Consider the following 57,049-nt stretch of genomic DNA (forward strand, 5'->3'; position numbering starts at 1 on the left):
TGCCGGAGGCGAGCAGCACGGCATCGCTGGCAGCCATCACCTCGCGACCCTTGCCGTCCACCACCGTGACATCGGCCACATCGCTAAAGGCCGCTTCGATTTGCGCGCGGCGTTTGGCGTTGGCCGCCGGTACCAAAAAGTGCAGCGCCGGGTTGTCGGCCTTGAGCTTTAGCGCCGCTTCTTTAAAGAGTGGCGCCATGCGGGCCACCTCACCGCCACGAGAGCCCGGTAAAATGGCGAGAGTCGGGTGCTGCTCGGCAAGGCCCAGCTCGGCCCAGGCGGCCGGTACGTTTACCTCCAGCGGCATGCGGTCGGCAAGGGGGTGGCCCACGAACACGCACGGATGCTGGTAACGGTCGTAAAAAGCCTTTTCAAAGGGCAGCAACGCCAGCACCAGATCGGTGGCGGCTTTGACCTTGAACACCCGCTTTTCGCGCCAAGCCCACACCGAGGGGCTGACGTAATGCACCGTCTTGATGCCCTTGTCCTTGAGGCGCTTTTCAACGCCCAGGTTGAAGTCAGGGGCATCGATGCCGATGAACACGTCGGGCGGGTTGTCGATAAAATGGCGGACGATATGTTTGCGGATATGCAGCAGGCGCGGCAGGTGCTTTAGCACCTCCACCAGCCCCATCACCGACAGCTCTTCCATGTCAAAAAGGCTGTTAAAGCCCAGGGCCTGCATACGCGGGCCGCCGATGCCATAGAACTGAATGTCGGGATGTTGGGCCTGCAAGGAGGCCATGAGATCGGCCCCCAGCAGGTCGCCGGAGGCCTCGCCTGCGATCATGCCCACCCGTAATGGTCTGGACATGATCACCTCAGCGAATGATGCCGCGTTCGGACTTGTCGATAAAATGGAGCATCTGGGCAACGGCTGGCTCGTCGGTCGCCAGCTTGGCCAACTCTTCCTTGGCTTGCTCCAGCGTCAGGTTCTGACGATAAAGCGCCTTGTAAGCCTTGCGAAGGGCCTGCAGGCTGTCTTTGGAAAAGCCGCGGCGCTTGAGACCTTCGAAGTTGATACCAAAGGGCTCGGCGCGCATGCCGGCACAGGTGACAAAAGGCGGTACGTCTTGTACCACCAGGGCGCAGGCCCCCACAAAGGCGTGGGCACCAACCCGGCAGAACTGGTGGATACCACTTTGGCCGCCAAGGATAGCCCAGTCGCCCACATGGGCGTGGCCAGCCAGGGCCGAGTAGTTGGCCATGATCACGTTGTCACCGATGATGCAGTCGTGAGCCACGTGCACATAGGCCATCAGCAGGCAGTTGCTGCCGATGGCGGTCAGGCCCTGATCTTGGACTGTGCCACGGTGGATGGTGACCGATTCGCGGATGATGTTGTCATCGCCAATCACCAGCCGGGTGGGCTCACCCTTGTATTTTTTGTCCTGGCATTCCTCGCCTACCGAGGCGAATTGGAAGATGCGGTTACGCTTGCCAATAACAGTGGGACCCTTGATCACTACGTGGGACATGATCTCGGTGTCGTCACCGATCTCTACGTCCGCACCGATGTAAGTCCAGGGGCCGACTTTGACGTTATTGCCAAGCTTGGCGTCGGGATGTACGAAGGCTTGAGGGTCGATCACAATCAGATCTCGCGTTTGGCGCACATCAGGTCGGCTTCACAGACCAGGTTGCCATCAACCAGGGCCTTGCAGTGGAACTTGCCGATGCCCGCTTTGAGTTTGACGATTTCAACTTCAAAGATCAGCGTATCACCCGGTACCACAGGCTGCTTGAAACGGGCGTTGTCGATGCCCGCAAAATAGTAGAGCACGCCGTCGGTGGGTTTCTGGTTGGCCGTTTTAAAGGCCAAGATGCCGGTGGCTTGAGCCATGGCTTCGAGGATCAACACCCCAGGCATAACCGGCTTCTGGGGGAAATGCCCCTGGAAGAACGGCTCGTTGATGGTGACGTTTTTCTGCGCTACCAGGCGCTCCCCAAGGGTATAGTCCAGCACCTTATCCACCAGCAGGAAAGGATAACGGTGTGGCAAATGGTCCAGCACCTCAAGGATGTCCATGGTATTCATTTCAGTCATGTTGGATGTCGTCCGCTAAATATTATTCGCCAGCATCGCCACCGAGGGCGGCCAGCTTCTCTTCCAGGCTTTTGAGCCGCCTGTGCATGTCGTCCAATTGGCGGAACCTTGCTGCACTTTTACGCCATTCGCGATTGGGTTGGGCGGGCGTACCGGAGCTATAGACCCCAGGCTCGGTAATAGCCTTGGTAACCATAGACATACCGGTTATGGTGGTGCCATCGGCAATGCTCAAATGCCCGGCAATGGCACAGGCGCCGCCAATGATACAATATTTTCCCACTGTCACCGAGCCCGCAAAGACGGTTGTGCCCGCAACAGCGCTACCGGTACCGATCACTACGTTGTGCGCGATCTGTACCTGGTTGTCGATAATGACGTTGTCTTCGATGATGGTGTCGTCCAGGGCGCCCCGGTCAATGGTGGTGCCAGCCCCTATTTCGACGCGATTGCCGATACGCACACCGCCGGTCTGGGGAATGGGCTCCCACTTGCCTTTGTCATTGGCGTAGCCGAAACCGTCGGCGCCAATCACCACTCCAGCATGGACCTTGCACTCATCCCCCAGGCTAACCCCGTGATAAATAGCCACGTTGGACCAGATAATGCACCGAGCACCGATACGGCTGTGTTTACCCACAAAACCGTTGGGGCCAATGGCGCTGCCGGCACCGATAAAGGCGCCGTCTTCGATAACGGTATTGGCACCGATGCTGACCCCGTCTTCAACGACGGCGCCAGGGCTGATCACGGCACTAGGATGAATCCCCTCGGCTGGAGCCGGGGTGCAGTCGAGCAGCTGCGCCACCTTGGCAAAGCCAAGATAGGGGTTCTTCATAACCAAAGCGGCGGACTTGCAAAAGGGCAAGTCCGCCTCGGATAGGATCACCGCCGATGCCTGGGTTTGCTCCAGATGCTTGCGGTATTTGCTGTTGGCCAGGAATGCAACCTGGCCTTGGCCTGCGCTTTCAAGGGTGGCAACCCGGGATACTTCCAGGTTGCCGTCCCCAACTACCGTGGCGCCTACCAGCTCGGCCAATTTGGCCAGGCTATATGCCATGGATCACTTACCTTTGGAAACCTGAGCGATAACTTTGTCGGAGATGTCCACATCGTTGGAGATGTAGGCCACAGCGCCGCTTTGCAGTACCACGTCGTACTTGCCTTTGGCCACTTTGGTTACCGCGTCTTCGATGGAAGCGAGCAGCTTGTTGCGCTCTTCACCCTGGCGAGCACGCATGTCTTCGTCCAGTGCTTTACGTTTGAGTTTGTAATCGGCATCGAGCTGTTCCATCTTGCGGGACAGATCGGTTTTTTGGGTGTCGGTCATGATGGAAGCATCACGACGGGCTTGCTCCTGAATGCTCTGCATCTGGGTTTCAAGCTTGCGCACTTCTTCGATACGGTCGCTGAACTCTTTTTTCAGCTTGTCTTCAACCTGCTGACGCTGGGGCAGAGACTGGAAAATCTTGGCCATATCGATAACAGCAATGCGGGTCTCGGCAGAAGCCGGTGCTGCCACGGCAGCAGTCAGACCCATGGCCAGAACGGCACCAATCAATGACTTCTTCAAGGTTCTCTCCTTATTGTTCAGATACAAGCAAGTGCTTGGCAGCACCCAGCACCACCTGAATCGCCTGGGCCTCAGTATTGGCCATCAAAGACTCATCGGGGATCTCTTGCTGGGTTCGGTTTACCACCACTCCTGCCACACAACCAGCTTTCAATCCCTGGCTGGCGCACATGGTCAGAAGCGTGGCCGACTCCATCTCATAGTTCAGCACGCCCATGGCTTGCCACTCCTTGAGTGAACCCTGGAAGCGCTGAACAACCCGACCAGAATAGGTGTCATACCGTTCCTGGCCGGGATAAAAGGTGTCGGACGACGCCGTCACCCCTACCACGGGCTTAACGCCCAAGGACCGAGCCGCATTCACCAGCGCCTCGGTACAATCAAAATTGGCCACCGCCGGAAATTCCAGCGGTGCAAAGTGTTGGCTGGCACCATCGAGGCGCACCGAGCCGGTGGTCACGATAATGGACCCTACCGCAATCTCCGGCTGAATGGCACCGGTGGTACCGATGCGCAGAAAGGTGCGAACCCCCAGCTGCGCCAACTCTTCCACGGCAATGGACGTAGAAGGGCCGCCGATCCCGGTGGAGCACACCACCACGCTTTGCCCGGCTATTTTGCCTCCCCACAGGGTAAACTCACGCTGAGCGGCGAGGAACTTGGGCTCCTCGAGGTACTTGGCAATACGCTCTACCCGGGCCGGATCCCCTGGCACTATGGCCAGGGTGGCACCGTTAAGGTCGGCTTTGGTTACGCCAATATGAAACTGTCCCATAGCCTGCCTTAGAAGGTGGTGCCGATGTTGAACGAGAAGAACTCGGTGCTATCACCAGGCTGCTTCTTAATGGGGCGGGCAAAGCTGAACACCATGGGGCCCATGGGAGACAGCCACTGCAGACTCAGACCATAAGAGGCGCGGTAGGCACTGGGGTCACTGTAGTCGTAAAACTCGCGGCTACCGGAGGCAAGAGCCAGGTCCTTGTACTTGCTGTAGTCAAACTCGGTATCCCAAACGTTACCCACATCCACAAACACCGAGGTGCGTACCGAGTGCTTATAGGCTTCGTCGAGGAAAGGCGTCGGAGTGATCAGCTCAAAAGTTGCCACAGCCTTAGCGTTACCGCCCAGCGCTCCACTGACATAGACTAGATCCTCTGACGACGGTAGATAAGGCGGAGTGCCGTCACCGGTAACACTTACCTTACGGCGATAAATCGCCCGCGAGCCCACCGAGTTGGACTCGAAGCCGCGCAAGGTGCGGCTACCACCGGCGTAATAGTCTTCCCAGAATGGCAGCACGGTATCGTTTCCGTTGACCTTGCCATACCCCTGGCCATAGCCCAGATCCAGGCTGGTTGAGAATACCCAGTTCTGCTCACGGTCCAGCGGGAAATAGTTGTTGGCATTGAAGCTCAACTTATAGAACTTCAGATCCGAATTGGGGGTAGTAACTTCCACACCCAGGCTCTGGCTAGAGCCGGCGGTAGGGAAGGTGCCGCGGTTCAGAGTGCGGCGGTTCCAACCGGCAGTCAGTTCGTACTGGTCGTAATGAATACGGCCGTCAAGAATATTCTGGTCGGAATAAACGTTGTAGAACTGCAGCGCCTGCTCGTAAGAACCGATGGAACTCAGCTTGGAGTTCTTATAACCGACACCGAAGGTTAAGCGGTTGTATTCATTGACCGGGAAGCCCAGGTTGGTATTGATGCCCCAGGAGCTCTGGTCATAGGCTTCCAGGTAGGCGCTGCCGTAGTCGACTTTGGTGTAGTAAATGCGCCCGCCCAAGCTCACCGCATCGATGGTGAAGTAGGGGTCGAGGTAGCTCAGGCTGATTTGCTTCTGGTAACGGTTGGTGGAACTGTTGATGCCCACGGTCTTACCGGTACCCAGCCAGTTATTCTGGGTAATACCGGCCGTCAGCGACAAGCCTCCATAAGAACCGTAACCAATACCGGCATTCAAGGAGCCAGAGGGCTGCTCTTTCACCTTGAAATTAACGTCGGCTTGATCGGGCTGATCGGTCAGTCGGTCGGTCGTGTTATCAACGGTTTCAAAGTAACCCAGGCGGTTCAAGCGGTCCTTTGACAGCTCCACCAAGCTGTTGGACAGCCAGGTGCCTTCCATCTGGCGCACTTCGCGGCGCAGCACTTCGTCAGACGTGGTTTCATTGCCTTCGAAGTTGACCCGGTGCACGTAGATACGGGAGCCCGGATCCACATTGATATTGAGGGTCACTTCCTTGGTCTTGGTATCCACTTCAGGATAGGTGGTGACCTTGGGATAAGCGTAACCGAACCGGCCCAGGAACTTGGCCAGCATGTCTTCGGTAAAGGTCACTTCGGCGCCGCTGTAGGTAGAGCCGGGCTTGATGGGTACCAGCTTTTCCAACAGCTCTTTTTTGTCCAGCAGGTTACCGACCAGCTTGACCTCTTTGATCTTGTAAACGTCCCCTTCGGTGACGTTGACGGTGACATAAATGCCGGTGCGATCGGGGCTCATGGACACCTGGGTAGAGTCCACGTTGAATTTGAGGTAGCCGCGGTCCAGATAGTAGGACTTAAGGGTCTCCAAGTCCGATTCCAGCTTTTGCTTCTGGTAGCGTTTTTCGGAAAATACCTGCCACCAAGCAAGCTTGTCTTTCAGCTCGAACTGGTCCAGCAGCTCCTGGTTGGAGAACACCTTGTTACCAACGATGTTGATCTGCTGAATATCGGCCGCTTTACCTTCCTTGAAGATAAACTTCAGACCAACCCGGTTGCGAGGCAGCGCAGTAACCTGGGCCTTGACCGAGGCGTCGTACTTACCCACCGAGTAGTAAAAATCCACCAGACCTTTTTCAATCTGGGTGAGCATGGTGCGATCGAGAGGCTCGCCGACTTTGACGTCGGAGTCTTCCAAACTCTGCTTGAGCTGTTCTTCCTTGATGTCCTTGTTACCACTGAACTCGATGGAGCTAATGGTGGGACGCTCTTTGACCTTGACCACCAAGGTACTGCCATCACGCAGCACTTCAATGTTCTCGAAGTGGGTGGAGCTGTAGAGGGAGCGGATCAACTGGGCGACACGCGCCTGGTCGACTACGTCACCTTTTCTGACCGGAACATAGGTAAGGGCAGCAGACAGCGCCACACGCTGCAAACCATCAATACGAATATCGTTAACTTTAAAGGCATCCATCGCCTGGCTGGGCACAGAAACGGCCGCCAGTACGGAGGCGCACAGCAATGATTGCACGGCTCTCATTGATTTTATTTATCCGTCCTTGCCCCGCTATAACCTTGCGAGGTCGTTAAATATGGCAATACCCATCAGCATCAACAGCAAAGCTGCGCCTATCCGAAAACCCAGTTCCTGGGCTTTCTCCGACAGGGGCTTTTTGCGCACTGCTTCAAAGAAGAAGAACATCAAATGTCCTCCATCCAGAACAGGTAAAGGCAGCAAGTTAATGATGCCCAGATTAACACTGATAAGCCCTAAAAACTGAAGAAAATGTGCGAAGCCGATCTCGGCTGAAAAGCCCGCCCCCTGCGCTATGGCTACCGGGCCGGACAGATTCGTCAGAGACAATTCTCCGGTTATCAATTTGACCAAGGTCGACACGGTCAGGCTGACCATCTGCCAGGCTGATTTTGCCCCCTCAGCCATGGCGTCCACAGGGCCAAAACGCAGTTTGGTCAGCAAGCCCTCGGGCCACTTGGGCGCCTTAGGATAAAGGCCGACATAACCTTGACCATCTCGCTCATCTGGGACCACGGTGATAGCCATTCGTTCACCGTCTCTTTCAATATCGAATACCAGCGCGTTACCTGGGCCTTGTTGAACCGCCTTGGAAAAGGCTTCCCAGTCCACGTCGCCCTGCCCTTCAAGGGCCACAATGCGGTCGCCAGGCTTGAGCCCGGCCTTGGCGGCCGCGCCTCCTGGTACCAGTTTTTCAACCACCACCTCAAAGCGGGGGCTAAAGGCCTTGATGCCGAGGCTTTGCAGGCTGCTTTGCTTGTTAGGGTCAAAATGCCACTGGCGGGTATCGAGGGTCAGCTGGCGGCTGATGCCACGCTTGTCGGCCACGGTCAGGTCAATGGCCTTGTCGCCGATATGGGCCACAAAGGCCAGGTTGACCTCGTCCCAGCTGCGGGTTAGTTGGCCGCCAACGGCCGTTATCTCGCCGCCCACCGGTAAACGGGCCTCGGCGGCAATAGAGCCGGGCAGCACATCGCCAATCACCGGCTTGATGGCCGGCAGGCCCACCATCCACATCAGCCAGTACACCAAAATGGCGAACAGGATATTGGCAGCCGGGCCAGCGGCCACAATGGCGGTGCGGGCTTTGAGGGATTTGTTATTAAAAGCCCGGTGCCGCTCTTCGGGCGCCACCTCGGCCACCCGCTCGTCGAGCATTTTGACGTAACCGCCCAAGGGAATGGCAGCCACTACGTATTCCACGCCGTCACTTGCCACTTTTTTCCACAGTGCCGGGCCAAAACCGATGGAGAACCGCTCCACCTTGACGCCACAGCGCCGAGCTACCCAAAAGTGGCCAAACTCATGGATGGTCACCAGGATGCCAAGGGCAAGGATAAAGAAAAACAGGTTCCACAGCAGGGTCAGCATGGCAGGAGCGATCTCAGGTAAAGGCGGCTTTCATAGTCCAGAGCCAGAATACCGGCTAAGTCGCTGGCTGTCTCGCCGGCAAAGCGGCCAAGGGCCTGCTCAACGGTTTTAGCGATGCCGGTAAAGGGCAGCTGCCCAGCCAAAAAGGCCGCCACCGCCACTTCGTTGGCGGCGTTCAACACCGTGGTTGCCCCCTGCCCGGCCTTACAAGCGTCCATGGCCAGATACAGGCAGGGATAACGAGCAGCATCGGGGCGGTCAAAGCTAAATTGGCCGAGGCTGAAAAAATCCAGCGGCGCTACCCCGGCGTCGATACGCTCGGGGTAGGCCATGGCATGGGCAATAGGGGTGCGCATGTCCGGGTTACCCATTTGGGCCAGCACTGAGCCATCGCTGTAACGCACCATGGAGTGGATAATGCTTTGCGGGTGCAGCACCACCTGGATGTCATCAATGGCGCAATCGAACAGCCAGCGCGCTTCGATAAACTCCAGGCCCTTGTTCATCATGGTGGCAGAATCCACCGAGATTTTCTGGCCCATGGACCAGTTGGGGTGGGCAACGGCCTCGGCCGGGGTAATGGCGGCAAAGCTCGCCAGTTCGCGGGTGCGAAAGGGGCCGCCGGAGCCGGTCAGAAGGATTTGCGTCACCCCGTGCCGGCCATAGCTTTCGCCTTGCTGGCAGGCATAAGGCAGGGATTGGAAGATGGCGTTGTGCTCAGAATCGATGGGCAGCAACTCGGCACCGTGTTCCTTGACCGCCGTCATAAAAAGCTCGCCAGACATCACCAGCGCTTCTTTATTGGCCAGCAACACCCTTTTGCCGGCTTTGACCGCCGCCAAGGTCGGCAGCAGCCCTGCCGCGCCGACTATGGCCGCCATCACCTGGCGCGCCTCGGGGTGCGCCGCTATTTCGCAAAGGGCATCGGGGCCGGTCAACAGTTCGGTGTTGGCGCCAGCAGCCTTTAGCTCGCCAGCCAGCCAAGCCGCCTTGGCGTCGTCTACCAGCACCGCCTGGCTTGGCTTGAATTGCAGGCAAAGGGCCAGCAGCTTCTCGGCATTGGAGTGGGCAGAAAGCGCCACCACCCGGTATTTGTCCGGATGACGGGCCACCACATCCAGGGTCGAATCGCCAATGGAGCCGGTGGCGCCCAGTACAACGACGCCTTGCATCAAACCCCCATGGCCAGCATCACCAGTACAAACACCGGCACCGCGGCGGTGATGGAGTCGATACGGTCAAGAATGCCGCCGTGGCCCGGCAGGATGGAGCCCGAATCCTTGATACCGGCTTCGCGCTTGAACATGGACTCGCTCAAGTCTCCGAGGATGGAGGCCAATACCGTCAGCAGGCTGGCCACTACCATGGCGCTTGGCGAGATGGTCACCGGCCGCAGGTAAACGAAAATGGCGCAAATGACCATGGCCAGGGCCAGGCCGCCCATAGCCCCTTCGATAGACTTATTGGGGCTGACCCGGGGGGAGAGTTTGTTCTTGCCAAAGGCGCGGCCGGCAAAATAAGCGCCAGTGTCGGCAGCCCACACCAGCAGCAGTACAAACAAGATGGCCCAGGCCCCCAGCAGCGGGTCGGTGTCGTGGCGCCAATCGCGCAGCACCATCAGCCCGGTCCAGGTGGGCAGCAACGTTAGGGCGCCAAAGAGGATGCGCCAGCGTTTGTTTTGCTGCCAAAAACGCTTGGGCTCGGGGTATTGGGTAATAAGCACTGCCGCCACCGTCCACCAGAACCCGGCCAGCAGCACCATCAGGCTGTAAAAGCCAGCCGGTTGGCCAAAGGCCCAGACACTGGAAACCGGCACCACATATTGCACCAGAGCCAGTACGGCAAAGGCGATAAGGGCCAGCAGCACTTGATAAAAGCGGCCCTTAAGGCCTGCCAGCGGCGCCCATTCCCAGGCACCCAGCGCCACCAGCACGGCAGCAACCCAGCCAAAGGCATTGATAGGCAACCAGAAAATCACCAACAGAGCCAACGGCAGCAAGAGTAAAGCGGTCAAGATCCTTTGCTTTAGCAAAATCGTTATCCTTATTTTGAATCGTTCATCCAGGCCCTGACCTGGGCGCCGGTGTAGCCAAAACGGCGTTCCCGGCTCAAAAAGACGGCCACTGCCTCTGAAAACGCCTGCTCCCCAAAGTCAGGCCAGAGGGTGTCGGTAAAGTACAGCTCAGCATAGGCCAGCTGCCAAAGCAGGAAATTGGAAATGCGATGGTCGCCGCCGGTGCGGATCATCAAATCCACCGGTGGCTGCTCGCTGAGGCTCAGCTGCTGGGCAAACAGCGACTCGGTGATGTCGCTGCTTTGCAGCTCGCCTCTGGCCACCTGTTCGGCCAGCTGCTGGGCGGCGTGGGTAATATCCCAACAGCCGCCGTAATTGGCCGCCACATTCAGCACCAGACCGGTGTTACCGGCGGTAAGCGCTTGGGCTTCGCCGATTTTCTTTTTCAGGCGTTCTGAAAAGGCACTGCAATCGCCGATGATATTGAGCTTGATGTTGTTCTTATGAAGCTTTTTCACTTCCCGGCCCAACACCAGCAAGAACAGCTCCATCAGGAAATTGACTTCTTCTTCGGGGCGCCGCCAGTTCTCGGAAGAAAAGGCAAACAGGGTCAAGGACTCAACCCCCAGGCGGGTGGCGCAGCGCACCGTTTCCCGGACCGCTTCTACACCCTGTTTGTGGCCCATGATCCTGGCCTTGCCACGGCTTTGAGCCCAGCGCCCGTTACCATCCATGATGATGGCGATATGGCGGGGACTGACCTTGCCGACGACTGCTTCGGTGGCGGGACTCTGGGTCATTGATGGGTTACCTTGGTTCCTAAATAAACAAACGCCGCACAGCAGGGCCATGCGGCGTCAAAACCTTACCCGATCAGGCCTTAGAATTCCATTAACTCGGTTTCTTTAGCGGCCAGGACTTCATCGACCTGCTTCACAAAAGCGTCAGTCAATTTCTGGATGTCTTCCTGGGCACGACGGTCGTCGTCCTCGGAGATCTCTTTGTCTTTGAGCAGGGATTTGATGTCGTTGTTGGCATCGCGGCGCACGTTGCGGATGGCAACACGGCCGTTTTCGGCTTCGGCCCGTACCAGCTTGACCAGATCCTTGCGGCGCTCTTCGGTGAGCGGCGGCAGCGGGATGCGGATGGTGGTGCCGGCAGAAGACGGGTTCAGACCCAGGTCGGACATCATGATGGCCTTCTCAATGGCCTGGATCATGTTGCGGTCAAACACCGTGACCGCCAGGGTGCGGGCGTCTTCAGCGGTGATGTTGGCAACCTGCTTGAGGGGCGTGGCCGAGCCGTAGTAATCGACACGGATGGTGTCCAGCAGGCTCGGGTGGGCCCGGCCGGTGCGCACCTTGGCCATCTGGCTTTTGGTCGCTTCCAGCGTTTTTTCCATACGCTCTTTGGCGTCGGCTTTAATCTCGTTGATCACGGATTGACGTCCTCTTCTTATCAGGCCTGGTGACTAATCAGGGTGCCTTCCGGCTCGCCCATGGCCACGGCTTTCAGGGCCCCAGGTTTGTTCATGTTAAATACGCGGATCGGCATGCTGTGATCGCGAGCCAGGGTGAAGGCAGCAAGGTCCATCACTTTCAGTTCCTGGTCCAGCACTTGCGCGTAGGTCAACTTATCATACTTCACTGCGTCAGGGTGTTTTACCGGGTCGGCGGAATATACGCCATCGACCTTGGTGGCTTTAAGCACGCAGTCAGCTTCGATTTCGATACCGCGCAGACAGGCCGCGGAATCGGTGGTGAAGAAGGGATTGCCGGTACCGGCAGAGAAGATCACCACTTTGCCGTCGCGCAGCATACCGATGGCATCGGCCCAGTTGTAGCTGTCGCAGACCCCTTTGAGGTCAATGGCGCTCATCAGCTTGGCATTCACATAAGCACGGTGCAGGGCGTCGCGCATGGCCAGGCCGTTCATCACGGTGGCCAGCATACCCATGTGGTCACCCACGACCCGGTTCATACCGGCCCGTGCCAGGCCTTCGCCGCGGAACAGGTTGCCGCCGCCAATCACCAGGCCCACTTGGACGCCCAGTTCAATCAGCTCTTTGATTTCGGTGGCCATACGGTCGAGAACTTTCGGGTCGATGCCGAAACCTTCTTCTCCCATCAGGGCTTCACCGGAGAGTTTCAGCAGGATGCGGCGGTATTGGGGCTTGGAACTGGTGCTCATGATCCTTTCTCACCTTGCAGACACAAATCGACCGCGGCACTGAGCCACGGCCCGGATAAAAAGGAGGCCGGCAAGCCGGCCTCTGTACTTCTTACTGCTTGGCAGCTGCGGCAGCCGCAGCGGCGGCAGCTTGCTGGGCCACTTCGGTAGCGAAGTCGACCACTTCTTTCTCGATACCTTCACCCACTTCGAAACGCACGAAGCTGTTGGCGTCGGCGCCGGCGGCCTTGAGCAGGTCGCCCACGGACACGGAAGGATCTTTAACGAAAGGCTGACCGGTCAGAGAGATCTCACCGGTGAATTTCTTCATGCGGCCTTCAACCATCTTCTCGGCGATTTCTTGGGGCTTGCCGGATTGAACAGCGATATCGATTTGGATTTCGCGCTCTTTGGCAACCACTTCAGCAGACACGTCTTCAGGCTTGACGAACTCGGGCTTGGAAGCAGCCACGTGCATGGCCACGTCTTTGGCCAGCTCTTCGCTGCCGCCGGTCAGGCTAACCACAACGCCGATACGGCTGCCGTGGTTGTACACGCCCAGGTTAGCGCCTTCAACGATGGTCACACGGCGAAAGCTCATGTTCTCACCGATCTTGGCGATCAGGTTCAGGCGGGTGGTGTCCAGAGTCTCACCGTTCACTTCGGTGTTACCCAGGGTTTCGATGTCGGTGATGCTGTTGGCCAGGGCGGCATCGGCAGCAGCTTTGGCCAGGGCCAGGAAGGAAGCGTCCTTGGCCACGAAGTCGGTTTCGCAGTTCACTTCCAGGATGGCAGCTTTGGTGCCTTCAGAAGCGATAACGATGGTGCCTTCAGCGGCGATACGGCCGGCTTTCTTGGCAGCCTTGGCCTGACCGTTTTTGCGCATCAGCTCGATGGCGGCTTCGATGTCACCGTTGGTCTCGGTCAGGGCTTTTTTACAATCCATCATGCCCGCAGCGGTGCGGTCACGCAGTTCTTTTACCAGGGCAGCAGTAATTGCCATGTGAAATTCCTCGGTTTTACTTGCCAAAAAACAGGGGCCTTTGGGGCCCCTGTCAACCAATCAATCCTCGATGGTCAATCAAGGGTGAGACCGATGCCTTACTCGGCAGCCTCTACGAACTCGCTTTCGGCAACAGGAGCAACGCCTTTGGCATCGTTCACAGTTGCGGCCACGGCACCCACGTACAGTTGGATGGCGCGGATAGCGTCGTCGTTGCCGGGAACCACATAGTCAACACCGTCCGGGTTGGAGTTGGTATCAACGATGGACACAACCGGGATACCCAGGTTGTTGGCTTCCTTGATGGCGATGTGCTCGTGGTCGGCGTCGATCACGAACAGCACGTCAGGCAGGCCGCCCATGTCTTTGATACCGCCCAGAGACTTCTCAAGCTTTTCCATTTCGCGGGTCAAGTCCAGCGCTTCTTTCTTGGTCAGCTTTTCGAAGGTGCCGTCTTGAGACTGGGTTTCCAGATCTTTCAGACGCTTGATGGACTGACGAACGGTTTTCCAGTTGGTCAGCATACCGCCAAGCCAGCGGTGGTTTACGTAGTATTGACCACAGCTGTTGGCCGCTTCTTTAACGGCTTCGCTGGCGGCGCGCTTGGTGCCTACAAACAGGATTTTGCCTTTCTTACCGGCCACGGAGGACAGGTAGTTCAGGGCATCATGGAACATCGGCAGGGTTTGCTCGAGGTTGATGATGTGCACTTTGTTACGGGCGCCGAAGATGAAAGGCTTCATCTTGGGGTTCCAGAAACGGGTTTGGTGACCGAAGTGAACACCGGCTTGCAGCATGTCGCGCATAGAAACTTTGGACATTTTTTGTCTCCAAAATTGGGGTTAGGCCTCCACGTATCCCATGCATCCGACCCTTGCGGGCACCCCGGCGCATGTGCCGATACGTGTGTGGGTTTAGGTTTGCGGCAATCGGTTTGTAAATTGCCGGCGCGCTTTATACCATAAAGCCCTGACTGAAACCAAGACAGAGCGTGCTTTTTGCGCCCAAAAGAGTAGTTGAATGACTGTCAAAATCAAAACCGCTGATGAAATTGCCAAGATGCGCGTTGCCGGTAAACTGGCGGCCGACGTGCTGGACATGCTGGCACCCCACGTCAAACCGGGGGTGAGCACCGAGCAGCTGGACCGCCTAGCCCACGATTACATTGTCAATGAACAACAGGCCATTCCGGCGCCGCTCAACTACCACGGGTTTCCCAAGTCCATTTGTACCTCGGTCAACCATGTGGTGTGCCACGGCATTCCCGACGAGGAAAAAATCCTCAAAGACGGCGACATCATCAACATCGACGTGACCGTTATCAAAGACGGCTACCACGGCGACACCTCCAAGATGTTTATCGTCGGCAAGCCCAGTATCCAAGGTGAACGTGTCAGTCGTGTGGCAAGAGAAGCGCTGTTGATTGGCATCAAGATGGTCAAACCCGGGGTGCAGCTTGGCGACATCGGCGCCGCCATCCAACAGCACGTGGAAGCGCATAACTACTCAGTGGTGCGTGATTACTGCGGCCACGGCATCGGCAGCGAGTTCCACGAAGAGCCCCAAGTACTGCACTATGGCAAGCCCGGCACTGGCCCGGCGCTGCAAGCCGGCATGTGCCTGACTATTGAACCCATGGTCAATGTGGGTAAATATCACTGCAAAGTGCTTAAAGATGATTGGACCGTGGTCACCAAGGACCGCAGCCTGTCGGCACAGTGGGAGCATACTTTGCTGGTAACCGACAACGGTGTCGAAGTCCTGACCTTAAGGGACGAAGAGACCGACCTGCCGCGCCTTATCGAGCATTGATTGCCAAGCCCCTTGAATGGGGCTTTTTTATAGACGGAAGAATAGAATGAATGCCGCCCTGGCCCTTCGCGAACGCCTAAAAGCCCATATCGACAGCCTCAAGACCCGGCAAAGCCCCGACGCCGACATCATTGCCCTTATCCACGAGCGCGCCGCTGTGATGGACAGGCTGCTGGTGGAGCGCTGGCAGGCCTTGGGCCTGGACAGCAACCGCTTGGCTCTCATTGCCGTAGGCGGCTATGGCCGCGGCGAGCTGCATCCGTACTCCGACGTCGATTTATTGATGCTGTCCGAAAAGGAGCTGACCCCCTCGGAGCAAGAGGCCATCAGCCAGTTCATCACCGAGCTGTGGGATGCCCGCCTGGAAGTGGGCCACGCCGCCCGCACCCTGGAAGACTGCCTGGAAAAGGCCAAAGACGACATCACCATCGCCACCAACCTTCTGGAAGCGCGGCTGCTGTGCGGCTCACAACCTTTGTTTGATGCCTTGAAACGGGGCATGTCGCCGGCCCATTGCTGGCCGGTAGCGGAGTTTTTCAAAGCCAAGGTAGACGAGCAAATCGCTCGCCACGCCCGTTACGACTCCACCGCCTACAACCTTGAACCCAACCTCAAAGGTAACCCCGGCGCGCTTAGGGACATCCAGACCGTGGTCTGGGTACTGCTGCGCCACCTTAACCGCCAGGACTTATCCACTCTCGCCGAGCACGGCTGGCTGGAACAAGACGAACTGGACGAACTCATCGCCTGCCGAGATTTACTGTGGCGGGTGCGTTTTGCCCTGCACCTGGTGGCCGGGCGCAGCGAAGACAGATTGCTGTTTGACCTGCAACCGGAAGTGGCGCGGCGCCTGGGCTTCGAGGGGGATAACCGCCAGGCGGTGGAAGCCATGATGCAGCAGGTCTATCAGACCCTGACCCGGGTCACCGAGCTCAATTCCATTTTGCTCGAGGTACTGGCCGAGGAGCTGAGCCCCGAGCCGCATCCGCCAAGCCGGCGCCTGGACGACCTCTTTGAAGCTCGCGGCAACCTGCTGGTGTGCAGCGCTCCGGAAAAACTCGCCGAGCGGCCCCATTTTTTGCTGGATTTGTTTTTGCACCTGGCCCGGGATTCCAACCTCAGCGGCATTGCCGCCGGTACCTTGCGGGCGCTACGGGCAGCCCGGCGCGAGCTGACCGCGCCCCTTTGTGAAGATCACCTCTGCCGCGAACGCTTTATGAGCCTTATCCGCCACCCGCGCGGCATGGGCCGGCCCTTTAAGCTGATGCACCGCCACGGCATCATGGCCGCCTACCTGCCAGCCTGGGGCAACATCGTTGGCCAGATGCAGTTCGATTTGTTTCACGCCTTTACCGTCGATGAGCACACCTACAAGGTGGTGCGTAACACCTACCGCTTCTCGTTGCCAGACCGCGCCACAGAGTTCCCCCTGGCCAGCCTTCTAGTGCGCCAGATGCGTAAGCCGGAGCTGTTGTATCTGGCGGCGCTCTTTCACGACATCGCCAAGGGCCGGGGCGGCGATCACTCCGAGCTTGGCGCCGCCGACGCTCTGGCCTTTGGCCAGCTCCATGGTCTCTCGGATATCGAGACCCGGCTGGTGGCCTGGCTGGTGGAGCATCACCTGGTGATGTCGGTGACCGCCCAGCGCCGCGACATTTCTGACCCAGAAGTCATCCGCCAGTTTGCGGCCCTGGTACGGGACGAAGTGCACCTTAATTATCTTTACTGCCTGACCGTGGCCGATATCCGCGCCACCAACGACAAACTCTGGAACGACTGGAAGGGCTCTTTGCTGCGCGAGCTTTATTTCGCCGCCCAAAAGGCGCTGCGCCGGGGCCTTGAAAAGCCCATCGACATCCGCCCGGCTATTCGCGAAGCCAAAGAGCAAAGCGCCCGACTGCTGGCCAAAAGGGCCATTACCCCGGCCAGCCTCAAAGAGCTGTGGCGCCGTTTTAGAGCCGATTACTTCCTGCGCCACACCCCCGAGCAAATCGCCTGGCACAGTGAGGCCATTCTCAAGCACCAGCACCGTGACGGGCCGCTGGTGAAACTCTCCAAACACACCACCCGGGGCGGCACCGAGCTTTTTGTCTATACCCGCGACCGGGCCTACCTCTTTGCCACCATCGCCAGCATTCTCGACGGTAAAAACCTGTCGATTTTCGACGCCCAGGTGATGACCAGCAAAGACGGCTGGGCCCTCGATTCTCTGGTGATAGTGGAGCGTGACGGCAGCCCGGTAGAAAGCCCCTCAAGGGTGCAAGGCACCCGCCGCGCCATCGAAAAGGCCCTGCTGCAAAACCAAAAGCCAGAGACCTCCCGCCGGCCCCTGCCCCGCCAGCTAAAACCCTTTACCGTGGCAACGGACGTCACCTTCCTGCCGTCGAGCCGCAAACAAACCTTGATGGAGCTGGTGGCCTTGGACAGGCCTGGCCTATTGGCCCAGGTTGGGCAAATTTTTGCCGGCTGCAACGTGTCCCTTAAAGCAGCCAAGATCACCACCATCGGCGAGCGGGCCGAGGACTTTTTTATCCTCACCACCAACGACGGCGACGCCCTGACCGGGGACGAACAGCAGCAATTGCGCGACGCACTGGTCGGCGCCCTGGCGCCAAGCCAGGGATAATCAAGCCCCAGCCGCCCCTTGGCCCTTGCAGGCCAGGGCCGTGGCTGGCATCTTTGCAAACCCGGCGCCGCCTTGGCGCCCTGTTTTATCGGCCAAGGCCGACACCAAGCACAATTACAGGAGACACTTTCATGAGCGGTAATCACTTTAGCCTGGGCCTGGGGATCGGCACCCGCAGTGCAGCCGGTGACTGGTTGGAAGTGTTCTACAGCAAACCGGTGCTGGCCCCGAGCGCGGCCCTTGTCGAAGCCCTGACCACGGCCGTGGGCTACCAGGGCGGCAACGAGGCGATTGCCCTTTCTGCCGACCAGCTTGAGGCGGTAACGGCCGCTTTTGCCAAGGCCGGTGACAGCGAGCAGCAAGGCATTTGCGCCGCCCTCCAAGGCACCGCCCAGCCGCTGGTGCTGTGCATCCTTGCAAGCGACGCTCAGCCCAGCTCCACCCCTGAGGTGTATTTGAAGTTGCAGCTGTTGTCCCAGCGCCAGGTAAAACCCCACGGCATCAACCTCACCGGCATGTTCGGTCTGCTGCCCAACGTGGCCTGGACCAACGAGGGCGCCATTGCCCTTGGCGAGCTGCCGATGCGCCAGCTCAAGGCCAGGGCCGAAGGCCGGGTGCTGGACGTGCAATCGGTGGACAAGTTCCCGAAAATGACCAACTACGTGGTGCCGGCCGGCATCCGTATCGGCGACGCCTCGCGGGTACGCCTGGGCGCCCATCTGGCCGAAGGCACCACCATCATGCACGAGGGTTTTGTTAACTTTAACGCCGGCACCCTCGGCACTAGCATGGTCGAAGGCCGCATCTCGGCTGGGGTAGTAGTGGGCAATGGCTCGGATCTGGGCGGCGGCTGCTCTACCATGGGCACCCTCTCTGGCGGCAACAACGTGGTTATCTCGGTGGGCGAAGGTTGCCTTATCGGCGCCAACGCCGGCCTTGGCATTCCCCTTGGCGACCGCTGCACCGTGGAAGCCGGCCTTTATGTCACCGGCGGCTCCAAAGTGGTGGTGCTGGATGAAAACGGCCAGGAAGTGGAAACCGTCAAAGCCAGCGCCCTGGCTGGCAAGCCGGACCTACTGTTCCGCCGCAACTCGCAAAATGGCCGCATCGAAGTGAAAACCAATAAGTCCGCCATCGAGCTCAACGCCGAGCTGCACTCACACAACTGAGCCCCCGCTCGCCGACAAAAGCCGCCCGAGGGCGGCTTTTGTCAAAAAATTGACGCACCATGCATCCAAATGCCGCCAGCCGCCGTTTGATACCAGCAGGCAGTTGTTTAGCTGTTGTCTGAGCCCTGTTAATCAAGAGGATAAACTCATGTTTAAACCGACATTGGCTTGCATCGCTACCGCACTGACAATCGCCTCAGCCAGCGCCATTGCTGGGCACACCAATAACGTGCTGACCACGGATCTTTATGGTACAGAACAAGTGAGTAACGGCATGAGCCAGCGTATCGCCGGGGACCCCAACGGCCGAGGTGAAGCCTACGTCTTTGGCATAGATGGCGATCCGCAGACGCTTTGTTATGTGCTGACGGTGGAGAAAATCCAGTTGGTGCCGGTTGGTGCCGGAATGGCGGCTCACATCCACGAAGGCCCCAGGGGAGCTAATGGCCCGGTGGTGGCTGTTTTAGCAGGCCCGGAGGACGGCAACGCCGCGGACTGCCTGAGCGAGTATGAAGACGGCAAGTTCCCAAGCGCTGAGGCAGGTATCGTGCAGCGTATCTTGGAAAACCCCGAACAGTTCTACATCAACGTTCATAACCCGCAATACCCCAATGGCGCCATCCGCGGCCAACTGCGTTATCAAGACCCAAGAGATGTGCTTTAAGTAAAAAGGGCAGCCCGAGGGCTGCCCTTTTATGCCAGTTGCCGGTTAAGCGCATCGCGCAGGCTGGCCGCCCGCACCCCGAACACCAGTTGCACCCCCTGGCCTATCACCAACACGCCGCTGGCCCCCAGGCGCCGGCAGGCTTTTTTGTCCACCATCCCAGGATCGGCCACTTGTAACCGTAACCGGGTAATGCAGGCATCGACCCGCTGCAGGTTTTCCTTCCCCCCGAGGGCGGCAAGCAAGGCATCGGCCACCACCTGATTGGTCGCCGGTACCGCTTCTTGCACCGGCGCTTCGGCTCGCCCCGGGGTTGGCAGTTTAAAGGCGCCAATGGCCACATAAAACACCACGAAATACAGCCCGGCCCAAAGCGGCGCCAGCCACAACAGCGGCCCTAGGTGGCTGGCCAGCGGCCAATAGGCCACAAAGTCAATCAGCCCCTGGGAATAGCTGATGCCGTGATGCACCCCCAGCAGGATACACAGCACAAAGGCAAGGCCGTTCATGATGGCGTGAAACACGTAAAGGGACGGCGCCACGAACAAAAAGGCAAACTCCAGCGGCTCGGTCACCCCGGTGACCATGGAGGCCAAGGCGCCGGAGAGCATGATGCCGCCAACCTTGGCCCTGTTACCTGGCGTTGCCCGTAGCCAAATGGCCAAGGCGGCCATGGGCAGACCGACGATTTTGGTTAGATACCCCCCGGCCAGGTGCCCGGCGGTAGGATCGCCCGCCAAAAAGCGCCGCACTTCACCGCGGATCCAACTGCCGTAGCAGGCATCCTGCCCCACCGGCAACACCTGCCCGTCCAGCACGCACACCCCACCAGACTCAGTAAAAAACGGCACATTCCAGATGTGTTGCAAACCGAGGGGGGAAAGTAGCCTGTCTACCACGCCATAAAGGCCCCAGGCGGCTACTGGGTCGCCATCAGACACCCAGTGCGAAAACTGGGCTATCCAGTGGGAAAGAGTGGGCCAGACGGTAGCAAGGCTCGCTGAAAGTACCAGCGCTGGCAACACAATAAGGGCCGCCAGCAGTCTTGGCCCGGAGAAAAAAGCCAGCGCCGCCGGCGGCTGCCAGTGGCGGCTAAAAGAGGCAACATAGGCCACCATTAGCCCGACCACTACCCCACCGGCGGCGCCGGTATCCACCGGGCCGCCGGCAAAGGCGTCGAGGCCGGCGTTGGTAATGAGATAGGCGATCACCGCAGCAAGGGCGGCGCTACCATCGTTACGGCTAAGGCCGGTGGCAACCCCCACCGCAAACAGCAGCCCCAAGTGGGCAAACACCGCATCGCCGGTCTGATACAGCCAGGTAGAAACAGCGCTGGACCACCAGCCGGGGGCGGCGGCACCAAGGCCCAGCACCAAGCCTGCCGCCGGCAAAATCGCCACCGGCAGCATCAGGGCTTGGCCCAAACGCTGGGCTTTTGCGAACAGGCGTTTTCTCACTTAGAGCGCGGCACTCCATTGTTCAAGCCAGGGTAGCGCTTCCTGCTCTGGCTCTAGGGTTTCCAGAGAGTCAATGTTAAGGCGTGGCAGCAGGGCCTTGCCGCCCAGTTCTTCAAGCAGCTCTTCAAACTGGTTGCCGGCCCCGCAGTAGGTATCACCATAGCTCGAATCACCAAGGGTGATAATGCCGTAGGGCAATTGGCTAAGTAGCGGGAAGGTATTTTTGAGTTCGATGAAAAACGGCACCAGGTTGTCCGGGACATCCCCCTGGCCAGTGGTGGAGGTGACCACCAGCAAGGCATCGGGCTTGTCGTAAATCACTGCCGCAACGGTAGGATCGGCAAACAGCACAGCCTGATGGCCGCTGTCGTTCAGTTTTTTCTCAAGGGTCTGTGCCAGTTGTTCAGCGGCGCCATAAACGGTGCCGCACACCAGATGAATAATCGCCATTACGCTTCCTGTTCATGCCAGGCAGCCGCTTTGGCCATCACGGCCTGACTGTCCCAGCCAAAATGATTAAAAAGTTCGGTCCAGCTTGCCGGTAAGCCCGCTTTGATGTCCAGTGGGTTGCCGGTGACCGGATGGGTAAAAGAGAGTCGCCAAGCCCGCAGCCCCAACTCGCTAAAGGCCATCTGCTCACGGAAAAAACGGTTATGTTTACCGTCGCCGTGGGTGGTGTCGTTGATGATGGGGTGACGCAGATGATCAAAATGGCGGCGCAGCTGGTGGCGCCGGCCGGTTTTGGGCGAACAACTGATCAGACTGTAACGGGCGGTATTGTAGCGGCCAACAGCAAAAGGCAGCTCGCCATGGGCCAGGGGAGCGTAAGCAGTGACCGCATCCTGGGCACTTTTTTCCAGGCGAGGTTGACCCATGACAGCGTCATGCTCTTCCACCAAGGGGTAATCGAGCACGGCCCCTTCCTTGACCCAGCCACGCACCAAGCTCAGGTAGCTTTTCTTGACCTGGCGTTCAGTAAAAAGCGTGGTGAGCTGGCGGGCCACGTCGCTTGACAGGGCAAACAGCAGCAAGCCCGAAGTGGGCCTGTCCAGCCTGTGCGCCGGAAACACGTGCTGGCCCAATTGATCGCGCAGCAGCTGCAAGGCAAAGAGCTTCTCGCCGCTGGCGATTTTGGAGCGATGCACCAGCAATCCGGCCGGTTTATCGATGACCACCAGATGCTCGTCTTGATAACAGATGGGTAGCATCATTCGCGAACGCGTTTCCCGCTCAATAGCTCATCGAGGTCGGCAATCAACTCCAGCAGCGGCACCAGCCGCGAGCCATGATGACGCCAGGATTCTTCTGCCATAGGGCAGACGCTGACATTGCTGGGCGCCTGGTTTTCACCAATTAAGACCTTCAGTTTGGGCAGGTAGATAAACTGGACCCACTGCTCGAAATCCAGAGTGTCGACCGCAAAGGGCTCGGTGCTGGCCAGAGCCTGCTCGCCGGGGTGCTGCTTGGCCCACAGTTTTTGAAGGCGCATCTCCATTTCGATTTGCTCGAGCAGCAGCAGCGCCTGTTGATGTTTGTCGCTCATATCGACTCCTTTGCAAGGGCGTCTAGGATAGCAAAGCCAGGCTCCCTATAATGCCCCTTTTTCCGTTAAGAGCCCGACCATGGAACTTCACAACCTGGCCGATTTTCTGGCCGCCAGCGGCGCACGTTATCAGGTCTTTGATCTTGGCCGGCGCGTCAGTCCCCTGCCCCAAAGCGATTTCGAACGCTATGCCAGCGGTCAGGCTCCTTATCCATTTCCGCTGCAGCGCCAAGCCTGGCTTGGCATCCTGTTTTGGAAGGAGCAGCCCTACGTCTGGTTTGTACGCTTAGGGCTTGACGAGCAGGGCCTCATAAACCAAGGCCAGGCTGCCCAATTCATGGCCCAGGTGCTGGCTGCCATGAAAGAAGGCAAAGACGCCCTGCCCGATAACCCCTACACCTTTGTACCCAGCGAAGAAAAACGGGCCGCTTTTCACAGCCAGGCCAGGCTGTATTTGGGCCAGGGCGCTTCGCTCTTCTACGAAGAGGCAGCCGCCTTTGCTCGTGGCCAGCTTGACGACTGGCAGCGCCTGGGTTTGCAGGGATTGGCCGATCTGGTTGCAAGAGACCGGCAAAGCGACCATTTCATTGCCTTCATTGCCAGCGCGCCAGAGCCGGTGCTGGCGCAAGTTGCCATCCAACTGGAAAACTACCCCATCGACACGGCGCTGGCCGAGGCTTTGTGGCAGCGCTTTAACGCCCTGCCGCAGCTTATTGCCCGTGCGCTGGCCCAAAGCCCGCTGCAGACTGAGGCGGCCGATAAACTGCTAGCACTTGGGGATATTCAATCGCTGCTGGTGGTTGCTGGCAGGCTTTGGGAAGCCCTTATGGATAACGCCCGCCTTGGCCGCTTTTTAGAAGCCGCTGCGCGCTGTGACGACGGCCGTCACTTCCAGGCGCTATTTGCAGACCTGGTGATGGTGCCTGCGCTTCGCAGCCAACTGCTGGCCAAACTGCGCGATCCGGCGCGATCCGACATCCTAGGCCAAGCCATTGGGAGGCTCTTTTGAGCGAGTTACTGTGGCTACTGGCCGTTGCTATCGGGCTCTTTATTTTCTGGCGCCTGCGCCAACAAGAAGAGTGGGCCCGCCTGGCAGCGGCTAATCTGTGCAAACAGCAGCAATTGCAACTGCTGGAAGTGGCGCTGGTCAAAAGGCGCCTAGGGAAAGGTGGCCTTATTCACCGCTACGCCCTGGATTTTAGCCAGTCGGCTGACACCCGCTATCAGGCAGTCTTTGAGATGCAAGGCAGGAAGATGGTGAGCGTGGAGTGGCCGGTAATGCGGGATATCTAACGCCAAAAACAGGCGCGCCGGGCAGATTCCATTGCCCGGCGCGTAACTAAAAAGAAAATCCGTTTTTCTGGCGTCCTTTCCGGCTTCCTTGCCTTTCCCTTTCGGTGTCCTACCGCAGTCCTGTTTCGGCGTCCTGCCTGGCCGGCATCCTGCCCACCATCTTCATCCGTGAAGCGTGTTCCTGTTCCTTGCCAACCTTGGCTTTATCCTTGTGGTCTGTCCCTAGCCACGTAATAAAGTTTACTGTCATTCCCGGCCTAAACAACGCCTCCACACCCCATCTCAGCCATGACGAACCTTTAAGAAAAAACACTATTTCAAATAAAAACAAAACGTTAAAAAAAATTCGCCGACATCACACCCGACTCAAACCCCAAAAGGCGCACAGCCTTGTAAGCTATTTCGCACAAAGGAAGGAGGAAGAAGGTAAAGGCGCGGTTAAAAAATAGGCTGAGTAGCCAAACAGAAGGTCCCTGGTTCGATGACAAGGCCCCAAAAACAAGAAGCCGGGAAGAGGTAACCTCTTCCCGGCAAGAGCGGCTTGGATGTCGATTCCTTGCGCTTTATGCTCCTTGCATCGTTCCTTGATTCTCCCACTCCTTGGGATTTCCTTTAATAAGGCTCCTGCCTTGGTCCTTTTCGGTATCCTTACCTGGCTAAGCGTCCTGCCCCGCCACCTCTTTCCTGAGGCCTGTCATCATCCCGATGACCTCTTCCTTGCTTGTCCTTGTCAGTATCCATCTGACAGTGTCTAGATTAGCGTCTGGGCAGTTGATAACAAGCAGGTAACGAACAGAAAAACCCCAATGACGCAGCCAAGCTAACGCGTATAAAAACAACAAATAGCTGTTTTATAAAACAATAAAAAATTGAAGTGGGATGAAGCACGCGACTAAATACGGAGATTGTCCCTGGCTTTGTAAGAGATCTCGCACAAGGCTGCGGGTAAAGAAGGCGACTGTCTGCAGAGGGGGATGAGCAGGGAATTTACAAAGCACCAGAAACAAGGTGGCCGGGACGGGTCTCCCCATCCCGGCCAAGAGCGGCTCGGTGTCGATTCCTTGCGCTGTATGCTCCTTGCATCGTTCCTTGATGCTCCCAATCCTTGGGCATTCCTTATTAACGGCGTCCTGCCGATGTTCCGTTCGGTATCCTTACCTGGCCAGACTCCTGTCCCGCCACATCATCCTGATGGTTACCGCGTCCTGCGGTGTCTTCCTTGCTTTCGTCCTTGCTGCCAACGTCCTGTCGACAGGGATAAGAATACGCGAGCAGGCTTTGATAACAAGCACGCTTGCTAGGCACAGGCTTAACAGTGCGAGAACAAAAAACCAGCAATTAAAACCTAATTCATTGATTTAAATAGGCCTTAAAAAGCAAGCACCGATGTTAACCGACAGTGAAAAGCGGAATAAACCCCAACCTTTGTGAGATATGGCTTACAAAGTTTTTCCATAATTTCCCGAGCAGCAATACTGACAACAAGGTATCAATTGCCTTTGGTGGGATTACACTGGCTAGAAGACCCTTGCAGGAGAGCACCATGGAACAACCGGTACATTACTTGCGCGAGCTTTTTGCGCAGTTGGGCCTACCCGACGGCCACGACGATATTGAGCAATTTATTGCGACTCACCAGGGCCTGAACGCCAGAACCAACCTGGCCGATGCGCCGTTTTGGAGCCAGTCACAGGCCAGCTTTCTGCGCGAAGGGCTAAGGGCCGACTCTGACTGGGCCGAGCCTATTGATGAGTTGAACGTGCGTTTGCGCTGAATTTGTGGATCATAGGGCCCCTTCAAACGGAGGAGCCCTGCCATGTCCCGTGAACTGAGTGATGTGATTGCTGCCATCAAGGCCGAAGGACGAAAACCCACCCTGGCTCTGGTTAAAGCCAGGTTGACCAGCACCGTGCCGCTGCCCACCATCATCAGGGCGCTGCAGGGTGGCAACATCGCCGAGGTTGCCGATGCCCCGCCTCCTCCGCCTTTCACTCCGGCCCAGCAAGCCTGGATAGCCCAGTACGTGGCAGCCCAGTTGGCCCCGTATCAGGCGGCTCTCGCCGCCCACGGCATCGCCCTTGCCGACAAGGATGCGTGATGTACCTGGTTGACGTGACCTTTGATCTGTATGAAGACAGCGCCGTGCACCTGGTAGAAGGGGCAGTGATGCGCGTCTTTGACGCTTGGCGCCATCAGGGCCAGGTATTGGGCCGGGAGCTGCCCACCTGGATAAAAGACGGCAGCCTCAACTTGCGGGTGGTGTGCCCCGAACCTGACAGCCTGCACAGCCGTCACTTGTCACCGGCTGGGCGCCATGCCCTGAAAAAACTGGGCGAAGCGGGCCTGACCCAACCTAGGGTCAAACTGCTGGGGCGAGACTTGTTTTCCGACACCACCGCCGAGCCAGAGCCTCCTAGCTGGCAGCTGCTCTACGCCACCTTTGTGCACAACTGCAGCCCGCTTCGCAGTGGTGATACCCTGGCGCCCATTCCCCTTTACCGGGTGCCGGCCATCGCCAACGGCGACCATAAACTGCTGCTGCGCTGGCAAGACGACTGGATGGCGTGCGATCAGTTGCAGATGAACGGCGTAAGCGCTGAGCAGTCAGCGCTGTTTGAATTGGGCGCCCCTCAAAGCCCCCTTGGCCGGCGCGGCACCGACTTTGCCAAACGCCTCGAGTATCTGACCAAGATCCCCACCTATTACTATCTGTACCGGGTCGGCGGCGAGAGCCAGGAAGCCGAAGCGCAGCGTCCCTGCCCTGGCTGCGGCCAGCCCTGGCGACTGGCCGAAACGCTGCACGGCATCATCGACTTTAAATGCGACGCCTGCCGGCTGGTATCCAATCTCAGCTGGGATTTTCAGTAAGGCTGTCGAGAAAGGCGGCCAGGGACGGCGCCAAGACCTCGGTCGCCTCTTTACCCACCGGCTCCAGCACCACCTCGCCGCTTTGGTTGTCGATGCTGAGCATGAAGTTGTCGTCGTCGGTGCAGGCAAAAAACACCGTTACCGGTTGCTTTAGGCGCCGCTTCATCAGCACGTGGCCAATGATGTTTTGCTGCAACCGCTCAAAGTCCTGCGCGTTCCAGGCCCCCAGTAGCTGCACTTCGCCACGCTGATGGCCCACCCGCAGGTATTCCATAAAGTAGTGGCTGAAATAGGCTTTGATGCTGGGATGCAGTTCAAGCTCAAGGGCGCTCTCGACATTGGCAAAATCGCCGGCAGGCTCGCGCTTTACCGGGTGCCAGCGCCCGTCGCCTTCACAGGGGGATGGCCAGTCGGGGTCGGGCTGGTAGCGCCAGCAATCGTGGTCTTGGGGAATACGGCTAAAGAGGCGTTCAAGGGCGCTTAGGCTGTCCATCGGGGCGGGCTCTTGGATACAATGGCAGGCCAGTTTAGCCAAGGCCAACGCCAATGCCAAAAAACTCCCTTTATGACGGCGCCCATGAGCTTGCCGATCTGCCGCTGGGTAAGACCAGCCAGTATCAGGACCAATACGACCCCAGCCAGCTTCGCGCCGTGCCAAGAAGCCTCAACCGCGACAGCCTGGCCCTTGGCGATGCCCTGCCTTTTGTGGGCGAAGACATCTGGAACGGCTATGAGCTGTCTTGGCTCAACGCCAAAGGCAAACCGGTGGTGGCCCTGGCGCAGTTTCGCTTCCCGGCTACCAGCCCCAATTTGGTTGAATCCAAGTCCTTTAAGCTCTACCTCAACAGCTTTAACCAGACCCGTTTTGAAAGCGCAGATGCACTGAAAGCGGCCCTGGAAGCAGACCTGAGCGCCACCGCCGGTGGCAAGGCGTCGGTCAGCCTGTATGGCCCGGCAGACCTTGCCGCCATGCCTTTGGCTGACCTCGATGGCCAGTGCCTTGATGAATTGGATATCGAGGTAGATGACTATCACTTTAACCCCGATATTCTCGACGGCCTGGGCGGCGCCGAGCAGGTGGAAGAAAAGCTGGTTAGTCACCTTCTTAAATCCAACTGCCTTATTACCTCCCAGCCCGATTGGGGCTCGGTGCAAATTCATTACCGCGGCCCCAAAATCGACCGGGAAAAGCTGCTGCGCTACCTCATCAGTTTTCGCCAGCACAACGAGTTCCACGAGCAATGTGTCGAGCGCATTTATATGGATTTAAGCCGCCGCCTGGCTCCCGAGTTTCTGCTGGTATCGGCCCGCTACACCCGCCGCGGCGGCCTTGACATCAACCCCTGGCGCGCCAGCGAGCCGGTATTGATGAGCAACCCCCGCCTGCCCCGACAATGAAAAAAGCCCGCATAATGCGGGCTTTTTATCAGGCCTTGTTGGCATCCGGCGCTGGCAGGTCAATACCAAGCCAGGCCTTGAAGGCCACCTTCTGGGCGCGGGAAGGATGCTTGACCGGTACCACCTTGTACTCGGCCGGGCGCTCGCCAAGGGTTACCTCCAGACTTTGCAGGGCGTCGCGGCGAAACAGGGTCAGTTTGACCTTGTCGCCGGCCTTATGGGCTTTGAGGCGCTCCTCCAAGGTGCCGGGCACCAGGCGCAAGCCATCAAGGGCCACCAGGATATCGCCATCGCTGAGCCCCGCCTGCCAGGCAGGAGAGTCCTTTTCTACTCCCAGCACCGCGCCTTTGTCATCCAGGGTCAGGCCGGTAAAAAGAGCTTGGTCACCGGCGTCGAGCTTGAGACCGAACTGGTCCAGCAGCGCGTCAAAATCGATATCCCCCAGTGGCGCTTTGACCTTCTTGGCCCAAAAGGCGCTGTAGTCCTTACCGGAGAGGCTTTTCAGCTCGTCCAGCAGGGTCTGGTCGTTAAAGGTTTCAGGGATGCGGTGCTTGGCGTAAAGACGCTGGTGCAGGTCACGGTAGCTGACCTTATTGGCAGTGGTTTTTAAAAGGTCGGCATCCAGCAGCCAGGACACCAAGGCCCCTTCGGAGTAGATATTGACGCTGAAGTTGTGGCCGTAATCGCCGCCTTTTTCTATCCAGCTGTCAAAGGAGGCCTGCGACACCGATTGGCTGAACCGGCCTGGATTGGCTCGGTACGCCTTGATGCTGCTGGCCAATACCTTGAAGTATTCCTCCGGCTTCATCAGGCCAGCCCGCAGCAGCAGTTGGTTTTGAAAATAACTGGTGGAACCTTCGGCCAGCCACAGCAAGGTGGCGTAGTTCTCGTGCTGGTAGTCGTAGGGCACCAGGCCCTCTCCCCGGTAGGCCTTGACGTTCCAGGTGTGCACAAATTCGTGGGCGGCGGTCCCCAAAAAGCGCAGGTAGGCCTCGCGGGGCGCAAAATTGTAACGGCTGGTCTGGATAATGGTTGAGTTGAGGTGTTCGGTGGCGCCACGCTCACCGCTGGTGGCATGCACCATAAACAGGTACCGGTCAAAGGGGTAGCCTTGCCAGATGGCCTGGCTGGCGGTAACCATCTTTTTAAGATCGTCGGCCATTTGCTGGCCCTGGTAGTTGCCGTCGCCCCAGATAACCAGTTGGTAGTCCTTGCCGCCGGCGCCGAAGGCATAATCCTGGTGGATGCCGGTTTCGATGGGCGAGTCGATCAGTACGTCATAGTTGGCCGCCTTGAAACTATGCTCGCCTGTTTTTTCCATGCCGGAGGCCGAGCGCCAGCCCTTGGGCACGCTCAGTGCCACCGTTACCGGCTGCTGGCGGGTGGCGGCGCTGTAAAGAAAGGCGCCGCTGGCGTCGATAAAGGCATGGCTGTCGTCGATATGATGCAGGCGCTCACCCAGGCGATTGGCATAGAGCTGGTAGCTCACTTTGAGGGTACCGCTTTGCTCTGCCATCACCCGCCAGGTGCTCTTGTCTATTTTCTCGATAGCGACCGGCTGGCCGTCTATGCTGGCGGTAACGGCACGTAAAGTGTCAGCCTGATCAAGGATTTGGTAGCGACCGGTACGCCAGGCAGGCATCATCAAATCCACCTTGCCCGCCCCTTTGGCCTGGGTCATTTCTACCTGAGCCAGGTGGTGAGCCGGATCGGTGATTGTCATCTGATATTGCACGTCGGCCTTGGCCGAGAGGCTGGCAGCGGCGCACAAAATGGCAAAAAGAGGTTTCATATAATGGCGTCTCTTGGTCATTATGTTTTTGAATATGAAGGTTATGTTAGCAACTGTGCCAAGACACACAACGGCGCTTCGACCGCCGGTAGCAGGATAACGATAAAACGGACATGAGAACGCTACTGCTTTGCCTGGCGCTGGCCAGCCTGCCGGTGCTCGCCGTCACTTCCGATGAACTTCAGGACGCCCGCCTGGAGGTCTCAGAGCATCCTGATGCGGCCCTCACCCTGGCCGAGCATACCCTTGCCGACCCCAATGCCAAGGCCCTGTATTTTCAGGCACTGCTTCTTAAAAGCTGGGCTGAACTTAAAGAAAATCCGCAAAACACCGACATTTCAGCGGCTTTGGAGAAGCTTAAAGCCCTGGCAGCAGAGGGAACGACCCCTTTGCTTAAAGCCGATTACGCTTTTCTTCGCGCCTCCGTGGCCATGGAGCAGCACGCCGACAGCAACACCGCCCAACCCTTGCTGGAAGAGGCCATGAGTTACTGCCGGCCTTTTAGCCAGATGGCGGCCTATCGTTACTGCGCGGAGATCACCGCTTATGCCGCCAACAGTTACGCTTTCAGTGGCGATCTGGCCAAAGCCAAAACCTTGATTGGCGACAGTTACCGCTTTGCCAAACTCGGCGGCAGCAACGGCACCTACCTGGACGTCAAACTGCTGGAAGCGGCCCTTGCCCGGCGCCAAGGAGACTCAGCCAAAGCCCTGACCCTGCTAAAAGAAGCTGAGCTGGAAGCCCAGCAAATGGGCGAGAAGCGCCGCCAGGGGCGAGCACTCAGTCGCCAAGGCTTGATTTATCTGGAATTAAGCCAATATAGCCAGGCCGAGCAAAACCTGATGGATGCCCTGGCGCTTTTTGAGCAACAAGGCGATAAGGCCGACACCGCTGAGACCTTTCGTTACCTGGGGCAAATGATGCTGGCCCAGAACAAGACCAACCTGGCCATAGTGCAGTTCTACAACGCCCTAGATATCGCCAACCAATTGCATTGGCAGGTGACCGCCAGCAGGCTGATGCTGGATATCGGCCAAACCTACCATCAAATGGGCAACCTCAAAAAGGCCCAAGATTTTCTCAGCCGTGCCATGGCCACCATGGAGAGTCATAACCTCAGCCTGTATCTGCCCCGCGCTCACTATCAAATGGCACTGCTTTATGAAGATAAAAAGCAGGACGACAAAGCCGCCATTGAGCTCAACGCCGCCCTCGACGGCACCCGCAAAAACCCCACGGTCGAGCGCCAATTGGAGCTCGATACCATGAACAGGCTGGTGGCCCTCTATGAACGTCAAGGCAAATATAAAGCGGCCCTGGATATGGCCAAAGCCGTGGCAGCCCTACCCGCGCACGATGCTCCCCGTCAGCCGGTGACCATTGAAGTGGTTGCGCCGCCAACGCCATTCCCCCAACACAATGATGGTACGCCGCCTTGGATAATGGTTGTTACCGGGGTAGTGGGGTTGATATTGGGCGTTGCTGTGACTTGGCTACTGACCCGCCGGCGCCGGCCCACCAAGCCGCGTAAAGACAAAGTGGCTTTGCATCCGGCCAGCGGCTTTTTAAGCATGCAGGGCTTTTTAAACGAAGGGGACAAACTGCTGGGCGAGCTGCGCCTGGCCATGGATGTCACCAATGCCGGCAGCACCAAACCAGACCATCAACCCCTCGCTGCCATTCTGTGTAATTTGCCCGGTATGGCCAGCGCCTACGAAACCTATGGTTTTGAGCAAAGCCGCCAAGAGCTTCGCCGTTTTGCCAAACAGCTGCAAAACCTGCTGCCCGAAGCACGAATGATGGTTCAGCCCTCTCGCGATTACCTGCTCTTCGTGCTGCCAAGCCCAACCGGTGGTAAAGAAATGCAGCTCACCGAGCGACTGCGCCAGGTCATTTCGCTGGCCGCCAAAGACACCTTTTTAGACATGAAAGAGCTGTGCTTTGCCGGCACCTTGCTGCCGCTGCTGCCCTACCACCCCAGGGTGGGCTCGGCCATGACCGTGTTCGAGACCTTGCTCTTTACCCTAAGCCTTGGCTGCATCGGCAAACCCTTTAGCGACTTGTGGCTGATTGGCCAAAGCTGCACCCTGCCTTCGGCCATGTCCGACCCACTCAGAGAGAGCCTGGGAGAGGCCATGCAAAACGGCACGGTCAAGGTGGTGGGGCTACCTTATGGAGAACTGACCCAGCGTTTGCAACAGCTGGCTGCCCGTCAGGAAACTTTCAAGGTAAACTGGCCAACAGTAGAAGAGGCTCAGCCCATTGTATGAGTGACCCTGTTGATATGGATGGCAAATCGCCCGAATCGTTGTCTGTTGGTCTGCGCCTGCAGGAGCAGCAAAACCGTGCCCTGCTTGAACAACTTGATCTGGTCAGCCAGTTACTGCGCCGCACCTGTCATCTGTCCTTTGGCTTAGACCCTGAATTGGATAACGATCTGCAGCGCCTCTCTAACCTGATGCTCACCCCGGAAAAGCTGACCCGCAGCCAAGGGCAACTGGCTGGCCTTAGCGATCAGCTAGGTCTGCAACAGGACAAATACGAAAAGCGCCTCGCCCACTGGCAGGCGAGCCTCAACGACACCCTCAAGCAACTCAATCAAATAAATGGTTTGCCCAGTGAGCTTCGCCGCCAGTTAAAGGCTCTTATCAGCGATCTGCATCTGCCCCGGGTGAGTCTCTATCGCCTGTTGCCACTCACCCAAGAAGCCCTCAGCCTGCTGCTAAAAGTGGCCACTCTGCACCGGCGCCAACCCGACAGCGACACCGGCAACGATACCTTGGCAGCCATGGTGGACCAATTAGTCGCCATGGTATCGAGCCTGAATCTTTCCGGCGCCGACCATGAGCTGCACCAGATACGCCGCCAGCTACTCTCCCCTATTACCCAGGACGGGCTGCTGGATCTGACCGTCGAGTTCCTGCAGGTAGTGATCAAGGTTCTTGATAAAGAGCGGCGTCAGGCCAAACAGTTTTTGCAACTGGCCAGCGACAGCCTCAAGGATCTGCACCAACGCACCACCCGCACCCTGGGCGAGCACCACCAGGGCAATCGCCAGCAGCAGGTCATCAATGGCCGCATCGATAACCTGCTGGTCGAGCTGACCCGCGGTCTTGACGCCAATAACCTGCAACAAGCCGGCCAGTCCATGGCGCAGCTGAGCAGCCTGTGGCAGGAGAAGATGCAACTGGAGGCCGGGCTTTTTGACGAGCAGCGCCTGCGCCTCGAAGAGCTGCAACAACAGGTTGCCGACCTGGAAACCCGCGCCGAGCAGTTTCGTAACCAGCTGGCCCAGCAGCGCCTGGACAGCCTCAGCGACAGCCTTACCCAGTTGCCCAACCGCGCCGCTTTTGACGAGCGATTGCTGGCCGAACACAAGCGCCTGCAACGCTTTGGCCACCCCTTGTGGATGGCCATTTTGGATGTGGACCACTTCAAGGACATCAACGATCGCTTCGGCCATATCGCTGGCGATAAAACCTTAAGGGTGATCGCCCATACCATCCGCCGCAGCCTGCGCGACACCGATTTTATCGCCCGTTTCGGCGGCGAAGAGTTTGTGATCCTCTTTCCCGAGCTCGAAGAAGCCGACCTGCACCGCCCGCTCACAAAAATTCGCGAGGCGGTTCGCAATATCCCCTTTAAATTCAAAGACGAAAGTGTCAGGGTCACGGTATCCATCGGCGCGACCGAAGTGCATGCCGCCGAGCAACCCATGGTGGCCTTTGAACGCGCCGACCAGGGTCTTTATCAGGCCAAGAACAACGGCCGCGACCAGGTAGTGATCCTCTCCAGGGAGTAAGGATGATCGTACAACTCAGTCCCATCGGCAGCATGAGCATGTTGTCGCAACTGGAAGTGGACAGCCTCAAGGCCAGCTCCCGTTCCAGCATCTACCAACTGTTCCGCAACTGCTGCCTGGCGGTACTCAACTCCGGCAGCCAGACCGACTCCAGCAAAGAAATTTTGGAGAAATACAAGAACTTCGAGGTCAACGTGCTGCGCCGCGAGCGGGGCGTCAAGCTAGAACTGATTAACCCGCCGGACGACGCCTTTGTCGACGGCAAGCTTATTCGCGGCATCCACGAAAGCTTGTTCTCGGTGCTAAGGGACATCCTTTACGTGTCGTCCCGCATCGACACCCAAGATCTCAACCTCACCCAGGCCAGCCACATCACCAACCTGGTGTTCGCCATGCTCCGTAACGCTGGCGCCTTAAGGCCCAGCAGCGAAGCCAACATGATTGTCTGCTGGGGCGGCCACTCCATCAGCGATGTGGAGTACGACTACTGCCACGAGGTGGGTTACCAGCTTGGGCTGCGCGAGCTCAATATCGTAACCGGCTGCGGCCCCGGCGCCATGGAAGGCCCCATGAAGGGCGCCACCATCGGCCATGCCAAGCAACGGGTGGGCGGCGCCCGCTATATGGGGCTTACCGAGCCCTCCATCATCGCCGCCGAACCCCCCAACCCCATCGTCAACGAACTGGTGATTTTGCCGGATATCGAAAAACGCCTTGAAGCCTTCGTGCGCATGGCCCACGGCATTATCGTCTTCCCCGGCGGCGTGGGCACAGCCGAAGAAATTCTCTACCTACTCGGCATCCTGATGCACCCGGAGAACCGCAAGCAGGCCTTGCCGGTTATTTTTACCGGCCCCGAGCAAAGCGCCAGCTACTTTGCCAAGCTCGACGAGTTTATCCGCGCCACCTTGGGGCCTGAGGCCGCCAACCATTACCAAATCATCATCGACGATGCCGACTTAGTAGCGCGCCACCTCAAAGCCGCCATGCCCGAAGTGCTGGCCTATCGCCGCACCGAAGGCGACGCCTTTTACTTCAACTGGTCGCTGAAAATCGAGCCCGAGCTGCAATTGCCCTTTGAGCCCAGCCACGACAGCATCCGCGACCTGCACCTGTACCCGTCCCAAAGCAAGGTGACCTTGGCAGCCAACCTGCGCCGGGTGTTCTCCAGCATCGTCGCCGGCAACGTCAAGGAGCAAGGCATCAAGGCGGTGGAAAAACACGGCCCCTTTGTTATCGACGGCGACCCGAAAATCATGGCCGACATGGACAAACTCCTAAAAGACTTTGTCTTCCAAGGGCGCATGAAGCTGCCCGGCAGCACCTACCACCCCTGCTATAAAATCGCCCAAAGCTAATGCCCCGTCTTGTTCTGATTGATGCGTTGAATCTTATCCGCCGCCTGCATGCTGCCAACAGCGCGCAGGTGGTGGCCGCCTGCGACGGCGCCTGGCAGCGCATCGCCAAGGCGCTGGAGCCAAGTCATGCCCTGGCGGTGTTTGACGGCAAGGCGCCGTCCTGGCGTTACCAGCACTTTGCCGATTACAAAGCCGGGCGCAGCCCGATGCCAGAAGACTTGGTGCCAAGGCTCGGCGACATCGCCACCACCTGGCAAAAAAGCGGCCTCAAAAGCTGGTTCCCCGAGGCCGAAGAGGCCGACGACCTTATCGCCAGCACCGCCCTTGCCGCCCGTAGCCACAATGTGGCGGTGGCGGTGGTCTCGACCGACAAGGGCTATGCCCAGCTCCTTGACGCCGGCGTGGTGCAATATGACCCCTTTGGCCGCCAGTTCCTCGGCGCCCAGCACTGGCAGCAAAAGCTAGGCATCAGCCCTTCGCAACTGACCGACTACCTGGCCCTGACCGGCGACAGCACCAACGCCGTGCCCGGGGTCAGTGGCGTCGGAGCCAAAACCGCGGCTCAGCTCCTTGGGCAATACCGTCATCTTGCTGACATACTGGCATCAGAGGCTGATGACAAAGCAGTGCTGAAGGTCAAGGCCGACGCCAAGGCAGCGTTACTGGCCAAAACCCTGGCCACCTTGCGTGGCGACCTGCCTCTGCCCTTTGGTTTGTCCGATTTGAGAAGGGGTTAGTAATGAAGATTCTCATCACCGGCGGTGGTCGTGGTATCGGCCTGGAACTGGCCAGTTTCTACGCCATGCGCCATCAGGTCAGCGTCACGGTGCGCGACGAGCGCCACGCCAACAAGGTAGCCAGCCTCGGTGCCCGGCCGCTGTTTTTGGATCTCAACCAGCAGCAATCCATCAACGATCTGGCCAAGACCTTGAACGGCGAAGCCATCGACATCCTTATCCATAACGCCGGGGTGTTGCACCCCGAAGGCGATTTGGACGAGGTAGATGCCTTTAACTTCGCCCACAGCATCCAGGTCAACGCCCTTGGCCCCTTGTTGCTGACCCAGGCGCTGCTGCCCAATCTGTTGGCCGGTCAAACCCGCAAGCTGGTGTTTATCACCTCCTTGATGGGCTCGATGAGCGACAACGGCGCCGGCAGCTATTACAGCTACCGGGCCAGCAAGGCAGCCCTTAATTCGGTAGCCAAAACCCTGGCGGTAGATCTCGCCTCAGACGGCGTCAAAGTAGGGATTTACCACCCAGGTTGGGTGCAAACCGACATGGGCGGCCCCCGGGCGCTGATTGATGTCGGTACCTCGGTGGCCGGGCTTACCGCCCGCATTGACGAGCTGGACGAAACCCGCTCGGGGCGCTTTCTCAATAACGACGGCACGCCCCTGCCCTGGTAAAAAAAGCGGCCCGAGGGCCGCTTTTTTCATGCCTTTTGGGGCGTCTTTTTCTCTTCCTTGGCCTTAGGGGCCGGGCGATAGGGTTCGCCCTGGCTCCACCAGGTGGGAGCTGGCGCCCCTTTTAGGAAGTGGTCGAAAAAGGCCTTCATCTTGATGGTGTAATCGAGCTTGTTGGGATACTGCTTGAGGTGATGGGGCTCCCCTTCGTATTGCAGCATCACCACCGGTTTGTTGAGGCGGCGCAGCGCCGAGTACAGCTCAATGCCCTGCTGCCAGGGTACGGCATCGTCCTTGTCGCCAAACTCAATCAGCAGCGGCGTGTGGATGCGGTCGGCATAAAACAGCGGCGAGTTTTCGATATACAGCTCCGGCGCCTCAAAGAGGCTCTGGCCGATACGGCTTTGGCCGGTTTCGTACTGGAACTGGCGAGAAAGGCCAGTGCCCAGGCGAATGCCAGAATAGGCGCTGGTCATGTTGGAGACCGGCGCGCCGGCAGCGGCGGCGGCAAAGATATTGGTCTGGGTGACCACATAGGCGGTCTGGTAGCCAGACCAGCTATGGCCGTGCAGGCCGATGGCCTTGGGGTCGGCAATGCCCATGTCGACCAGTTTTTGCACCCCCGGCACCAGCGCCGACACCGAACTTTTGCCCGGGGTGCCGATATCAAAGCGGATATCAGGCAGGAACATGGCATAGCCGTTGGAGGTGTAGTAGGCAAAGTTGGGCCTGTGGTTAACCTTGAACTCGTTGAAGCGATAGAGTCGGTCGGTCATAAAGCGGTAGTAATAGACCAGCACCGGGTAGCGCTTACCAGGCTGGTAACCGGCGGGTTTTATCAGCACCCCGTCCAGCGGCGTGCCGTCCAGGTTGTGCCAGTGCACCAGCTCCGGCTTGCCCCAGGCCAATTCCTTGGTGACGGGGTTAACCTCGGTGAGCTTGCGCGGCGCGCGAAAATCGCCGTTATCCACCCACAAATCCGGGAACTCGCTGAACGCCTCGCGGGTAAAGAGCCAGGTGTCGCTGCGCTTGGCCTTGGCCACAAACTGGTAGGTGTTGGGCGATACCAGCAGCGGCGACACCCCGTCCTGGCCGAGGGTCAGGCGGAAAAATCCGGTGTACTTGTCTTTGTCGGAATACCCGGTTAGCAGCAGCTTGTCGCCGTTTTTAACCTCGGGCCGGTCTGAGTCTGGGCTCACTACCCTAAGTTCGAGCTTATCGGCCCTTTTGTGGGTCAGTTGCTTGGCCTTGCCGTCCACCCCCATCTGCCAGATGTCGAACTTGTCGTACACCAGCACCGCCGAGCCGTCGCTATACCAGGGGCCAAAGCCGTAACCGGGGGCGGGCGCCGGGTAGTCGTTGTCTTCGTCGCCAAAGCCGATGGGCAGGCCTTTGCTGAGGTTGGCCAGCTTTTGCTTGCGGATGTCGGCAATTTTCACGTCGCCGGCGTCAAAAAACACCGCAAAGTGGCCCTGGGGCGAGAGGCTCGGGGCTTGGCCGAGATGGCGGGCAATCACCTGCTTTTCACCGGTGGAGAGGTTGACGGCGTAGTAATCGCGGTAAAAGCCGTTCCAGGTCACTTCCTTAAGGTAAGGAATGTCGCTCGAGCCCAGCAGGTAGCCGCTTTGCTCGCCCATGGCCACATCCGGCACTTTTTTATCCGCCAGCGACACGAACCGGCCGTTATTGAGGTGAAACACCCCCAAGTAGCGGTGTTTTTGCCGCTCCTTGTAGCTGAGCTTTTCCTGGGGCTTGATGCGCGGGTCGTCGCCCTGCCAAACCTCCAGGGTGCGGCCAGCAACAATTTTGTCGATGTTGGTCAAATCGCTCTGGCTGTGCACATCCGGGGTAACCCGGGTGTCGGGGGCCGCTAGCGGTTTGCGGCCCACAAAGAGGCGGCGGTCATCGAGGGTAAAGCGCAGCTCGTTGGGGGCGCTGACGTAAAAGCCGTCTTCCGGGGTTTGCAGCTCCTTGAGCTTGCCGCCTTGAGAGACCAGTACCTGGTAGGGGCGGCTTTGCTCGTCATCGCTTTTGTTGCCGCGAAGGGCGGCGTAGAGCTTGCCGTCTTTACTGAAGCTCAGTTGGCGATAGAGCTGGCCGGTACGGCTTTGCACCAGCTCGCTTTGGCCGGTAAAAAGGCGCAGCTCGCCCTTGTCGCCGTCGGCTTTGGGGTCGATGGCATACAGCAGGGCGTCGCTGCCGGGTTTGAAGGCAAAATCCGCCACCTTACCCAAAGATTGCGGCTGGCCGTTTTCAAGATTCACCAGCAGCAGGATTTTCTCGGCCTTGGCCTTTTTAGCGCCTTTTTCATCGGAACTTGGCGCCTTTTCAAGCTCTACCGCCAGGCGGCCGCCCTTGTCGGCCAGGGCAAAGCGGCTCACCGCCTCAAAGCGTTGTTGGCGGCCGGTTTGGCTGTCTATCACCACCAGCGCCTTTTTAAGCTTGTCCTTTTTCTTGGCCTGCTCGGCCTGCAACTGCTCAAGGAGGCTGGCCGGCTGCCAAAAGGCCACATAGCGGCCATCTGGGGTGAGCACCGGCGCGGTGCCGCCAGAGACGGTCAGCTTTTTGCTGCCGCCTGTTAGGCGCACTACACCAACAGCATCGCCCCGGTCGGGCTGGGCACTAAAGGCCGCCACGGCGCCGTTGTCTGAAAGCACAGGTTGGTCGATGGATTTAAAGGCCATTAAATCCTGCAAGGTAACAGGGCGGCCTTCGGCGTAGGCGCCGGTGCTAAGCACGGCACTGAGCAGCAAGGTACGGATAGCAAACATGGCAGTCACGCTTCTAGGGTTTTGGGCGAGTCTAGCAACGGCCTTGGCCGCGGCCAACGCACAGGCCACGGACAGCTGCCAGCAAACGACAAGTTGATAAGACGTAACAACGCATTACGTAGAGAACAGCGGCTAAATATGCTATAAAAGCGCGCTTCACAGGCACCTGACTGTTAATAGTGCGGCAGTTATGGTCGCCTTTACTACAATACCAAGCATGCAAAATTGCACGGAGTCAGTGCGTCATGAGCAAACAACGTATTACCGTGATCCCAGGCGACGGGATCGGTCCCGATATCATCGATTCTGCCCTTAAGGTCCTCGACAAGGCAGGCTGCGACTTTGAATACGATTTTGCCAAGGCTGGCCTTGCCGCCCTGGAAGAAACCGGCGAGCTGCTGCCCCAGGAAACCCTGGATCTGATTGAAAAGAATAAAGTTACCCTCAAAGGCCCACTGACGACTCCGGTTGGCGGCGGTTTTACCTCCATCAACGTTTCCCTGCGTAAAAAATTCCAGCTGTACGCCAACGTGCGCCCGGTACTGTCTTTTAAAGGCACCAAGGCCCGTTACGACAACATCGACATCATCACCGTGCGTGAAAACACCGAAGGCATGTACTCCGGTGCCGGCCAAGTGATGAACGAAGAGCGCACCCAGGCCGAAGCCAAGTCCCTCATTACCCGTGACGGCGCCAAGCGTATCGTGGAATTTGCCTTCGACCTGGCTCGCCGTGAAAACCGCAAGAAAGTCACCGCCGTTCACAAGGCCAACATCCTCAAAACCACCTCCGGCCTGTTCCTGGAAGTGGCCCGTGAAGTGGCCAAGGAAAACAGCGACATCCAGTTCGAAGAGATGATCGTTGACGCCTGCTGCATGAACCTGGTGATGTACCCCGAGCGTTTCGATGTCATCGTCACCACCAACCTGTTCGGCGACATCGTTTCTGATCTGTGCGCTGGTCTGGTCGGCGGCCTGGGTATGGCTCCTGGTGCCAACATTGGCGCCGGCGCGGCCATCTTCGAAGCGGTGCACGGCTCTGCCCCTGACATCGCCGGCAAGAACATTGCCAACCCCAGCTCCGTTATTCTGGCCTCCATCCAGATGCTCGAATACCTGGGCATGCAAGACAAAGCCGAGAAGATCCGCAAGGCGCTGACCGAAGTCATCGACTCTGGCGACCGTACCACCCGCGACCTGGGCGGCACCGGCTCTACCACCGACTTCACCCAGTCCATCCTGGACCGCCTCTAAGCCTCGGCTTAGTTAAAAAGAGGCCCCAACCGGGGCCTTTTTTATGGACGCCGCATGAACGCCGTACTGGAACTCAAACAGCGCCTCAAGGCTCAAAGCCAGCGGCCTTATCTTGCCCGTGGCCACAAGGTGGTGCGCTGCGAAGGCTGCGCCCTGGTGCCACAGTTTTGTCTGTGCCCGCATCGCCGGGCGCTTAAAAGCCGGCTGGAATTTGCGCTTTTGATGCACCGCAACGAGCCTTTTAAGCCCAGCAATACCGGCAAGCTGATTTGCGACTTGCTCCCTGAGACCCGCGCCTTTGCCTGGCACCGCACCGAGCCAGATCCGGCGCTCCTTGACTGGCTGGACGAGACCACCCGCATCGTTTTTCCCAGCCACTATGTGCAGCCGGCGCGCCTGGCGCCGCTGCCCGAGACTGGCCCGGTCAAGCTCCTTATCCTTGATGCCACCTGGCCCCAGGCGGCCAAGATGCTGCGCGCCAGCCGCTATTTGGACCCTTACCCGGTGACCGCCATCGACGGCGAGCTTTTGTCGGGCTTTTTGCTGAGAAACCAACACCAGGACGGCCACCTGTGCACCGCCGAAGTGGCGGCGCTGCTGCTGGAGCAAGCCGGGGAAGGGTTTAACGGCCAGTACCTCACCGCCTGGCTTGGCGCCTTCTCGGCCCATTATCTGGCCGCCAAGCGCCACGGCCTGCCGGGGCCAGAGGCGCTTTCGGCGCTAACGGCCTTAGGAACCCAAGCATAAAAAGGGCAGCCATCAGGCTGCCCTTTTTACTGCCCGGCGCTACTGGCCGGCGGGTTTTCAACCAAGGTCTTCTCTATGCCGCCGCCCAGGGCCTGATAGAGGGTCATCAGGTTACTGAGCTGGTTATAGCGGTTTTGCACCACCGAGAGTTCGGCGGTGCGGCGCCGCTCTTGCTGGTCGAGAAAGTCCTGCACGTCGGTGGCGCCGCTTTCATAACGCACTTTAGCGATTTGCTCGGCTTCCTTGGCCGCCGCCAGGTATTGCGCCAACACCTCGCCCTGGCGCCGGTAGTTGTCGCGGGCCGACAGGCTGTCTTCCACTTCTTTAAAGGCGCTGTAGAGGCTCTGGCGGAAGTTAACTACCGCCTTTTGGTATTGGGTGTCGGCCACCTGGATGCTCAGATCCCGGGTATGCCACTGGATAAAGGGCAGCGCCAGGCCGGCCCCGAGGGTTGCAATGGGATTTTGCAGCACGTTTTTAAGGGCATCGGAGCTTGAGCCCAGGCTGCCGGTGAGGGTCAGGCTGGGGTAGAAGCTGTCGGTCACCGCATCGACATTGGCAAGGCTTGCCTTAAGGCGCCATTCGGCGGCTTCCAGGTCGGGGCGGCGGGCCAGCACATCGGCCGGTAGCCCGGCTGGCACCGCCGGCAAGGTGATAGCCGGCAGGCTCGCAGGCTCGGCTTCCTGGTTATTGGGGCCTTGGTTAAAGAGGATGGCAAGGGCGCTGCGGGCCTCGCTGCGCTGCTGCAAAAGGGCCGCCTGATTCGATTGCTGCGAGGCCACCGATTGCTGGGCTTGCAGCAGCTCGAGGCGCGATACGTCCCCGGCCTCATAGCGCACTTTGACCAGCTCAAGGGTCTTTTGGGCGTAGCCAATGGAGGCCTCACCGTCGCGAATCGCCTGGTTGAGGTAGCCAAGCTGCCAATACAGCTGGGCGGTGGTGCCCACCAGCGCCAGCGCCGTTGCCTGGCGATCATAGCCGGTGGCAATGGCCTCCCAGGCGTCCTGGTCGCGGGCGGCAGCCAGCTTGCCCCACAGGTCCAGCTCGTAAGAGAGGTTGAGGTTGGCAGAATAGCTCGGGTCGCTGCTGGCGCCGTGCTTGATGTCCTTGGACTTGCTGGCGCTGACACCGGCCGAGACATCCGGGGTCAGGTTGGTATTGGTAAGACCGGACTGCAACATGGCCTGGCGCAGGGTCAGGGTGGCGGCAGCCAAGTCGTTGTTGTTGGCCAGCACCTTGTCGATAAGGGCGCTGAGCGCCGGATCGTTAAAACTGTCCCACCAGCGCGCATCGGCCGCATAGGCCTGGCCCGAGAGCGGTTGGCTCCACTGGTTGGGGATGGCCGCATCGGGGCGTTGGTACTGGGTGCGGGCGCAGCCGCCAAGGGCCAGGGCAACAGTCAAGGCCAGTAACAAGGGTTTGGCGTTATTCACGGGCAAGGGCCTCAATGGGGTCGAGCCTGGCGGCGTTACGGGCCGGCAAGAAGCCGAACACCACGCCAATCAGGGAAGAACAGACAAAGGCGCCAACAATGGCGGTGGCCGAAAAGCTCAGGCTCAATGAGCTCGCCATTACCGACATCACGGCGCCAACCGCAAAGGACAGCAAAATGCCGATGGTGCCGCCCAAAAGGCACACCAGTACCGCCTCTATCAAAAACTGCTGCAGGATATCGGTCTGGCGGGCACCCACCGCCATACGAATACCAATTTCCTTGGTCCGTTCGGTCACCGACACCAGCATGATGTTCATCACCCCGATACCGCCGACGATAAGGGAGATAACGGCGATAGAGGAGATCAGCAGGGTCATGGTGGCGGTGGTTTTGGTGACCGCCTGCAAGATGCTGTCGGAGCTTCGGGTGAAGAAGTCCTTGGTGCCGTGGCGGTTGGTGAGCAACTGGGTAATACCCTGCTCAGCCAGCGCGTTGGAGACACCGTCGGCTACCCGCACCGTCAGCGAGCTGAAAAAGTGCTGGCGCAGCATGCGGGTCATCACCGAGGTGTAGGGCACGTAAATTTGCAGGTTCTGATCAAACCGAAAAGCGCTGTCTTTGTCGTTGGCCACCGCGACGATGGTAAAGGGCACATTGCCCAGCATCACCACTTTGCCCAGCGCATTGCCGTTTTCCCCAAACAGGGTCTTTTGGGTGTTTTTATCCACCACCGCTACCTGGGCCAGGTTTTTCACGTCAAGGGCCGAAAAGCGCTCGCCAGTGGCCATGGTCATGTCTTCTACATCGAAGTACTGCTCCGATACCCCGCGCACCGTGGCATCAGATGCCACGTTGCCGTAGCGGGCCTTGACCGAGGTAGAAAGGTTGGGGGTGGCGCTATCGATATAGACCTGGGCCTGCAGGGCCTCAAGATCCGAGGGCACCAGGGTTTGGATGCGGTTGGAATGGCGGTCGCCAAAGCCGGTACCGGCAAAGATATCGATGGTGTTGGTGCCGATGGCATTGATGTTCTCAATCACCTGCTGGCGGGCGCCCTGCCCCACCGCCACTACCGTGACCACGGCCGTAATGCCGATGATGATGCCAAGCATGGTCAGCAAGGTGCGCATCCGGTGCGCCGCCATGGCGATGGCCGCCATCTTGAAGGCTTCGCCAAAGCGGCCCCAGCCACTAAACCAGGGGGCGCTGCGCTGGCCGGGTTTGTCCATGGCCGCCGGCCCTTCCAGGGGCACGGCGTGGTCGATGGCACGGTCGGCAATGATGTCGCCGTCGCGAATCTCGATAACCCGCTTGGCGTGGTTGGCCACGTCCATGTCGTGGGTCACGATGATCACCGTATGGCCAAGCTCGTTGAGCTCTTTGAGGATGGCCATCACTTCCTTGCCGCTCTGGGTGTCCAGGGCGCCGGTGGGCTCGTCGGCAAGAATAACGTCGCCGCCGTTCATCAGGGCCCTGGCAATACTGACCCTTTGCTGCTGGCCGCCAGAAAGCTGCCCCGGCTTGTGGTGGCCACGGTCGGCCAGGCCAAGCCGTGCCAGCAACTGCTGGGCCCGCTCGCGGCGGCTTTGCTTGCCGGCGCCGGTGTAAATGGCGGGCATCAGCACGTTGTCCACGGCGTCCAGATGGGTCAGCAGGTGATAGCGCTGGAAGATAAACCCGAAGTGTTCGCGCCGAAGCGTGGCCAGTTCGTCAGAGTCCAGGGTGCTGACATCCTTGCCCGCCACCCGGTACTGGCCCTTGGAGGCTTTGTCCAGGCAACCGAGGATATTCATCAGGGTGGATTTACCTGAGCCCGATTGCCCGACAATCGCTACCATTTCACCGGCGTTTATTGTCAGGTTGATGTTTTTGAGCACCGCTACGTCGTCGTCGCCGGAGCGAAAATAACGCCAGATGCCGGTCAGTTCCAATAAGGCTGCCATGGCTTAGAACCCGAACGGGCCACGGCGGCGGCGGCCGTCTTCACTGAAGGTCATGGCGTTATCGCCTACCACCAGTTTGTCCCCTTCCTTGAGGCCATCGAGCACCTGCACATGGATGTTGTCACGAATGCCGGTGGTGATGGTCTGGGGATGAGGGGGGCGGCCATGTTGCAGCACCAACACCTGATAGCGGTTGTTGCCAAGGGATTTACCCAACTGGGAGATGGGAATGGACAGGGTGTCCTTGGCTTCGCTTTGTACGATGTGCACTTCGGCGGTCATGTATTTACGCAGCTCATGGCCGGGGTTTTGCACGTCAAAGAGGCCGTAGTAATACACGGCGTCTGTGGCGTCGGAGCTGGACGACTCGCTGGACGAGCTGCCGCTGATGGTGGTGGGGTACGGCTCGATGCTGCGCAAGGTGGCTTCAAAACGCTTATCGGGCTCGCCAAGGGTGGTGAAATAAACATGCTGGCCGGCTTTGACCTTGGTGACATCGGCCTCGGAGATCTCGGCCTTGACAGTCATGGTGTCGAGGTTGGCCAGCACCAGGATGGTCGGGGCGCTTTGGTTGGCGTTAACGGTCTGACCTTCCTTGGTGACAATAGAAGTGACCACCCCGTTCATGGGGGCCGTTATCTGGGTGTAACCGAGGTTGGTCTTGGCAGTGTTCACCTCCAGCTCGGCCTGCACCACTTGCGCCTTGATGGCGGCAATGTCGGCCAAGGTGGTCTGGTAATTGGCTTCGGCCGACTCCAAGTCAGCCTTGGCGGCAGCGTCCTGGCGGCTCATGGCCTGCTCGCGCTGGTACTGGGCCTGGTATTGGCGCAGCAGCGCTTCCTTGGCCTGCTTTTGGGCCCGCACATTATCCAAAGAGGCTTCGGCGGTTTGCAGGTCGTTTTCTTTGATGGTGGGGTCGATCACCGCCAGCAGTTGGCCTTTGCTGACCGTCTCGCCAAGGCTGACGTTAAGCTTTTGTACCTGGCCCGAGACCTGGGCGCCCACATCCACTTCCTGGAAGGGCTCAAGCACACCGCTGGCCAGCACCGCGCTTTCGATGTTGGCTTTTTTAACATCAACGGTGAGGAAGTTGTGCTTGGGAGGCCGGGGCCAGAACCACCAAGCCAGGGCTAGCACCAACACCAGGGCCAGCAGCCACCAGGGCCATTTACGCAAAAGCTGTTTATTCATTCCCTTATCCAACACTGTGGGTACTTTGTCATGGTGTTAGTTAACCATGACGAAAGCACTGAAATCCTTATCTTTTAACAACTTTACAGTGTTGTAGAAGTGGCAATCAACGGCATTGCTCGTACTTGTAGCCAAGGCCGTAAACCGACTGGATAAGCTCGTGCTCGGGGGTGAGATCCTTGAGCTTTTTACGCAGTTTTTTCACGTGGCTGTCTACGGTGCGCTCCGCCACCACCCGGTAATCGCGGTACATGGCGTTCATCAATTGTGCCCGCGAATAAATGCGCCCCGGCTGCTGGTAGAGGATTTTCAACAGCTCGAACTCGACCTTGGTCAAATCGATGGTGCTGGCGCCGTGGCGCACCTGGTAGGCGTGGTTGTCCAGCACCACTTTGTCGCTGTGCCACTGGCTCTGGGTGCGGCGCAGCAGGCCGCGGGCCCTGGCCACCACTTCCCGGGGACTGAAGGGTTTGCAGATGTAGTCGTCGGCCTGCAGCTCCAGGCCCAGCAGCCGGTCTACCTCGTCGGTGCGGGCGCTGAGCATCATGATAGGTACCATGGAGATAGCGCGGATACGCCGGCAGATCTCCAGGCCGTCGATGCCCGGCAGCATCAGGTCCAGCAGCACCAGGTCAAATTCCTGCTCACCAAAGACCGTCATCACCACGTCGCCCCGGTCCAGGTGCACGCAGTCAAAGCCGGCGGCCTGGAAGTACTCCACCAGCAGGGTGGCAATTTTCAGCTCGTCTTCAACGATAAGAACGCGACTATTCGTATTCATGACTCTCTTCCAACGGCAATCTGATGATCCACGACAGACCGCCCATGGGGCTGTGATCTGCCTGCATATGCCCGTGATGGGCCTGGACTATGGCTTCGGCGATGGCCAGGCCCAACCCCGACCCGCCGCTGCCCTTGTTACGGGAGCGCTCGTCCCGGTAGAGCCGCTCGGTCAGCCGCTTGAGGGAGGCATCGCTCACCCCCGGCGAGGAATCCGACCAATGCAAGAACAGCTCGCTGCCGGAGTCCACCAACTCGACATGCAGCTTGCCCGGGGCCTCGGTGTAGGCCAGGGTGTTCTTCATCAGGTTGTCCAGCAACCGTGACAAATAACTGCTGTCGCCCACCACCCACAGGTTGTTTTTCACATTCACTGTCAGGCGGATGCCCTTACGACTAAGCCCCTGGGAATGGAGTTCCAGCGAACGCCACAGCAATTGTGAAAAGTTCAAGGACTTAAGCTGATAGTTGACGGCGCCCACTTCCGATACCGACAACACGTGCAGGTCGTCCACCAGCCGCACCAGGTTTTCCACCTCGACGATCAGCGAGTCCACGGTCTGTGGCGTCCATTTACGGATGCCGTCTTGCAAGGCTTCCAACTCGCCCTTGAGCACCGACATCGGGGTGCGAAGATCGTGGGCGATATCCGCTATCCACTGCTGGTTGGCCTCGCGGTTTTGATAGAGGGCCTCGGATAAGCGGTTGAAATCCTTGGCAAGATGGGCAAATTCATCGTTACCGGCGATATCTACCTTGATGCCGTGTTCACCGCGAATAAGGGCCCGGGTGCCCACCGCCAGCTTCTCCATGGGGGTACCGAACCAGCGGGTTAGCACCAGGGCCACTCCGACTGTCATGACCATGGCCACGATCAGCACCACCAAGTAGCCCCACAGCTGCTGCTGCTTAAAGGCGTTGACGATGTTTTGGCCCAGCATGGTGCGAGGCTCATAGCCCAGGTAGCCCACCACCTTGCCCCCCGCCAGTATGGGTTTAAATTGCAGGTTATGGGGCTCTTGGGGCGGCCCCATTATCTGCTCGCCGTTGGCGTCGAATACCCGCAGCATGGGAGAGAGCAGCGAGCCGTCGTCACTGGTCCGGGTTATGGCCGGGCCGATAAAGGCGCCGCGATCGTCAAAGCGCTCAGGGGGGCCGTCCATTTGCCCATCCCCTTGTCCGGGCGGGGCAAAGCGGCCCTGGCCAGGTTCAGGCCCTTGGCCTTCACCTGACCACTGCGGCGGTGGCCCCATTTGCGGGTCGTGCTCTTGGCCCCGTTGAGGGCTTGGCCCCTTAAAAGAGGCTTCGGCGCCACTATCGAAGGCGATGCTGACCTTGCCGTTTTCATCGGCGCAGCGTGGCGCCGGCCCAGATTGGTCAAACAGGTATTTGTTGATGAGCCCGAACAAAAAGCAGCGGTCCTTGGCCAGCCACTGCCAGTCATTGTTGTGGCTCTGATAAGCCTCGCTAAGAGCCACCACGATAGGGGTCAGGCGCTGTTTTTCCACCGACGCCTGGTAGGTTTCCAAGCCGCGGTCAAACACCCAGGCCGTTGCCAAAATGGCGGCGATAAGGACGGCGATCTGCAACGACGAGATAGCCAGCAGCAATTTCCCCTTGATACTGCTCAGCAACTTGAATCTACCCACGGCTCTGCTTTTTACCCTTGTAAAAATACCAGCCAATTTTGCAAGCATTCGTCATTTTAATCCTCACTCTTTACCGGACTTTGCACTCTGTTTGCGCCGTTGCTGCACATTTTGAAATTAAGCTCGCCTGCATACCTAAATAGGAGGAGTGCGTCCATGTCACGCCACTTGCTTGCACTGAGCCTTGCGCTGGCAACCCTTGCCAGCGGTTGTGCATCCGGCCCGTCTGCCCCGCCCAAAGGCGCTGAAGCCCGCGCCCTGCCGGCCCCCGGCAACCCGGTCCAGAAAATGGATGAAGCCAATCCCGACGACCCCTACTACGCTGCCCTGGAGCCCGGCCCGGCGCCGATGCAAGTGGAGCCCACCGGCTCGCTGTTTAACGCCGCCCAGGCCCGCAGCCTTTATGTGGAGCAGTCCCATTACCGGGTTGGCGACATCATCTCGGTGCAACTGGCCGAGTCCACCAAGGCCAGTAAAAAAGGCAGCACCGAAATAAAGAAAAAGAACGATTTTACCCTCGACCCCATTGGGGTGCCGGGGGGCAATTTGAAAATCGCCGGCCGGGAAGTGAACCTTGATATCAACCAGGAGCAGAACTTCAAAGGCGACGGCAACGCCAGCCAGAGCAACGACTTTGAAGGAGAGCTGACGGTAACGGTGATGAAGGTGCTGCGCAACGACAACCTGCTGGTGCGCGGTGACAAGTGGCTGCTCATTAACAACGGCAAGGAATACATCCGCCTGACCGGGGTGATCCGCGCCAAGGACGTGGCCCCTGACAACACGGTGCAGTCGACCAAAATCGCCAACGCCCGCATTGAATACTCCGGCACCGGCGCCCTGGCCAACAGCCAGCGCCTGGGCTGGCTGACCGACAAGCTCAATAACCCCACAGTGTGGCCGTTCTGATGCGTGCGCTGCTGCTGACCTTGGCGCTGCTGACCCTGGCCGGGTGCAGCTCCGAGCAACTGGTGCGCTACCAGTTAAAGGCCCCCGAGAAGAGCACCGTACTCAAAGCCACCGGCTACGCCCCCATCGAGGCGCAGCTTGGGCCAAGCTACGAGGAAAAGCTCATCCAGGCCCAGCAGGCCTCGCGCCTTGACGCCTACCGGCGCCTGGCAGAACAGCTCTATGGCCAGCAAGTGCGCGCGCTATCTCGGGTTAAAGGCTCAACGGTAGACCGCCAAGTGATGGAAACCCGGGTCCAGGGCCTCGTTCGGGGCGCCACCCTGGTGGGCAACTATATCGAAGGCAAGTTCTACACCACCAAATTGCAGCTCGACACCGCCGTGCTGGCCGACCTTGGCACGGTAGAGAATGAAGCGGTGGAGACCGAAACCAAGTGGTGGTATTGATGCGCCCCTTGCTGCTGGCCGCGCTGCTGCTGCCACACCTTGCCCAGGCCGCCTGGTATACCGGCACCGGCACCGCGCCGGTTATCAACAGCAATAAAGAGCTGGCCCGCCAGCAGGCCACCCGCGCCGCCATCCGCGACGCCGTGCTTAAAGCTGGCGCTTCGGTGTCCATCGTCAACGACGTGGACAACGGCAGCCTCACCGGCAACGCCTTTCAGGTCAGGGCCAAAGGCCATATCACCCAGCTGCAACGCCTCGAAGAATACAGCCGCGACGACAAGGTGTCGGTGACGGTGCGGGCCGATATCTGGAACGACGGCGCCGTCTGCGACGGCCGCCTGACCAGCAAATCGGTGGTGGTAGCGCCTTTGACCCTGAGTCACCCGGAGCAGGCCATCTGGGGCGGCTTGGAAGACTTGCCACAAGCCGTGTCGGCGCGGCTTTTTGAGGAAATGACCAAGGCCCAGGCCGACTTTCTGCCCAAAAGCCTGCTGAGCGCGCCGCTGGCGGTTAACCCCGCTCGCCTCGAACCTCATGACCGCCAGGAGCTGCAAAGCCTGGCCGAGCAAAAGCAGGCCCAGTACCTGGTGCTGGGCAGCATCAACAACCTCACCCTCGGCAAAATCGAAGGGGGGCTGCTGAGCAGCGACCAGCTGATCCGCCAATACGGCATGACCCTCTACCTTATCGACGGCATCTCGGGCCTGCCCATTCTCAGCAAGCGTTATGAGAGCCGCACCCTGTGGCCTTTTGCCGTTAACGCCCAGCTCGACGTGCAAAGCGATCAGCTGTGGCAATCGGCCTATGGCCTTGAAATAAGCCGCCTGGTGCGCGCCGGAATAGAAGACATGAGCGAAGCCCTCAAATGCGTGCACCCAAAAACCCGGGTGATAAGGGTTGAGGGCGGCAGTCTTGATGTCGCCATGGGGGGGCGCCAAGGGGTGCGGATAGGCGACGTGTTCCGCCTGTCTCACCAGTACAATTTTACCGATGACGGCGGCATCGATTACAGCAGCCTCAACGACGAAAACAGCGAGTTCGAGGTGGTCAAGGTCTACCCCGACCACAGCCAGCTTTCGCCCCTGAACGGTGATATGCCGATGAACATCCAGATCAGGGATCTTGTGCAACTGGACAGCTTCTGGGAGTAACCATGGAGATAGGTAATCTTTTTTCCGGGCTTGGCGGCCAAAGCGCCACCGACAAAACCAAGAGTGATGATACCGACACCACCCTGGCCGGGTTGTCCGGCCTTGGCAGCACATTGGCCGCGGTCACCGGCACCGGCACCGGCACCCAGCCGGCAAGCGACAGCGGCTTTGATCTGGTGCTTGGCCAGGTGATGCAACAAGCCATTGGCGGTATCGGCAGCAGCGCCACGCTTACCCAGCAAAGTGGCAGCCAGGCGGTGAGCTTTTTAAGCCAAAGCCTGGTGTCGGGGCTGACCATGGCCATGCTACCCACCGCCAGCAGCACCGAAAGCGCCGCCAAGCAGACCGCCAAAGACAGCGGCGGCCTGAAGATGTTTGCCGATGGCAACACCCCGTCGCTGGGGGACTTTATAGACATAGTCAATCCGCTGCAGCATATCCCGGTGGTGGACCGCTACTACCAGAAATGGACCGGCGACGAGCAAGGCTACGTGCCGCAGATGCTGGGCTCTACCCTCTATGGCGGCGCACTGGGAGCCGCCACCACACTCGCCAGTATTGGCGCCACCGAAGCGCTGGGGAAAAACCCGGTCGATTATGTGACAGATAAAATCACCGGTGATGATACCGCCGCCAAAACCGCCAGCACCACCAAAACCCCATGAAAAAGCCGGCTAATGCCGGCTTTTTTCAACTCACCCTCGGCGCCCCGCCAATCACCCCCTGGGGCGAGAGCAGGTATTGCCACAGCTGAATGTCGCGGGCCCGAAAGGCACCGGCACAAGACAACAGGTAATAGCGCCACATCCGGTAAAAGCGCGGCGGGTAGTGATCGGCAAAGTCAGGCCAGATAGCCTCGAAATTCCGGTACCAGGCCATCAGGGTTTTATCGTAATCGCTGCCGAAATTGTGCAAGTCTTCAATCACCATCAGCCCGTCGGCGGCATCCCCCACCTGCCCGACCGACGGCAGGTCGCCGTTGGGGAAGATGTATTTGTCCACCCAGGGGTCAGGGGTGCTGGTGCGCTTGTTCTTGCCGATGGTGTGCAGCAGGCAAAGGCCATCTGGCGCCAGGCAGCGACGAGCCACCGCCATAAAGGTACGGTGGTTCTTGCGCCCCACATGCTCGAACATGCCGATACTGGCAATGCGATCAAAAGGCTCGTCGAGGGTGCGGTAGTCTTCAAGGCGGATATCGAGCTTGAGGTGGCGATAACGCTTAAGGGCATATTGCTGCTGCTCGCGGGAGATGGTCACCCCTACCCCTTTAATGCCGTAGTGCTCGGCGGCGTAGCCTAAAAAACTGCCCCAGCCGCAGCCGATGTCCAACACCCTCATGCCGGGGCGCAGCCCCAGTTTGCGGCACACCAAATCGAGCTTGGCCTCCTGGGCCTGGTTAAGGGTGGTGGCGTTTTTCCAATAGCCGCAGGAATAAGCCAGGCGGTTATCCAGCATGGCCTCGTAGAAACGGTTACCCAGATCGTAATGCTGCTCCCCCACCTGCCAGGCGCGGCGGCGGTTTTGCAAATTGAAGAGTTTGGCCCGAACCACGTTGCCCACCAGCTTCCAGGGCTTGAGATATTGCGGAATATCGGCGCGCAGCAACTTGCAGAAGAACAGATCCAGCGATTCGGCGTCCCAGTCGCCATCCATGTAGGACTCGCCAAGGCCCAGGTTGCCCCTGGCCAGGGCATCGTCAAACACCCGGGTATTGTGCACCTGCATATCCCAGGGACGGTCGCCGTTGATTTGAATATCGGCCTTAGCCAGCAGCTGTGCTGCCAGGGCCATGGAAGCACCCCCTTTAAGCGGCTTCATCACAGCGCTGACTTTGCTTGGTGTGTTGGTCACCCGAACCTCCTTTACGCATGCGTCGGTTGGTTACTTTCATGGTTTCCCCCAATCTTTATAAACATGCACCATTGCTGTAAAAACAATCAACCCATACCTGAGTATTGTTGGGGATGTTCTGTGCAAAGGAAGGTTGCGTTATTTTTAACTGTGCCGTAGATTCCAATAAAACAGTGTTCGATTAGGCAAATAAAGATGGGTCGACGCAACGATCACAGCCCGGTGGAATTTGACAAGATGGTGGTGGACACCGTCTGGCAGTGGCTGCAAAACCAAAGCGCAAGCGATCTTAGCCTGCGAAAAATCGCCAGTTTGATTGGCTATGCCCCCAGCACCCTGGTGTCGGTGTACGGCAGCTACGCCTTGCTGCTGCTTAGGGTCAACAGCGCCACCCTCGACCGCCTCGCCCAAAACCTCGCGGTTACCGACCCCAAAGCGCCGGCCAGGGACAGGCTGCTGGACGCCGCCCTTGGTTACCTCAACTTTGCCCGGGAACATCCCCACGCCTTTCGGCTCATCTTTGAGCACAAGCTGGCCGAGGGGCAGAGCCTGCCACCGCATTTTTGCGACAAACTCGAAGCCATGTTTGGCCTGGTAGAAGCCCCCCTTAGCGAACTGCGCCCAGAGCTTAGCGCCAGCGCCCTGCATCTTCATGCACGCATGCTGTGGGCCAGCGTACACGGCATCTGCCAGTTGGATATCGACAACAAATTATTCTTGCAAGGCGCCGAGGGCCAAGCCCTTATCTGCGCCCTGCTCGGCCATGTTTTGGACAAGGAGTCCCAATGAAAGCCCTGCTTAGCCAACGCCGTTTCGGGCCGCTTTTTTTCACCCAGGCCCTGGGGGCTGCCAACGACAACCTGTTCAAAAATGCGCTGATGCTGCTGCTGACTTTTGGCGGCAGCCAACTGTTGCCCTGGCAGGACAGCTCCCTGACGGTGAACATTGCCGCCGGCCTCTTTATTCTGCCGTTTTTGTTGTTCTCCGCCACGGCCGGTAGCCTTGCCGACAGCATGGATAAGGCGCGGCTTATCCGTTACATCAAGCTGTGGGAGATCCTCATCATGGCCGGCGCCGTGCTGGCGCTGTGGGCAGGGCAATACCTGCTGCTGCTGGGGGTATTGTTTTTGATGGGCAGCCAGTCGGCCTTTTTCGGGCCAGTCAAATACGCCATCTTGCCGCAGCTGTTAAAGCCCTCGGAGCTGGTGGCCGGTAATGCCTGGGTGGAAATGGGCACCTTTGTGGCCATTTTGCTTGGCACCATCGCCGGCGGCCTGGTGGTGGGTATGGAAGCGGCGCTGCGTTGGTTAAGCGTGGGGCTGCTGGTGCTGGCCGTGGCCGGTTATCTGGCCGCCCGGCTTATTCCCGCTGCCCCGGCCAGCCCCAAGGCCCAGCCTTTTCAATTCAAACCCTGGCAGCAAAGCCGGGAGATGTTTCGTATCGGCCGCCAAAACCGCACCCTCTTTCTCTCCTTGATGGCCATCAGCTGGTTCTGGTTCCTGGGTGCCGGTTACCTTACCCAGTTTGCCAACTACGCCCGCCTTAACCTTGGCGGCGACAACACCGTGGTCACGGCGCTGCTGGTGGCGTTTTCGGTGGGGGTGGCCATCGGCTCCATGCTCTGTGAGCGCTTAAGTGGCGGCCAGGTGGAGCTGGGCCTGGTGCCCATCGGCTCGGTAGGGTTGACCCTTTTTGGCCTGGACTTGGCCTTTGCCTCGCCGACCGAAGTGGCGCCGCAACTGATGGGCCTTGGGGCATATCTCGCCGAGCCTTACGGTTGGCGGGTGCTGATTGACCTAACCCTTATCGGGGTCTTTGGCGGCCTTTTTATCGTGCCCCTTTATGCCCTCTTACAATCTCGCGCCGACGAAGATCAGCGGGCGCGGGTGATCGCTGCCAACAACGTGATGAACGCGCTGTTTATGGTGGCCAGCGCGCTGTTTGGCATCCTCTTTTTAAGTGTGATGGAGTTGTCCATCGACCAGTACTTCGGGGTGCTGGCCATCATGAACGCAGCGGTGGCGCTCTATGTGTACTTCCAGCTGCCCGAGTTCGTGCTGCGCCTTTGCATCTGGCTGCTCAGCCACAGCTTTTACCGGGTGAAAAGCCAAGGCCTGGCGCAGATCCCCAAAGAAGGGCCAGCACTGCTGGTGTGTAACCACGTCAGTTTTGTCGATGCGTTGCTGCTGGCCGGCAGTTGCCGGCGCCCGGTGCGCTTTGTGATGGACAAAAGCATCTACCAGTTGCCGGTGCTCAACTGGCTGTTCAAGGTGGCCAAAACCATTCCCATTTGCTCGCAAAAGCAAGACCCTGACACCTACCAGCGGGCCTTTGAGCGCATCGACGCCGAACTGGCCGCCGGCGAGGTGGTGTGCATCTTCCCCGAGGGCAAACTGACCCGGGATGGCAACATCAATAGCTTCCGGCCGGGGGTGGAGAAAATTCTTGAACAACGCCCGGTGCCGGTGGTGCCCATGGCACTGAAGGGCCTGTGGGGCAGCTTTTTCAGCCACCAGGGCAAAGGGGCCTTTAAACCGGGGCGCGGCCGCTTTTGGTCAAAAATCGCCATCGTTGCCGGCCCGGCTTTGGACGGTGCCCACACCGATGCCGCAGAGCTGGAGGCCCAGGTACGAGGCTTGCGCGGCGAACAAATGTAATTAAAAAGAAACAAAAAAGTGATCGCGTTTCCTACAAAAAAAGGCAGAATAAAAATCGATAGACGATATTTTGCCCAGAAAATCAGGGCGGTAGGATGCGCCAACCATGCAATTTCGCCACGAGACATTCCTGCTCGACACCCACCACCTGAAGCTGGGTGACGGCGAGCGGTCGGTCACCCTGGATGCCCGCATGGGTAAGCTGCTGGAGCTGCTGTATGAGGCCTACCCAGAGTGCTGCTCGCGCCAGGCCCTGCTGGATGCCTTGTGGCCCAATACCGTGGTGTCTGACTGGTCCCTGTCCAGGCTAATCAGTGATTTTCGCAAGCTCTGCCAGGACCACGGCCTGGACGCCCCGATGATCCAAACCCTCAAGGGCCGGGGCTATCGGCTGGAAAGCCATGCCTGGCAGATGGCCGCCTCCCAGCAACCATCCGAGCCGCCGCAAACCGTGCCCAAGCTCAACAATCGCCCCAGCAAACTGTGGCTGGCGGCGCTGCCGTTGATGGCCTTGGCGGCGCTGCTGTTGTACCTGCCGCTGTCGGCCAACAACACCCCTTTGCAAATCGCCGAGCCGCATAACGCCCTTGGCCGGGTACTGTGGGTAGACGACCACCCCGGCAACAACACCGCCGAGCGGCGTTTTTTGGAGGCCAAAGGCATTGCCACTTACATTGCCACCTCAACCGAGGAGGCCCTGACCATACTGTCGCTCCATCGCCACAATGCTGTTATTACCGACATGGGCCGGGACGACGACGTGCTGGCCGGGGTGCATCTTCTGGAACAGATGCGGGCCAGGGGCGATCTGACCCCGGTGCTCTTCTACACCATCATGCCCTCGGATGAAAAACGGCAGTTGGTGATGGCCAAGGGGGCCCAGGGTATCGCCTTTGATTCCACCGCCCTTTACCAGCAATTACAGCCCTTTTTCCCAGCCCGTTCCGCCGCCAAACAAGGTAAATAACCCCCTGATTAACAAGGTTTCAAGTTAAATCACGTTCATTCATTAGCAAAGACGAATGATCCCTTGCAGCGTCTCAAAGGCCAGCCAGGGAATGGCGCAAGACCCAGCACCTGGCGGCTTTGGTCTTGTCCCTGAAATGGAGCATTCCCGTGATGAAAAGCCAGTCAATCCTTGTAGCGTCCCTGGCCCTGCTACTGAGCGCATGCGGTGGCAGTGACAACGACGACACCCCAACGCCCGTTACCAACAGCGCCCCCACCTTCAGCCCCCTTGCCGTTGAAACCTTGAACGGCGCCCCGGTCAGCATCGACCTTGCCACCATGAGCCAGGACCTTGATGGCGACACCCTGACCATCAAAACCCTGGGCGAGGCCGCCCACGGCAGCCTGAGCGCCAACGGCCTGGTGGTGAGCTATGACCCGGACGACAGCTACGCCGGCACCGACACCTTTAGCGTGGTGCTGACCGACGGCCAGCATGATGTCAGCGGTGAGCTCAGCGTCGATGCCTACCAGGGGCTGACCATCAGCGGCTCGGTGGTAGACGAACCCATCCCCGGCGCTACCGTGACCGTGACCATCAACGGCCAAACCTTTACCGCCACCGCCGATGCCAACGGCGACTATGTGCTGGATCTCAAAACCCTGGATCTGGGGGGATACGTCAAGCTGGTAGCCACCAGCAGCACCAGCCCGGAT

General features: G+C 58.8%; 53 protein-coding genes (2 of these 53 only partly in view). 25 read left to right on the top strand and 28 right to left on the bottom strand.

Translation table 11 applies throughout. The features are described from left to right. The 15 genes from lpxB to rpsB form a co-directional block, all read right to left on the bottom strand. Positions 1-817, bottom strand: partial view of a lipid-A-disaccharide synthase gene (lpxB, locus tag EDC28_RS05810; protein ID WP_336391510.1) — the 5' portion only. Its footprint begins 314 nt before the window's first position; the window shows 817 of its 1,131 coding nt (coding positions 1-817); the start codon lies at positions 815-817; its stop codon lies off the left edge, out of view. Positions 818-821: 4 nt separating this feature from the next. Continuing rightward, positions 822-1,592 (bottom strand): acyl-ACP--UDP-N-acetylglucosamine O-acyltransferase, encoded by a 771-nt coding sequence (lpxA, locus tag EDC28_RS05815; protein WP_123421231.1) that lies wholly within the window; start codon positions 1,590-1,592, stop codon positions 822-824. A 2-nt stretch (positions 1,593-1,594) separates the two neighbouring features. Beyond that, a complete protein-coding gene (fabZ, locus tag EDC28_RS05820) occupies positions 1,595-2,047 on the bottom strand; it encodes a 3-hydroxyacyl-ACP dehydratase FabZ (RefSeq protein ID WP_050657431.1) in 453 nt (150 codons plus the stop codon). Between the two features lie 22 nt (positions 2,048-2,069). After that, positions 2,070-3,107, bottom strand: coding sequence for a UDP-3-O-(3-hydroxymyristoyl)glucosamine N-acyltransferase (gene lpxD, locus EDC28_RS05825; protein ID WP_050657430.1), 1,038 nt, complete (start codon positions 3,105-3,107; stop codon positions 2,070-2,072). A 3-nt stretch (positions 3,108-3,110) separates the two neighbouring features. Next, positions 3,111-3,620, bottom strand: a complete 510-nt coding sequence (locus EDC28_RS05830; RefSeq protein WP_123420973.1) for an OmpH/Skp family outer membrane protein — start codon at positions 3,618-3,620, stop codon at positions 3,111-3,113. Between the two features lie 10 nt (positions 3,621-3,630). Then, positions 3,631-4,395: a uridine phosphorylase gene (gene udp / locus EDC28_RS05835; RefSeq protein ID WP_123420974.1), complete on the bottom strand. Its 765-nt coding sequence runs from the start codon at positions 4,393-4,395 to the stop codon at positions 3,631-3,633. 8 nt (positions 4,396-4,403) lie between these two features. Continuing rightward, entirely contained in the window at positions 4,404-6,863 is a 2,460-nt protein-coding gene (gene bamA, locus EDC28_RS05840) for an outer membrane protein assembly factor BamA (RefSeq protein WP_123420975.1), read from the bottom strand. A gap of 27 nt (positions 6,864-6,890) precedes the next feature. Continuing rightward, on the bottom strand, positions 6,891-8,228 hold the full coding sequence (gene rseP / locus EDC28_RS05845) for a sigma E protease regulator RseP (protein ID WP_123420976.1): 1,338 nt from the start codon (positions 8,226-8,228) through the stop codon (positions 6,891-6,893). After that, positions 8,222-9,400, bottom strand: a complete 1,179-nt coding sequence (gene ispC / locus EDC28_RS05850) for a 1-deoxy-D-xylulose-5-phosphate reductoisomerase (protein WP_123420977.1) — start codon at positions 9,398-9,400, stop codon at positions 8,222-8,224. The genes rseP and ispC overlap by 7 nt, the downstream gene beginning before the upstream one ends. Beyond that, positions 9,400-10,242 carry a phosphatidate cytidylyltransferase gene (locus EDC28_RS05855; RefSeq protein WP_244946549.1) on the bottom strand — a complete coding sequence of 281 codons (843 nt, stop codon included), beginning with the start codon at positions 10,240-10,242 and terminating at the stop codon, positions 9,400-9,402. Before EDC28_RS05855 ends, ispC begins: the two co-directional genes overlap by 1 nt. 29 nt (positions 10,243-10,271) lie before the next feature. Then, positions 10,272-11,042: a polyprenyl diphosphate synthase gene (gene uppS, locus EDC28_RS05860; RefSeq protein WP_050657424.1), complete on the bottom strand. Its 771-nt coding sequence runs from the start codon at positions 11,040-11,042 to the stop codon at positions 10,272-10,274. An 80-nt stretch (positions 11,043-11,122) separates the two neighbouring features. Further along, the gene (gene frr / locus EDC28_RS05865) at positions 11,123-11,680 is read right to left on the bottom strand and encodes a ribosome recycling factor (protein WP_050657423.1); all 558 of its coding nucleotides are present in this window, start codon (positions 11,678-11,680) and stop codon (positions 11,123-11,125) included. A 20-nt stretch (positions 11,681-11,700) separates the two neighbouring features. Beyond that, positions 11,701-12,432 carry a UMP kinase gene (pyrH, locus tag EDC28_RS05870; RefSeq protein WP_050657422.1) on the bottom strand — a complete coding sequence of 244 codons (732 nt, stop codon included), beginning with the start codon at positions 12,430-12,432 and terminating at the stop codon, positions 11,701-11,703. A gap of 91 nt (positions 12,433-12,523) precedes the next feature. Continuing rightward, on the bottom strand, positions 12,524-13,414 hold the full coding sequence (tsf, locus tag EDC28_RS05875; RefSeq protein ID WP_050657421.1) for a translation elongation factor Ts: 891 nt from the start codon (positions 13,412-13,414) through the stop codon (positions 12,524-12,526). A gap of 98 nt (positions 13,415-13,512) precedes the next feature. Beyond that, a complete protein-coding gene (rpsB, locus tag EDC28_RS05880) occupies positions 13,513-14,235 on the bottom strand; it encodes a 30S ribosomal protein S2 (RefSeq protein WP_050657420.1) in 723 nt (240 codons plus the stop codon). Positions 14,236-14,434: 199 nt separating this feature from the next. Between rpsB and map the strand changes: the two genes are divergently transcribed. From map to EDC28_RS05900, 4 genes are all read left to right on the top strand, one after another. Continuing rightward, positions 14,435-15,226, top strand: a complete 792-nt coding sequence (gene map, locus EDC28_RS05885) for a type I methionyl aminopeptidase (RefSeq protein ID WP_050657419.1) — start codon at positions 14,435-14,437, stop codon at positions 15,224-15,226. A gap of 46 nt (positions 15,227-15,272) precedes the next feature. Further along, entirely contained in the window at positions 15,273-17,852 is a 2,580-nt protein-coding gene (gene glnD, locus EDC28_RS05890) for a [protein-PII] uridylyltransferase (protein ID WP_123420979.1), read from the top strand. 131 nt (positions 17,853-17,983) lie between these two features. Beyond that, complete coding sequence (gene dapD / locus EDC28_RS05895; RefSeq protein WP_123420980.1) at positions 17,984-19,021, top strand: 2,3,4,5-tetrahydropyridine-2,6-dicarboxylate N-succinyltransferase; 1,038 nt, start codon at positions 17,984-17,986, stop codon at positions 19,019-19,021. Between the two features lie 148 nt (positions 19,022-19,169). Continuing rightward, positions 19,170-19,685, top strand: coding sequence for a CHRD domain-containing protein (locus EDC28_RS05900; RefSeq protein ID WP_050657416.1), 516 nt, complete (start codon positions 19,170-19,172; stop codon positions 19,683-19,685). Positions 19,686-19,714: 29 nt separating this feature from the next. Here the strand turns inward: EDC28_RS05900 and EDC28_RS05905 are convergent, their stop codons facing one another. The 4 genes from EDC28_RS05905 to EDC28_RS05920 are packed head-to-tail and all read right to left on the bottom strand — an operon-like array spanning position 19,715 to position 22,685. Beyond that, complete coding sequence (locus tag EDC28_RS05905) at positions 19,715-21,142, bottom strand: PTS transporter subunit EIIC (protein ID WP_050657415.1); 1,428 nt, start codon at positions 21,140-21,142, stop codon at positions 19,715-19,717. Continuing rightward, positions 21,143-21,592: a flavodoxin gene (locus EDC28_RS05910; protein WP_050657414.1), complete on the bottom strand. Its 450-nt coding sequence runs from the start codon at positions 21,590-21,592 to the stop codon at positions 21,143-21,145. It abuts the gene before it with no gap. After that, positions 21,592-22,353 carry a tRNA pseudouridine(65) synthase TruC gene (truC, locus tag EDC28_RS05915; RefSeq protein ID WP_123420981.1) on the bottom strand — a complete coding sequence of 254 codons (762 nt, stop codon included), beginning with the start codon at positions 22,351-22,353 and terminating at the stop codon, positions 21,592-21,594. The genes EDC28_RS05910 and truC overlap by 1 nt, the downstream gene beginning before the upstream one ends. After that, positions 22,350-22,685: a YqcC family protein gene (locus EDC28_RS05920; RefSeq protein ID WP_123420982.1), complete on the bottom strand. Its 336-nt coding sequence runs from the start codon at positions 22,683-22,685 to the stop codon at positions 22,350-22,352. The genes truC and EDC28_RS05920 overlap by 4 nt, the downstream gene beginning before the upstream one ends. A 79-nt stretch (positions 22,686-22,764) precedes the next feature. On the opposite strand from EDC28_RS05920, the gene EDC28_RS05925 reads away from it, so the two are divergent. The 5 genes from EDC28_RS05925 (at position 22,765) to EDC28_RS05945 (ending at position 26,846) form a co-directional block, all read left to right on the top strand. Next, positions 22,765-23,694: a DUF3549 family protein gene (locus EDC28_RS05925; RefSeq protein ID WP_123420983.1), complete on the top strand. Its 930-nt coding sequence runs from the start codon at positions 22,765-22,767 to the stop codon at positions 23,692-23,694. Beyond that, on the top strand, positions 23,691-23,978 hold the full coding sequence (locus EDC28_RS05930) for a DUF3301 domain-containing protein (RefSeq protein ID WP_170164043.1): 288 nt from the start codon (positions 23,691-23,693) through the stop codon (positions 23,976-23,978). Before EDC28_RS05925 ends, EDC28_RS05930 begins: the two co-directional genes overlap by 4 nt. A 1,543-nt stretch (positions 23,979-25,521) precedes the next feature. Continuing rightward, positions 25,522-25,752 carry a DUF2789 domain-containing protein gene (locus EDC28_RS05935; protein WP_050657410.1) on the top strand — a complete coding sequence of 77 codons (231 nt, stop codon included), beginning with the start codon at positions 25,522-25,524 and terminating at the stop codon, positions 25,750-25,752. A 42-nt stretch (positions 25,753-25,794) separates the two neighbouring features. Further along, positions 25,795-26,076 (top strand): hypothetical protein, encoded by a 282-nt coding sequence (locus EDC28_RS05940; RefSeq protein ID WP_123420985.1) that lies wholly within the window; start codon positions 25,795-25,797, stop codon positions 26,074-26,076. After that, positions 26,076-26,846 carry a Zn-ribbon-containing protein gene (locus EDC28_RS05945; RefSeq protein ID WP_123420986.1) on the top strand — a complete coding sequence of 257 codons (771 nt, stop codon included), beginning with the start codon at positions 26,076-26,078 and terminating at the stop codon, positions 26,844-26,846. Before EDC28_RS05940 ends, EDC28_RS05945 begins: the two co-directional genes overlap by 1 nt. Here the strand turns inward: EDC28_RS05945 and syd are convergent. Further along, positions 26,827-27,339, bottom strand: coding sequence for a SecY-interacting protein (gene syd, locus EDC28_RS05950; RefSeq protein WP_123421232.1), 513 nt, complete (start codon positions 27,337-27,339; stop codon positions 26,827-26,829). The genes EDC28_RS05945 and syd overlap by 20 nt on opposite strands. Before the next feature lie 53 nt (positions 27,340-27,392). Between syd and queF the strand changes: the two genes are divergently transcribed. Next, the gene (gene queF / locus EDC28_RS05955; RefSeq protein WP_123420987.1) at positions 27,393-28,244 is read left to right on the top strand and encodes an NADPH-dependent 7-cyano-7-deazaguanine reductase QueF; all 852 of its coding nucleotides are present in this window, start codon (positions 27,393-27,395) and stop codon (positions 28,242-28,244) included. A gap of 28 nt (positions 28,245-28,272) precedes the next feature. On the opposite strand, the gene EDC28_RS05960 is transcribed toward queF, so the two are convergent. Continuing rightward, positions 28,273-30,036: a M61 family metallopeptidase gene (locus EDC28_RS05960; RefSeq protein WP_123420988.1), complete on the bottom strand. Its 1,764-nt coding sequence runs from the start codon at positions 30,034-30,036 to the stop codon at positions 28,273-28,275. A 113-nt stretch (positions 30,037-30,149) separates the two neighbouring features. Here EDC28_RS05960 and EDC28_RS05965 point away from each other — a divergent pair, with 113 nt between their 5' ends. Genes EDC28_RS05965 through EDC28_RS05985 form a run of 5 tightly spaced genes read left to right on the top strand, consistent with a single transcriptional unit; the run spans position 30,150 to position 36,604 of the window. Then, positions 30,150-32,306 carry a tetratricopeptide repeat protein gene (locus EDC28_RS05965; RefSeq protein ID WP_123420989.1) on the top strand — a complete coding sequence of 719 codons (2,157 nt, stop codon included), beginning with the start codon at positions 30,150-30,152 and terminating at the stop codon, positions 32,304-32,306. Next, entirely contained in the window at positions 32,303-33,838 is a 1,536-nt protein-coding gene (locus EDC28_RS05970) for a GGDEF domain-containing protein (RefSeq protein WP_123420990.1), read from the top strand. Before EDC28_RS05965 ends, EDC28_RS05970 begins: the two co-directional genes overlap by 4 nt. A gap of 2 nt (positions 33,839-33,840) precedes the next feature. Further along, on the top strand, positions 33,841-35,196 hold the full coding sequence (gene ppnN / locus EDC28_RS05975; RefSeq protein WP_050657402.1) for a nucleotide 5'-monophosphate nucleosidase PpnN: 1,356 nt from the start codon (positions 33,841-33,843) through the stop codon (positions 35,194-35,196). Further along, the gene (locus EDC28_RS05980) at positions 35,196-35,933 is read left to right on the top strand and encodes a 5'-3' exonuclease H3TH domain-containing protein (RefSeq protein ID WP_123420991.1); all 738 of its coding nucleotides are present in this window, start codon (positions 35,196-35,198) and stop codon (positions 35,931-35,933) included. Before ppnN ends, EDC28_RS05980 begins: the two co-directional genes overlap by 1 nt. 2 nt (positions 35,934-35,935) lie before the next feature. Continuing rightward, entirely contained in the window at positions 35,936-36,604 is a 669-nt protein-coding gene (locus tag EDC28_RS05985) for an SDR family oxidoreductase (protein ID WP_123420992.1), read from the top strand. Between the two features lie 26 nt (positions 36,605-36,630). Here EDC28_RS05985 and EDC28_RS05990 read toward each other — a convergent pair whose 3' ends face one another. Continuing rightward, a complete protein-coding gene (locus tag EDC28_RS05990) occupies positions 36,631-39,372 on the bottom strand; it encodes a S9 family peptidase (RefSeq protein ID WP_123420993.1) in 2,742 nt (913 codons plus the stop codon). 245 nt (positions 39,373-39,617) lie between these two features. Between EDC28_RS05990 and EDC28_RS05995 the strand changes: the two genes are divergently transcribed. Both EDC28_RS05995 and EDC28_RS06000 read left to right on the top strand, forming a co-directional pair. Beyond that, positions 39,618-40,625 carry an isocitrate dehydrogenase gene (locus EDC28_RS05995; RefSeq protein WP_050657398.1) on the top strand — a complete coding sequence of 336 codons (1,008 nt, stop codon included), beginning with the start codon at positions 39,618-39,620 and terminating at the stop codon, positions 40,623-40,625. A 54-nt stretch (positions 40,626-40,679) separates the two neighbouring features. Next, on the top strand, positions 40,680-41,372 hold the full coding sequence (locus EDC28_RS06000) for a tRNA-uridine aminocarboxypropyltransferase (RefSeq protein ID WP_123420994.1): 693 nt from the start codon (positions 40,680-40,682) through the stop codon (positions 41,370-41,372). A 26-nt stretch (positions 41,373-41,398) separates the two neighbouring features. Here the strand turns inward: EDC28_RS06000 and EDC28_RS06005 are convergent, their stop codons facing one another. The 5 genes from EDC28_RS06005 to EDC28_RS06025 all read right to left on the bottom strand — a co-directional run bounded on the left by EDC28_RS06005 (position 41,399) and on the right by EDC28_RS06025 (position 48,370). After that, entirely contained in the window at positions 41,399-42,805 is a 1,407-nt protein-coding gene (locus EDC28_RS06005; protein WP_123420995.1) for an efflux transporter outer membrane subunit, read from the bottom strand. Next, a complete protein-coding gene (locus EDC28_RS06010) occupies positions 42,798-44,750 on the bottom strand; it encodes a MacB family efflux pump subunit (protein ID WP_050657395.1) in 1,953 nt (650 codons plus the stop codon). The genes EDC28_RS06005 and EDC28_RS06010 overlap by 8 nt, the downstream gene beginning before the upstream one ends. Before the next feature lie 3 nt (positions 44,751-44,753). Further along, positions 44,754-45,941, bottom strand: coding sequence for a macrolide transporter subunit MacA (macA, locus tag EDC28_RS06015; RefSeq protein ID WP_123420996.1), 1,188 nt, complete (start codon positions 45,939-45,941; stop codon positions 44,754-44,756). A gap of 106 nt (positions 45,942-46,047) precedes the next feature. Beyond that, complete coding sequence (locus tag EDC28_RS06020; RefSeq protein WP_123420997.1) at positions 46,048-46,722, bottom strand: response regulator; 675 nt, start codon at positions 46,720-46,722, stop codon at positions 46,048-46,050. Continuing rightward, a complete protein-coding gene (locus tag EDC28_RS06025) occupies positions 46,709-48,370 on the bottom strand; it encodes an ATP-binding protein (RefSeq protein WP_170164044.1) in 1,662 nt (553 codons plus the stop codon). The genes EDC28_RS06020 and EDC28_RS06025 overlap by 14 nt, the downstream gene beginning before the upstream one ends. A 156-nt stretch (positions 48,371-48,526) precedes the next feature. Here EDC28_RS06025 and EDC28_RS06030 point away from each other — a divergent pair, with 156 nt between their 5' ends. Genes EDC28_RS06030 through EDC28_RS06045 form a run of 4 tightly spaced genes read left to right on the top strand, consistent with a single transcriptional unit; the run spans position 48,527 to position 51,541 of the window. After that, the gene (locus tag EDC28_RS06030) at positions 48,527-49,279 is read left to right on the top strand and encodes a flagellar basal body L-ring protein FlgH (RefSeq protein WP_123420999.1); all 753 of its coding nucleotides are present in this window, start codon (positions 48,527-48,529) and stop codon (positions 49,277-49,279) included. Next, positions 49,279-49,725 carry an LPP20 family lipoprotein gene (locus EDC28_RS06035; RefSeq protein WP_050657390.1) on the top strand — a complete coding sequence of 149 codons (447 nt, stop codon included), beginning with the start codon at positions 49,279-49,281 and terminating at the stop codon, positions 49,723-49,725. The genes EDC28_RS06030 and EDC28_RS06035 overlap by 1 nt, the downstream gene beginning before the upstream one ends. After that, entirely contained in the window at positions 49,725-50,876 is a 1,152-nt protein-coding gene (locus EDC28_RS06040) for a flagellar assembly protein T N-terminal domain-containing protein (RefSeq protein ID WP_123421000.1), read from the top strand. The genes EDC28_RS06035 and EDC28_RS06040 overlap by 1 nt, the downstream gene beginning before the upstream one ends. A 2-nt stretch (positions 50,877-50,878) precedes the next feature. Continuing rightward, positions 50,879-51,541, top strand: a complete 663-nt coding sequence (locus EDC28_RS06045; RefSeq protein ID WP_123421001.1) for a hypothetical protein — start codon at positions 50,879-50,881, stop codon at positions 51,539-51,541. A gap of 25 nt (positions 51,542-51,566) precedes the next feature. Here the strand turns inward: EDC28_RS06045 and cfa are convergent, their stop codons facing one another. Beyond that, positions 51,567-52,694, bottom strand: coding sequence for a cyclopropane fatty acyl phospholipid synthase (cfa, locus tag EDC28_RS06050; protein WP_123421233.1), 1,128 nt, complete (start codon positions 52,692-52,694; stop codon positions 51,567-51,569). Between the two features lie 228 nt (positions 52,695-52,922). Here cfa and EDC28_RS06055 point away from each other — a divergent pair, with 228 nt between their 5' ends. The 4 genes from EDC28_RS06055 to EDC28_RS06070 all read left to right on the top strand — a co-directional run. Then, positions 52,923-53,516 carry a TetR/AcrR family transcriptional regulator gene (locus EDC28_RS06055; RefSeq protein WP_050657387.1) on the top strand — a complete coding sequence of 198 codons (594 nt, stop codon included), beginning with the start codon at positions 52,923-52,925 and terminating at the stop codon, positions 53,514-53,516. Continuing rightward, on the top strand, positions 53,513-55,384 hold the full coding sequence (locus EDC28_RS06060) for an MFS transporter (RefSeq protein ID WP_123421002.1): 1,872 nt from the start codon (positions 53,513-53,515) through the stop codon (positions 55,382-55,384). Before EDC28_RS06055 ends, EDC28_RS06060 begins: the two co-directional genes overlap by 4 nt. Before the next feature lie 106 nt (positions 55,385-55,490). Then, positions 55,491-56,351, top strand: a complete 861-nt coding sequence (locus tag EDC28_RS06065) for a winged helix-turn-helix domain-containing protein (protein ID WP_123421003.1) — start codon at positions 55,491-55,493, stop codon at positions 56,349-56,351. 152 nt (positions 56,352-56,503) lie between these two features. Continuing rightward, positions 56,504-57,049, top strand: partial view of an Ig-like domain-containing protein gene (locus EDC28_RS06070; RefSeq protein ID WP_050657384.1) — the 5' portion only. It continues 1,716 nt past the right edge of the window; 546 of the gene's 2,262 nt are visible here — the first part of the coding sequence; its start codon is at positions 56,504-56,506; the stop codon falls past the right edge of the window.

Origin of the sequence: Gallaecimonas pentaromativorans, assembly GCF_003751625.1 — a bacterium.
GTDB classification, from domain to species: domain Bacteria; phylum Pseudomonadota; class Gammaproteobacteria; order Enterobacterales; family Gallaecimonadaceae; genus Gallaecimonas; species Gallaecimonas pentaromativorans.

Excerpts from the sequence above, each read along its gene's own strand:
- fabZ (WP_050657431.1), bottom strand. The coding sequence starts at position 2,047 with ATGACTGAAATGAATACCATGGACATCCTTGAGGTGCTGGACCATTTG.
- lpxD (WP_050657430.1), bottom strand. The coding sequence starts at position 3,107 with ATGGCATATAGCCTGGCCAAATTGGCCGAGCTGGTAGGCGCCACGGTA.
- udp (WP_123420974.1), bottom strand. The coding sequence starts at position 4,395 with ATGGGACAGTTTCATATTGGCGTAACCAAAGCCGACCTTAACGGTGCC.
- bamA (WP_123420975.1), bottom strand. The coding sequence starts at position 6,863 with ATGAGAGCCGTGCAATCATTGCTGTGCGCCTCCGTACTGGCGGCCGTT.
- rseP (WP_123420976.1), bottom strand. The coding sequence starts at position 8,228 with ATGCTGACCCTGCTGTGGAACCTGTTTTTCTTTATCCTTGCCCTTGGC.
- ispC (WP_123420977.1), bottom strand. The coding sequence starts at position 9,400 with ATGCAAGGCGTCGTTGTACTGGGCGCCACCGGCTCCATTGGCGATTCG.
- uppS (WP_050657424.1), bottom strand. The coding sequence starts at position 11,042 with ATGACCCAGAGTCCCGCCACCGAAGCAGTCGTCGGCAAGGTCAGTCCC.
- pyrH (WP_050657422.1), bottom strand. The coding sequence starts at position 12,432 with ATGAGCACCAGTTCCAAGCCCCAATACCGCCGCATCCTGCTGAAACTC.
- tsf (WP_050657421.1), bottom strand. The coding sequence starts at position 13,414 with ATGGCAATTACTGCTGCCCTGGTAAAAGAACTGCGTGACCGCACCGCT.
- rpsB (WP_050657420.1), bottom strand. The coding sequence starts at position 14,235 with ATGTCCAAAGTTTCTATGCGCGACATGCTGCAAGCCGGTGTTCACTTC.
- map (WP_050657419.1), top strand. The coding sequence starts at position 14,435 with ATGACTGTCAAAATCAAAACCGCTGATGAAATTGCCAAGATGCGCGTT.
- glnD (WP_123420979.1), top strand. The coding sequence starts at position 15,273 with ATGAATGCCGCCCTGGCCCTTCGCGAACGCCTAAAAGCCCATATCGAC.
- dapD (WP_123420980.1), top strand. The coding sequence starts at position 17,984 with ATGAGCGGTAATCACTTTAGCCTGGGCCTGGGGATCGGCACCCGCAGT.
- EDC28_RS05900 (WP_050657416.1), top strand. The coding sequence starts at position 19,170 with ATGTTTAAACCGACATTGGCTTGCATCGCTACCGCACTGACAATCGCC.
- EDC28_RS05910 (WP_050657414.1), bottom strand. The coding sequence starts at position 21,592 with ATGGCGATTATTCATCTGGTGTGCGGCACCGTTTATGGCGCCGCTGAA.
- truC (WP_123420981.1), bottom strand. The coding sequence starts at position 22,353 with ATGATGCTACCCATCTGTTATCAAGACGAGCATCTGGTGGTCATCGAT.
- EDC28_RS05920 (WP_123420982.1), bottom strand. The coding sequence starts at position 22,685 with ATGAGCGACAAACATCAACAGGCGCTGCTGCTGCTCGAGCAAATCGAA.
- EDC28_RS05925 (WP_123420983.1), top strand. The coding sequence starts at position 22,765 with ATGGAACTTCACAACCTGGCCGATTTTCTGGCCGCCAGCGGCGCACGT.
- EDC28_RS05935 (WP_050657410.1), top strand. The coding sequence starts at position 25,522 with ATGGAACAACCGGTACATTACTTGCGCGAGCTTTTTGCGCAGTTGGGC.
- EDC28_RS05940 (WP_123420985.1), top strand. The coding sequence starts at position 25,795 with ATGTCCCGTGAACTGAGTGATGTGATTGCTGCCATCAAGGCCGAAGGA.
- EDC28_RS05945 (WP_123420986.1), top strand. The coding sequence starts at position 26,076 with ATGTACCTGGTTGACGTGACCTTTGATCTGTATGAAGACAGCGCCGTG.
- syd (WP_123421232.1), bottom strand. The coding sequence starts at position 27,339 with ATGGACAGCCTAAGCGCCCTTGAACGCCTCTTTAGCCGTATTCCCCAA.
- queF (WP_123420987.1), top strand. The coding sequence starts at position 27,393 with ATGCCAAAAAACTCCCTTTATGACGGCGCCCATGAGCTTGCCGATCTG.
- EDC28_RS05960 (WP_123420988.1), bottom strand. The coding sequence starts at position 30,036 with ATGAAACCTCTTTTTGCCATTTTGTGCGCCGCTGCCAGCCTCTCGGCC.
- EDC28_RS05965 (WP_123420989.1), top strand. The coding sequence starts at position 30,150 with ATGAGAACGCTACTGCTTTGCCTGGCGCTGGCCAGCCTGCCGGTGCTC.
- EDC28_RS05970 (WP_123420990.1), top strand. The coding sequence starts at position 32,303 with ATGAGTGACCCTGTTGATATGGATGGCAAATCGCCCGAATCGTTGTCT.
- ppnN (WP_050657402.1), top strand. The coding sequence starts at position 33,841 with ATGATCGTACAACTCAGTCCCATCGGCAGCATGAGCATGTTGTCGCAA.
- EDC28_RS05980 (WP_123420991.1), top strand. The coding sequence starts at position 35,196 with ATGCCCCGTCTTGTTCTGATTGATGCGTTGAATCTTATCCGCCGCCTG.
- EDC28_RS05985 (WP_123420992.1), top strand. The coding sequence starts at position 35,936 with ATGAAGATTCTCATCACCGGCGGTGGTCGTGGTATCGGCCTGGAACTG.
- EDC28_RS05990 (WP_123420993.1), bottom strand. The coding sequence starts at position 39,372 with ATGTTTGCTATCCGTACCTTGCTGCTCAGTGCCGTGCTTAGCACCGGC.
- EDC28_RS05995 (WP_050657398.1), top strand. The coding sequence starts at position 39,618 with ATGAGCAAACAACGTATTACCGTGATCCCAGGCGACGGGATCGGTCCC.
- EDC28_RS06000 (WP_123420994.1), top strand. The coding sequence starts at position 40,680 with ATGAACGCCGTACTGGAACTCAAACAGCGCCTCAAGGCTCAAAGCCAG.
- EDC28_RS06010 (WP_050657395.1), bottom strand. The coding sequence starts at position 44,750 with ATGGCAGCCTTATTGGAACTGACCGGCATCTGGCGTTATTTTCGCTCC.
- macA (WP_123420996.1), bottom strand. The coding sequence starts at position 45,941 with ATGAATAAACAGCTTTTGCGTAAATGGCCCTGGTGGCTGCTGGCCCTG.
- EDC28_RS06020 (WP_123420997.1), bottom strand. The coding sequence starts at position 46,722 with ATGAATACGAATAGTCGCGTTCTTATCGTTGAAGACGAGCTGAAAATT.
- EDC28_RS06030 (WP_123420999.1), top strand. The coding sequence starts at position 48,527 with ATGTCACGCCACTTGCTTGCACTGAGCCTTGCGCTGGCAACCCTTGCC.
- EDC28_RS06035 (WP_050657390.1), top strand. The coding sequence starts at position 49,279 with ATGCGTGCGCTGCTGCTGACCTTGGCGCTGCTGACCCTGGCCGGGTGC.
- EDC28_RS06040 (WP_123421000.1), top strand. The coding sequence starts at position 49,725 with ATGCGCCCCTTGCTGCTGGCCGCGCTGCTGCTGCCACACCTTGCCCAG.
- EDC28_RS06045 (WP_123421001.1), top strand. The coding sequence starts at position 50,879 with ATGGAGATAGGTAATCTTTTTTCCGGGCTTGGCGGCCAAAGCGCCACC.
- cfa (WP_123421233.1), bottom strand. The coding sequence starts at position 52,694 with ATGAAGCCGCTTAAAGGGGGTGCTTCCATGGCCCTGGCAGCACAGCTG.
- EDC28_RS06055 (WP_050657387.1), top strand. The coding sequence starts at position 52,923 with ATGGGTCGACGCAACGATCACAGCCCGGTGGAATTTGACAAGATGGTG.
- EDC28_RS06060 (WP_123421002.1), top strand. The coding sequence starts at position 53,513 with ATGAAAGCCCTGCTTAGCCAACGCCGTTTCGGGCCGCTTTTTTTCACC.
- EDC28_RS06065 (WP_123421003.1), top strand. The coding sequence starts at position 55,491 with ATGCAATTTCGCCACGAGACATTCCTGCTCGACACCCACCACCTGAAG.